The sequence below is a fragment of the Streptomyces sp. NPDC046303 genome (assembly GCF_055588085.1).
The window spans coordinates 83,345-131,574 of record NZ_JBVJFA010000022.1; the positions used below are offsets into that span (position 1 = coordinate 83,345).

The following is a 48,230-nucleotide window of genomic DNA, read 5'->3' on the forward strand; positions in this document are numbered from 1 at the left end:
GCCGGGATCTGAGGACACGCCAAAGCGCCGGGGGTCGCCACACGGGCGGGGTCGGGGACGTCATCGACGTCACCGGCACCCTCGGCCGTGCGGACCCCCGGCGCCCGGGAAGTCCTGCGGTGCCGGTCCGCGGAGGACCGGCCCGGATCAGCTCTCCTGCTGCTTGCGCGACTTGTCGCCGACCATCACGAGACCCGCGATGACCAGGAACAGGAGGATCGGCGCGGCCACGAACAGGCCGAGCGTCTGGGCGATGCTCAGGCCGGCACCCGGGTCGTCGCCGTCGTCGCGGGTCAGCGCCAGGGCGGGAGACGTCATCAGCAGCATCATCAGCGTCGTTCCGGCCGTGACGGCGCCGGCGCGCAGAGCGTTCTTCTTGTCCACGGTGCAAACGTAGCGAACGTCTGAACGGCCCGCGCGCCCGGGGGTGCCGTACGGGGTCACCCGCCCTCGGCCAGCCCGGCCCGCACCGCGCTCAGCAGGGAGTTCGCCCGCGGCGAGGCGGTCAGCTCCTCCAGGGTCATCGGCCGCCCCGCGGCATCGGCGACCGGGAGCCGCCAGTTGGGGTACTGGTCCCAGGTGCCCGGCAGGTTCTGCGGCCGCCGGTCCCCCACCGCGTCCGGCAGCCAGACGCCGACCAGACGGGCGGGGGTGCGCAGCAGGAAGGCGTACAGGGCCCGTACGGCGGCCTCCTCGCCCTTGGCGTCCAGGCCGAGGCGGTCCAGCAGGGCCAGCCACTCGGCGGTGTCGGCGGCGTCCTGCTCCCGTTCCCGCTCCACCGGGCGGGTCAGCAGGCCGAGCCGGTCGCGCAGTTCCACGTGCGCGCCGGCCAGCTTGGCGGCGGTGGGCGGCAGATCGTGGGTGGTGGCGGTGGCCATGCAGTCGGCCCGCCAGTCGTGCGGGGCAAGCGGGCTGCCGTCACCCGCCCAGTCCCGCTCGAACCACAGCACCGAGGTCCCGAGCACCCCGCGCCGGGCGAGGGCCGCACGGACCCCCGGCTCCACCGTGCCCAGGTCCTCGCCGATGACCAGGGAACCGGCCCGGTGGGCCTCCAGCACCAGGATCGCCAGCATGGCCTCGCCGTCGTAGCCGACGTACGTGCCCTCGGCGGGCGGGCTGCCCTCCGGGATCCACCAGAGCCGGAACAGGCCCATCACGTGGTCGATCCGCAGGGCCCCGGCGTACCGGAACACCCCGCGCAGCAGGGCCCGGAAGGGGGCGTAGCCGTCGGCGGCCAGCCGGTCCGGGCGCCACGGGGGCAGGCCCCAGTCCTGGCCGCGGGCGTTGAAGGCGTCCGGCGGGGCGCCGACGGAGATGCCGCGGGCGTGGAAGGGGCCGGTACGGGCGTCCGAGCCGTCGGGGTGCACCCCTACGGCCAGGTCGTGCACGATGCCCACCGCCATCCCGGCGCCGCGGGCGGCCCGCTGGGCGGCGGCGAGCTGGGTGTCGGTCAGCCAGACCAGCCAGCGGTGGAAGTCGAGCCGCTCGCCCGGATCCTCGCCGGCCGCGGCCGCGCACCAGGCGGCGTGCCGGTCGAGCGGCGGGCCCTGTTCGGCGCGGAACCGCCCGTAGGCGGCCTCCCTTTCGGGCGTGCGCGGGACGGCGTACAGCAGTTCCAGGGCCCGGCGCTTGAGGTCCCAGACGGCGTCCCGGTCGATCAGCGCGCCCTTCTCCAGGACCTCCCGGCGCAACTGTGCGCCCTGCTCGGCCAGTTCGGCGAGGGCCTCGCGCTCGGGGCAGCCGGCGTACTCGGGAACGTCCTCGATCCGCACGTGCACCGGATCCGGGAAACGGCGCGAGGAAGGCCGGTAGGGCGACGGGTCGGTCGGCGTGCCGGGCACGGCCGCGTGCAGCGGGTTGACCTGGATGAAGCCGGCGCCGTGGGTCCGGCCCGCCCAACGGGCGAGTTCCGCGAGGTCACCGAGGTCGCCCATGCCCCAGGAGCGCTCGGAGAGCAGGGAGTAGAGCTGGACGAGCAGCCCGTGGGCCCGCTCGGGCGCGGCGGGCGCCCGGTCCGGGGCCACCACCAGGGTGGCCCCGGCGGTCCGCCCGTCGGGCGCCTCCGCGGCCACCCGGTGCACCCCGAGGGGCAGTGCCGTACTCCAGGGCAGGGGCGCCCCGCCGTCCTCCGGCTCCACCCGGAGCCGGGTGCCGGGCGGCAGCGCGGCGAGGGCGGGCGGGGCGGGATCCCCCCGCCAGTGCACCACGGTCGGCGGCAGCAGCCGTACGGTCCGCTCCCGCTCGGCCTCGTCGGCCGCGGCCCGGAGGTCACCGGGGCCGTCGGTGACCACCCCGAGCAGGCCGAGGACGGCCTTCACGGTGGCCTCCGGGACCTGCACGGTGACGTCCGCGGCGGGCTGGTAGGCGGTGGCGATGCCGTGCAGGGCCGCGAGCCGGGCCAGGTCGTCCATCGACGGGACTCCTTCGTGCAGGGGGCATGAGGGATGAGGGGGAATCAGAAGCGTGGTGCAGAAAGGGGGGACACCGCCCGGGAACACCGCAGAACATCGCAGCTCTACCCACTCGGGGGCATCGCATTCCTGGCGTATCCCGGTCAGATCGCCCGTCCACGTTGACACTCCGGCCGCACGGGTGGTGGGCTCGGGATCGTTCGTGCGAGCGGGGGACGTCTCGGGACGAGGAGGCTCTGTGCAGCTCAGGGGCAGGAAGCGGGCGACGGCCGCCGCCGTCGCGGTGATCGGATCGCTGCTCGGCGGGGCCGTCGCGGCCGCGCCGCGCGGGGGCTCCGCGGCGTCCTCCGTGCCCGCCGTACCGGGCACCCCGGCCGTGGATCCGGCGGCCGGAGCCGCCGGGCCCGTGCTCGACCCCCGGGCCGACGCCGTGCGCGGCCCCGCCGAGGGCCCGGCTGTCTGGCCCCGGCCGCAGTCGATGGCCGCCGACCCGGCGCGCGCGGTGTCCCTGGGCGCGGAGGCCGTGCTGGTGGCACCGTCCGACGCCGATCCGCACGCGGTCCGGGTGGTCCGGGACGCCGTGCGCGCGGCAGGCGTACGGACCCTGCACGAGCGGGCCCCCGGGCAGCGGCTGCCCGAACGGGGCACCGTCGTACGGCTCCAGGGGCCGGACGCGCAGGAGGCGCTGAGGGCGCTGGGCGCGGCCGAAGCCGGTGACCTGCCGGACGGGGGCTACCGGCTGGCCGTGGGGCGGCCCGCCGGCCGGGACACCGTCGCCCTGGCCGGCGTGGGAGAGGAGGGGCTGTTCCACGCGGCGCAGACGCTGCGCGCGGTCCTCGCCGGGGGCGGGGGCAAGGTGCCCGGCGTGCTGGTGCGGGACTGGCCGGCCGCGCCCGTACGGGGCATCGCGGAGGCGTTCTACGGGCAGCCCTGGACCCAGGAACAGCGGCTGGCCCAGCTGGACTTCATGGCCCGCACCAAGCAGAACCGGCTGCTGCTGGCACCCGGCGACGACCCGTACCGCACGACGGCCTGGCGCCAGGAGTACCCGCGCGAGCAGCGGGAGGAGTTCCGGGCGCTGGCCGAACGGGCCCGCGCCAACCGGGTCGTGCTGGGCTGGGCGGTGACGCCCGGCCAGTCGATGTGCCTGTCCTCGGCGGCCGACCGGGCCGCGCTCGCGCGCAAGCTGGACGCGATGGCGGAGCTGGGCTTCCGCGCCTTCCAGGTGCAGTTCCAGGACGTCAGTTACAGCGAGTGGGGCTGCGAGGAGGACCGGGAGCGGTTCGGCAAGGGCCCGAAGGCGGCCGCGCGGGCGCACGCCGAGGTCGCGGGCGAGCTCGCGGCCCACCTGGCCGCGCGGTATCCGGATGCGGCGCCGCTGTCGCTGCTGCCGACGGAGTTCTACCAGGAGGGCGCCACCGCCTACCGGACGGCCCTGGCGGCCGCGCTGGACCCGCGGGTGGAGGTGGCCTGGACGGGCGTGGGGGTGGTGCCGCGCACGATCTCCGGCAAGGAGCTGGCCGGGGCGCGCGCGGCGATGGGCCACCCGCTGGTCCTCATGGACAACTACCCGGTCAACGACTGGGATCCGGGCCGGATCTTCCTCGGGCCGTACACGGGACGCGAACCTGCGGTCGCGGGCGGCTCGGCGGCCCTGCTGGCCAACGCCATGCCGCAGGGCACCCTGTCGCGCATCCCGCTGTTCACGGCGGCGGACTTCGCCTGGAACCCGCGCGGCTACCGGCCCGGAGAATCCTGGGCGGCGGCGGTGCGGGAGCTGGCGGGCCCGGACGCACGCGCCCGCGAGGCGGTCGCGGCGCTGGCCGGGAACAGCGCCGCGTCGGGTTTGAAGCAGGAGGAGTCCGCGTACCTGGCGCCGCTGGTCGAGCAGTTCTGGAAGGCCCGCGCGGCGGGCGACCCGGCGGCCGGGACCGAGCTGCGCAAGGCGTTCACCGTGCTGCGCGAGGCGCCCGGCCGGCTTCCGGCCCTGGCGGGCGAGGCGGGGCCGTGGCTGGAGCGGCTGTCGCGCTACGGGGCGGCGGGCGAGCTGGCGGTCGACGTGCTGCGGGCGCAGGCCCGCGGGGACGGGGCGGCCGCCTGGCAGGCCGCGCAGGCGCTGACGCGCGCCCGGCGGGCGCTGGCCGAGGAGGGCACGGCCCGGGTGGACCAGGCGGTCATGCAGCCCTTCCTGGCGAAGGCGGTGGAGGAGGCGGACGCCTGGACCGGCGCCGCCCGTCCGACGGGCGAGGTGACGAAGGACGCGCAGGCCTGGACGGTACGGCTGGACGCGGAGCGCCCGGTGGCCGCCGTGACGGTGATGACGGAACCGCTGCCGCCGGGGGTCCGGGGCGCGGCGGTGGAGGCCCATGTTCCGGGCGAGGGCTGGCGGAAGGTCGGCGAGGCCGCGCCGTCGGGCTGGACCCAGGTGGACACGGCGGGGCTGCGCGCCGACGCGGTGCGGCTGTCCTGGGCGGGGGCCGGGGCGGCGCCCGCCGTGCACGGGGTGGTCCCGTGGCCGGCGGACGGCCCCCGGGCCCGTTTCGAACTGGCGGACGGGGGCCTGGCCGACGCCGAGATCGGCGGCGCGCCGCGGCGGGTCTCGGCGGAGCTGACCGCCGTGGGCTCCGGCGAGGTCCGCGGTCCGCTGTCGGCGCAGCCGCCGCAGGGCATCGAGGTCCGCCTGCCGGCGGCGGCGGTGGTCCCGCGCGGCGGCCGGGCGTCGATCCCGTTCGAGGTCGTGGTCGGTGCGGCCGTCGCGCCGGGCACCTACCAGGTGCCGCTGGTCTTCGAGGGGGAGTCCCGGACGCTGACGGTGCGGGCGGTGCCGCGCACCGGAGGGCCGGACCTGCTGCGGGCGGCGCGGCCGAGCTCCTCCGCCGACGAGACCCCGGGCTTCCCCGCCGCGGCCGCGGTGGACGGCTCCCCTTCGACCCGCTGGTCCTCACCGGCGGTGGACGGCGCGTGGTGGCAGGCGGAACTCCCGTCGCCGGCCCGCGTGGGCCGGCTGGAGCTGCACTGGCAGGACGCGTACCCGTCGGCGTACCGGGTGGAAACCTCGGCGGACGGGGCGACCTGGCACCGGGCCGCCACCGTGCCGGCCTCCCGGGGCGGCGCGGAAACCGTCCGGCTGGACGCCGGCCCGGACACCCGCTTCGTCCGCGTCACGTGCGAACGCCGGGCGACCCGCTACGGCTGCTCCCTCTGGTCGGCGGAGGCCTACGCGGTCACGCCGTAGCCCCGCCCCCAGCCTCGCTGCTGGGGCTCCGCCCCAGACCCCGCGCCTCAAGCTCCCCCAGCTACCGCTGGGAGGGGCCCCAGGCGGGGCTGGATGGTGCGGCCGCACAGGGCAGGCGGCATCAGCCGAAATCCAGCCTCGCCGGCGTTTGAGGCGCGGGGTCTGGGGCGGAGCCCCAGCAACGGCGCCGCACCGGCCGGCCCCGGCGCCCGGGCCGCGGGGACGGGCGCGGCCCGGCGGAGGCTGAGGCCGAGCCGGCCCTGGCCCGGCCCGGCCCGGCCCGGCCCGGCCGGAGGCTACGACGCCGCGACCCCGATGCGCTCCAGCGCATCCTCGGCCCCGTACGGCTGGAGGTACGGCATCCACCGCGGATCCCGGTGCCCCGTCCCGATAATGCGCCAGGCCAGCCCGGAGGGCGGAGCCGGCTGGTGGCGCAGGCGCCAGCCGAGGTCGACCAGGTGCCGGTCGGCCTTGACGTGGTTGCACCGGCGGCACGCGGCGACGACGTTGTCCCACACGTGCTGGCCGCCCCGGCTGCGCGGGATGACGTGGTCGACGCTGGTGGCGACGGCACCGCAGTACATGCAGCGGCCGCCGTCCCGCGCGAACAGGGCGCGCCGGGTGAGCGGAACGGGCCCCCGGTAGGGGACCCGTACGAAGCGCTTGAGCCGGACCACGCTGGGAGCGGGGACGACTCTGGTCGCGCTGTGCAGATAGGCGCCGGATTCCTCCAGGGAGACCGCTTTGTTCTCCAGGACGAGGACGAGCGCGCGGCGGAGCGGTACGACGCCGAGGGGCTCGTACGACGCGTTGAGGACCAGGACGTGCGGCACGGACTGCCTCCTTGTACGCCGGCGGCGCGTGGCTCGCGCCGGGACGATCTGCTCTCCAGTCTCTCCTTATGGCTGGTCGAAGCGCCACCACGCGCCCGTAACGGGTCCGAGGTGTTTTCAACCACACCCACGTCATCCCCAGGTGAGCCTGGTCTCTCCCTCGAACACTGCGTCGGGGTGAAGGTAATGCCCCGTTAGTGTGGTTGGTCTGTCCGCATATCCCCTCCGCGGGCAGACCGCTACATCTGGAGGTTTTCCGCCGTGCCCTGGCCTGCCGCCCTGCTGCCCCTGGCATCCAACACACCGGACGCGTCCACGACCCTCAAGGAGACGCACGAGAGCGTCACCGAGGCCGCGAGCTTCATCGAGCAGAACTGGGCCACCTGGCTGAGCATCGGTCTGCGCATTCTGCTGATCGTCGTCATCGCCGCGGCCCTGCGCTCGGTGGTCCGCAAGGCGCTGACCAAGCTGATAAACCGGATGAACACCAGTGCGGAGGCGGTCGAAGGAACCGCGCTGGGCGGGCTGCTGGTCAACGCCGAGCGGCGCCGCCAGCGTTCGGAGGCGATCGGCTCGGTGCTCCGCTCGGTGGCCTCGTTCCTGATCCTCGGCACGGCCGCGCTGATGGTGCTGGCGGCGCTGAAGATCGACCTGGCGCCGCTGCTGGCGAGTGCCGGTGTGGCCGGTGTGGCGATCGGTTTCGGCGCCCGGAACCTGGTGACGGACTTCCTGTCCGGCGTGTTCATGATCATGGAGGACCAGTACGGCGTCGGGGACAAGATCGACGCCGGGGTGGCCTCGGGCGAGGTCATAGAGGTGGGCCTGCGGGTGACCAAGCTGCGCGGGGACAACGGCGAGATCTGGTACGTGCGCAACGGCGAGATCAAGCGGATCGGCAACCTCAGCCAGGGCTGGGCCACCGCGACCGTGGACGTCCAGGTCAAGCCGTCGGAGAGCCTGCCCCGGATCCGCGAGGTGGTCCAGGAGGTCGCCGACACCCTGGCGAAGGAGTCCCCGTGGAACGAACACCTGTGGGGCCCGGTGGAGGTGCTGGGTCTCGATGAGGTGCTGCTGGCCTCGATGACGGTGAAGGTGTCGGCGAAGACGATGCCCGGCAAGCAGTTCGCGGTGGAGCGCGAGCTGCGCTGGCGGATCAAGGAGGCCTTCGACGCCGCCGGCATCCGCATCATCGGCGGCCTGCCGGCGGACGGGGAAGAGGAGGCGGCGCCGGACCCGGCCGCCGCGGTCGCCGCGCCGTCCGCGCTGTCCAACCCGGCCTCCCCGCAGTCCCTGGCCGCCGCGCCCATCCCGCCGCCGGCCGTCGGCGGAGGCCCCCGCATCACCAAGTAGCCCCCGTCCCGCCCGTGCCGCTGCCCCGCAGGTCTTCGTCCCATGACGCAGCCTGCGGGGCAGCGGCATTGACACAGCCCGAACGGTGATAGGAAACTTCCCTAACAGTTCACTCCGGTGAGGGAGAGAGAGTCAGCATCATGCCCGCCGCCACGCCCGGAACACCCAGCCTGCTGCGCGCCATGAACGACCGGGCCGCGCTCGAGCTGCTCCTGACCCACGGACCGCTGTCCCGGACCCGGATCGGGCATCTGACGGGGCTGTCCAAGCCCACCGCCTCCCAGCTCCTGGCCCGTCTGGAGGCCGCCGGGCTCGTCCTGGCCACCGGCACCGACGGCGGCCGGCCCGGCCCCAACGCCCAGCTGTACGAGGTCAACCCGCGGGCCGCGTACGTCGGCGGCCTCGACGTCACCCCGGGCCGGGTGCTGGCGGCCGTCGCCGACCTCGCCGGCACCGTGACCGGCACCCACGAGGTCCCGTACTCCGCGGACAAGGACGCCATCGAGCAGGTCACCGAAGCCCTCGGCGGAGCCGTCAAGGCCGCCGGACTGCACCGCTCCGACCTGCACCGGGTGGTCATCGCCACGCCGGGCGCCTTCGACCCGCAGACCGGCCGGCTGCGCTACGCCAGCCACCTCCCGGGATGGCACTCCCCCACGCTCCTCGAGGAACTCGCGGCGGCCCTGCCCATGCCGGTCGAGTACGAGAACGACGTCAACCTCGCCGCCGTCGCCGAACAGCGCCTCGGCGCGGCCCGCGGCCACGACGACTTCGTCCTGCTGTGGAACGAGGAGGGCCTCGGCGCCGCCCTGGTCCTCGGCGGCCGGCTGCACCGCGGCTGGACCGGCGGCGCGGGCGAGGTGGGCTTCCTGCCCGTGCCGGGACACCCCCTGGTCCGGCAGGTCACCCGCGCCAACACCGGCGGCTACCAGGAGCTGGCCGGCGCCCAGGTGGTCCCCGGGCTCGCCGCGGAGCTGGGCGTCGAGGCGCCCCCGCCGGCCCACGAGCACGCGCACAGTGCGGAGGTGGCCGCCGCCGTCGCCCTGATCGGGCAGGCCGCGGCCGCGCCCGAGGGGGCGAACCTGCGCTTCCTCCAGTCGTACGCCACCCTGCTGGCCACCGGTCTCGCCTCGCTGGTCGCCGTACTCGACCCGGAGATCGTGGTGCTCTCCGGAGCCGTGATCGCCGCGGGCGGCGACCCGCTGCGCGGCCTGCTGGAGGCCGAGCTCGCCGAACTGGCCCCCTCCCGGCCCCGGCTGGTCTCCGGCGGGGTACCGGAGCGTCCGGTGCTGCGCGGCGCGCTGGAGAGCGCGCTGGCCGCCACCCGTGACGAGGTCTTCGACACCTCCCGCTGAACCGCCCCACCCCGAAGCCGTTCCACCGATCGCCCCTGCTGCACACCTCCCAGGAAGTCCCCCGCGCAGAGAGTGACATCGCCATGCCCGGAACCGCCCGCCTGACCACCGCAGCCGCCACCGCCGCCGCCCTCACGGCCATATCCCTGCTCGCCACCGCGTGTACCGGATCCACCGGGCAGGCGGCGGCCGACGATCCCGCCCAGGACGTCACCATCACCTTCTGGCACGGCTGGTCCGCGCCCAGCGAGGTCAAGGCCATCGAGGAGAACATCGGGCGGTTCGAGGCGGCGCACCCGAACATCAAGGTCAAGGTCACCGGCAACATGACCGACGACAAGATCAACCAGGCGCTGCGGGCGGGCGGCGACAAGGCGCCGGACGTGGTGTCCTCCTTCACCACCGACAGCGTGGGCAAGTTCTGCAACTCGGGCGCGTTCGCCGACCTCAACCCCTTCCTCGAGAAATCGAAGATCGACAAGGCGAAGGTCTTCCCGCAGTCCCTGCTGAACTACACCGCGTACAACGGCAACCAGTGCACGCTGCCACTGCTGAACGACGCCTACGGCCTGGTCTACAACAAGGACGCCTTCGCGGCGGCCGGCATCACCGCCCCGCCCAGGACCTGGAGCGAGTTCGTCGAGGTCGCCCGGAAACTCACCAAGACCAAGGGCGACTCGTACGAGCAGGTCGGCATCATGCCCACCTTCCACGGCTACGAGACCACCCCCATGCGCCTGGCCGCCCAGTGGGGGGCGACGTACTTCACCCCCGACGGCAAGTCCAACCTGGCCAAGGACCCCGCCTTCACGAAGATGCTGACCGCCCAGAAGGACCTGGTCGAGAAGCTCGGCGGGTACGAGAGGCTGGAGCGGTTCCGGGCCTCCTTCGGTGACGAGTGGGGCGCCGAGCACCCCTTCCACAAGGGCCAGGTCGCCATGCAGCTGGACGGCGAGTGGCGGCCGAACATGGCCAAGGAGGCGGGCGTGACCTTCGGGATCGGGACCGCGCCGCTCCCCGTCCCCGACGACCAGCTCGCCGACTACGGCAAGGGCTACGTCTCCGGCACGATCATGGGCATCGCCGCGGGCAGCAGGAAGCAGAACGCGTCCTGGGAACTGGTGAAGTACATGACCACCGACACCGAGGCGGTGGTGGCCTTCGCCAACGGCATCCACAACGTGCCCTCCACCCTCGAGGCGCTGGCCTCGCCGAACCTCCGGGTGGACGAGAACTTCAAGACCTTCATCGACATCGCCCGGCACCCGAAGTCGAACACCACCCCGCCGCAGGCGGACGGCGGCACCTACCAGCTGACCTTCACCGACCTGGCCTACCAGCACGAGAAGGGCGCGGTCGGCGACCTGCCCGGCGCCCTCGCCGCGACGGACGCGCAGATCGACACGGACATCGCGAAGGCGAAGTAGCCCCCGATGACCACGCACACCCTGCGTGCGAAGCGCAGGAAAACGGCACTGCGCACGGCGGCCTTCATGTCGCCCTGGCTGATCGGCTTCGCGGTCTTCTTCGCCTACCCGCTGCTGTCCACCGTCTACTTCTCCTTCACGAAGTACGACGGCTTCCGGCCGCCCGTCTTCAACGGCCTGGACAACTGGACGTACGTGTTCACCCAGTACCCGCTGTTCTGGCCGGCGATGCGGAACACGCTGTGGCTGGTGGTGGTGATGGTGGCCTGCCGGGTCGTCTTCGGGCTCGGCATCGGCATGCTCATCACCAAGGTCAAGACGGGGACCGGGGTCTTCCGCACCCTTTTCTACCTGCCCTACCTGGCCCCGCCGGTGGCCGCCACCCTGTCGTTCGTCTTCCTGCTGAACCCCGGCACCGGCCCGGTCGACACCCTGCTGGACGGGATGGGCCTGCCGCAGCCCGGCTGGTTCACCGACGCCGACTGGTCCAAGCCCGCGCTGACGGTGCTCGCGGTGTGGGGAGTCGGCGACCTGATGGTGATCTTCATGGCCGCGCTGCTCGACGTACCGAAGGAGCAGTACGAGGCGGCCGAGCTGGACGGCGCCGGGGCCTGGCAGCGGCTGCGCCACATCACCCTGCCGAACATCTCGCCGATCATCCTGTTCGCCGTGGTGACCGGCGTGATCCAGGCGATGCAGTACTACACCCAGCCCCTGGTCGCGGGGAAGGTGGCGGCCGGCGTGATCGGCGGCTCCGGCCAGCAGTTCGAGCCGGGCTACCCCGACAAGTCCACGCTCACCTTGCCGCAGATCGTCTACAACGTCGGCTTCCAGCGCTTCGACTACGGCGCCGCCTGTGTGCTCGCCCTCGTCCTGTTCACCCTCTGCATGGCCTTCACGGCCCTGTTGATGCGCCGCCGCGGCGGCCTGATCGGAGGGGGGGACCGATGACGCCCGCGCACCGGCGCGCCGCCGTGCTCCAGTGGGTCGCCGTGCACTCGCTCGCGATCGCCGCCGCCCTGTTCTTCGTCCTGCCCTTCGTCTTCGTGTTCCTGACCTCGCTGATGACCGATCAGCAGGCGCTCACCCGCGACCTGGTGCCCGACACCTGGGTCTGGGAGAACTACACGAAGGTGTGGGACACCCCCGGCTTCCTGACCTGGTGGCGCAACACCCTGCTGTACGCCGGTGTGGGCACGCTGCTGACCGTGGCGTCCTCGATCCCGGTGGCCTACGCGCTCGCCACGTTCCGCTTCCGCGGCCGGCGGATCTCACTGCTGCTGGTCATCGCCATGATGATGCTGCCGCCCCAGGTCGTGATCATCCCGATGTACCTCTTCTGGGCCCAGCAGCTCGACCTCTCGGGCACCCTGTGGCCGCTGATCATCCCGCTGGCCTTCGGCGACGCCTTCTCCGTCTTCCTCCTCCGGCAGTTCCTGCTGACCATCCCCGACGAGTACCTGGACGCGGCCCGCGTCGACGGCTGCGGCGAGCTGCGCGCCCTGCTGCGGGTCGTGCTGCCGATGGCGAAGCCGGGCATCGCCGCGGTCGCCCTGTTCTCGTTCTTCTCCCTGTGGAACGACTACTTCGGCCCGCAGATCTACGCCTCCGACAATCCGGCCGCGTGGACCCTCAGTTACGGGCTGGAGTCCTTCAAGGGAGCGCACCACACGAACTGGAACCTGACCATGGCCGCGACCGTGATGGTCATGGCCCCGGTGATCGTCCTCTTCTTCTTCGCCCAGAAGGCGTTCGTCGAGGGAGTCACCCTGACCGGAGTGAAAGGCTAGGCATGAAACTCGCAGTGGTGGGCGGCGGTTCCACCTACACCCCCGAGCTGATCGACGGCTTCGCGCGGCTGCGCGACACCCTGCCCGTCACCGAGCTGGTGCTGGTCGACCCCGCCACCGAACGGCTGGAGCTGATCGGCGGCCTGGCCCGGCGCATCTTCGCCCGGCAGGGGCACCCGGGGCTGATCACCACCACCTCCGACCTCGACGCCGGGGTGGCGGGCGCCGACGCCGTCCTCCTCCAGCTGCGCATCGGCGGCCAGGCCGCCCGGCTCCAGGACGAGACCTGGCCGCTGGAGTGCGGCTGCGTCGGGCAGGAGACCACGGGCGCCGGCGGGCTCGCCAAGGCACTGCGCACCGTCCCGGTGGTCCTCGACATCGCCGAGCGGGTCCGGCGGGCCAGCCCGGACGCCTGGATCATCGACTTCACCAACCCGGTCGGCATCGTCACCAGGGCCCTGCTCCAGGCCGGCCACAAGGCCGTCGGGCTGTGCAACGTCGCGATCGGCTTCCAGCGGAAGTTCGCGGCCCTGCTGGACCTGGCACCGGCCGACATCCACCTGGACCACGTGGGGCTCAACCACCTCACCTGGGAACTGGGGGTGCGCCGCGGCGGCCCGGAGGGCGAGGACCTGCTGCCGCGGCTGCTCGCCGAGCACGGGGAGGCCGTCGCCGGGGACCTCCACCTGCCGCGTGCCGTCCTGGACCGGCTGGGCGTCGTACCGTCCTACTACCTGCGGTACTTCTACGCGCACGACGAGGTCGTGCGCGAGCTGGCGGCCAAGCCCTCGCGGGCGGCCGAGGTCGCCGCGATGGAGCGGGAACTGCTCGCCCTGTACGGGGACCCCGCGCTGGACGAGAAGCCCGCGCTGCTCGCCCGGCGCGGCGGGGCCTTCTACTCGGAGGCGGCCGTCGACCTGGCGGCCTCGCTGCTGGGCGACGGCAGCGGCGGCGGACCGGCCGTCCAGGTGGTCAACACCCTCAACCGCGGCACGCTGCCCTTCCTGCCGGACGACGCGGTCGTCGAGGTGCAGGCACGGGTCGACGGCGCGGGGCCGCGGCCGCTCGCCGTACCGGCCCTCGACCCGCTCTACGCCGGGCTGATCTCGCACGTGACGGCGTACGAGGACCTCGCGCTGGACGCGGCGCTGCGCGGTGGCCGCGAGCGCGTCTTCCGGGCGCTGCTGGCCCACCCCCTGGTGGGTCAGTTCGACCGTGCCGCGGGGCTGACGGACCGGCTCCTCGCGCACAACAAGGAGCACCTGGCATGGGCGTGAGCCGGCCACGGCCCCGGCCCGCGGCGGTGCTGGCCGTCGACGCGGGCAACAGCAAGACGGACGTGGCGCTCCTGGGACCGGACGGCTCGGTGCTGCGCTCCGGTCAGGCCGGGGGCTTCCAGCCGTTCCGTACGGGAGTCGCCGCGGCCGTCGACGTGCTGGCGGAGGCGATGGCCGACGCGGGACTGGACCCCCGCGCGACGGACGGACCCTGCGCCGAGCACGTGTCGGCCTGCCTGGCCAACGCCGATTTCCCGGTGGAGGAGCGGGCCCTGGCGTCCGAGATCCGGGGCAGGAACTGGGGCCGCTCCACGGCGGTGCACAACGACACCTTCGCGCTGCTGCGCGCCGGACTGCCGGCGGACGCCGAGCCGTGCGGCGTCGCGGTGGTGTGCGGGGCGGGCATCAACTGCGTCGGGATGGCCCCGGACGGGCGGACGGCGCGCTTCCCGGCGGTCGGCCGGATCTCCGGCGACTGGGGCGGCGGGGGCGGACTGGCCGAGGAGGCCCTGTGGTGGGCGGCCCGGGCCGAGGACGGCCGGGGCGGGCCGACCGAGCTGGCCCGGGTGCTGCCGGCGCACTTCGGACAGGACTCCATGTACGCGCTGATCGAGTCGCTGCACCTGGGCCGGATCCCGGGCGGGCGGCGGCACGAGCTGGTCCCGCTGCTGTTCGAGGTCGCGGCCGCCGGGGACCCGGTGGCCGTGTCGCTGGTGCACCGGCAGGCGGACGAGGTCGTGGCCATGGCGGCGGTGGCGCTGGCCCGCCTGGACCTGCTCGGCCAGGAGGTTCCGGTGGTGCTCGGCGGCAGCGTGCTGGCCGCCCGGCATCCGCAGCTGGGCGACCGGATCGCGGCGGGACTGGCCGGACGGGCACCGCACGCCCGGGTGTCGGTGGTGACGGCGCCTCCGGTGCTGGGGGCCGGACTGCTGGGGCTGGACGCCCTCGGGTCCCCGGACGGCGCCCGCGCGAAGCTGCGTGCCCATTTCAGGTGAACCGGCCCCGCGGGCCGGCCGGTCTGGAACCGTGGCGGTCGTACGGACGTATTCACGGGGAAGGGCGGCGGGGGCGGCCGCGGGTCAAACCTCCCAAGATCCGGCACCGGGTGGTGTGGCCGGCCGTCGATGCGGCCATACTGCTGCGGAGCAAGGACCAAGGGGGAGGTCACGGTGGCCATCACTTCACGCGCGCCCGCGCCCGGGGGCGGCAGCGCCGTGCCCCCCGCCGGGGCGCCGGCGGCGCCCGGTGCACCGCCCGGGCGGAGAACCGCCTGGGCCGAAGGCGTGGAGGAGCTGCGCCGCGCGGCCACCACCGAGCCCGGCCGGCTGCGGATCATCGGCGCCGTACTGGCCGCCCTGATCGTGCTGTTCGGCTCGGTCGGCCTGTGGGAGGTTTCCGGCCGGAGCAGCGCCGCGGAGCACGTCGTGGGCCGCAGCCAGCCGCTGAGCGCGGACGCGGCGAGCATCTACCGCTCCCTCGCGGACGCCGACACGGCCTCCTCCAGCGGCTTTCTGCTGGGTGCCACGGAGGAGCGCGAGGTCCGCCTGCGGTACGAAAGGGACATCGCCCACGCCTCCCGGCTGCTGGTCAGCGCGGCCGCCAACACCGGCGGCAGCCAGGACTCCCGCGCCCAGATCACCCTGCTCAGCGAGCAGCTGCCGCGCTACACCGGCCTGATCGAGCAGGCCCGTGCCGCCAACCGGCAGGGCCTCCCGCTGGGCGGCGCCTATCTCCGGTACGCGAACGAGCAGATGACCACCCAGCTGCTGCCGGCCGCGCAGCGGCTGTACGAGGCGGAGACGGCCCGGCTCTACGCGGACCACGACGACGCCCGGGCCTGGCCGCTGGCCTCGCTCGCCGCGGGCCTGGTCGCGCTGGCCGCCCTGGTGTGGACGCAGCGGCGCACCTACCGGCGGACGAACCGGGTCTTCAACCACGGGCTGCTGGCGGCGACGGCCGCGTCCGTGGTGGTGCTGCTGTGGCTGGCCGTGGGGCACACGGTGGCGCGGGCGTCGCTGAGCGAGGCCCGCGCGCAGGGGCAGGAGTCGCTGAAGGTGCTCAACGACGCGCGGATCGCCTCCCTCCAGGCGCGGGCCGGGGAGAACCTGACACTGATCGCGCGCGGCGCCGTCCTGGCCGCGGACACGAAGTCCGACAAGTACGACGTGGACTTCACGACGAACATGAAGGAGCTGGACGCCGGGCTGGCGCGGGCGCTGCGGCTGGCGGACGACGAGGCCGGCCGGGGGCCCGTGAGCCGCGCCGCCGACGGTGTGGAACTGTGGAAGCAGCGGCACACGGCGGCCCGGGAGGCGGACTTGAAGGGGGACTACGAGGCCGCGCTGGCCCAGGTCGTCGGGGACAAGGACCACAAGGACAGCAGCGGAGCCGCGTTCGACACGGTGGACGCCTCCCTGGAGCAGGCCGTCGCCCACGAGCAGCGGGAGTTCACCCGTGCCGCCCGGGACGGGCTCGGCGCGCTGGGCGGCCTGCTGACCGGGACGGCGGTCCTCGCCGTGATCGGCGCGGCGGCGGCGCTGCTCGGCATCGGGCGCAGGCTTTCGGAGTACAGGTGAGAGCGATGCGGACACGAGCGATGCGGGCCTCCGGGGATTCCGGGGCCGCCGGGGCTTCCGGGGTCTCCGGAGCCGCCGGGGCGTGCGAGGGCGGCGCGAACCGCCCGGGTGCGGCGTCACGGCTGCGGTGGCCGGCGCGCCGGCTGCGCGGCTGGGGCGGGGTGAGCGCGATGGCGGTGGCCTGCGCGGTGACCGCCGCGACCGTGCTGCTGCCGCTGGCCCGGGCGACGCCGGGCGGCGGCGGTACGGCGGCGGTCCGCGGGCCCGCGTCGATGGCGGCGGCCCCGGCCGCGCCCGCAACGCCCGCCGACACCTGCCAGGACCCTGAGGCCAGCCTGCGCCCGTCCGGTCTGGACGGCGCGGCGATCGCGCGGATCAAGGCGGCGGGCAAGCTCGTCGCGGGCGTGGACCAGAACAGCTTCCGCTGGGGCTACCGCAACCAGGCCGAGGAGGGCGGCGGGCTCGACGGCTTCGACATCGACCTGGTGAAGGCCATCGCCAAGGACATCCTGGGCGACCCGAACGCGGTCATCTACCGGGCCATTCCGACCAGTCAGCGCATCCCCGCGCTCCAGGAGGGCCGCGTCGACATCGTCGTGCGGACCATGACCATCAACTGCAAGCGGCTGGAGGAGGTCGCCTTCTCGACGGCCTACTTCGAGGCCGGGCAGCAGGTGCTGGCCCCCAAGGGCTCGGCGATCACCGGCTACGACACCTCGCTGAAGGACAAGCGGATCTGCTTCGCCGCGGGTTCCACGGCCGAGGCCACCCTGAAGGTCCAGTCGTACGGCTCCGTGCCGGTCACCGTGCCCAACCAGCTGGACTGCCTGGTCCGGCTCCAGCTGGGCGAGGTGGACGGCATCGTCACGGACAACGCGCTCGCCGCCGGCCAGGCGGCGCAGGACCCGTCGGTGCGGCTGGTCGGCTCGCCGTTCACCCGCGAGTTCTACGGCGTGGCGATGAACAAGGACGCCTCCGACCTGGTGCGCCGGGTCAACAAGGTGCTGGAGGAGTACCGTTCGGGCGGCAATGAGAGCCCCTGGATGAAGTCGTACCTGAAGCACCTGCAACCCGTGCTGCCCGGCGTGACCGCGCCGCCCGCACCCAAGTACCGGGACGGGTGAGGCCGGTGGCGGGCACGGAGTCGGACACGGAAGCGGAGGCACAGTCGTTGGAGTCGTGGTCGTCGGCAGTGATGGACCGGGACGGGGTCGACCGTGCGCTGGCCCGGCTGGGCGCGGAGCACGAGGCCGTCGAGACCTCGCTGCTGGCCCTCCAGGACCACGCCGGGCGCCGGCTGCTGGAGGGCGCCTCGCTGACCGGGGTCACCAAGGAGCGGTGGGCGGCCGCCGACGCCGACATCACCCGGCTGTGGACGTACTTCGACGCCTACAGCGGGGCCCTGGCCGCCGCCCGCGAGATCCGCGAGCGGCGGCGCTGGCCGAACCGCGACGACCTGGTCGAGCTGACCGAGCGGCTGCGCGGGCCCGGGGTGCTGATCGCGGGGGCCGCCGTGGAGGGCGCCGGGCTGGCGGAGCGGTTCTCGCTCGCCGAGCTCGTGGCCCGGATGAACGAGCTGTACGCGAGCTCCCTGGACGTGGTGGTCGCCGCCGACGCGGTGTGGTCGGCGCTGCCCGCCCGGATCGACCTGCTCGCCGCCGAGCTGCACCGCACCCGCGCGCTGGCCCACTCCGTGGGGGTGCGCCCGGGAGAGCACCCCTCGGGCGACGACCTGGAGGCCATCACCGCCGAGCTTGCGGCGCTGCGGGCCGAGGTGATCGCGGATCCGCTGGCGTTCTGGGTCCCGGCGGCGGGGAGTTCCGCGCCCGGCGGCGGCCGCCCGGACACCGGGCGCTACGACCGGGCCGCGCTCGCGCTGGAGGACGTACGCCGGGAGGTCGAGGCCGTCCTGGACGTACGGCAGGACGCCGAGCAGCGGCTGATCAGCCTGCGGGACGTGCTCTCGCGGGCCGACCGGACCCTGGCGGAGGCGCGGACGGCGCGCGGCGAGGTACTGGCGAAGATCGCCGCGTCGGAGGTGCCCGCGGTGAGCGGCCCGCCGACGGTGCTGCAGGAGCAGCTCGCGGCGGCGGCCGAGCACCGCCGCCACGCGCGCTGGCACCGGCTCTCCCCGCTGCTGGAGTCCCTGGAGGAACGGGCCGAGGAGGAACTGCGCCGGGCCCGTGAATCGTTGACCGCGGTGACGGCGCCGCTCGCGGTGCGGGCCGAGCTGCGCGGGCGGCTCGACGCCTACAAGGCGAAGGTGGCCCGGCACGGGCTGGCGGAGGACCCGCTGCTGATCGAGCGGTACGACACGGCCCGGCGGATGCTGTGGAGCGCGCCCTGCGACCTGCGGGCCGCCGAGCAGGCCGTCCTGCGCTACCAGCAGGCCGCGGCCGAGGCGTTGCGGGGCACGGGGGCTCCCGGGAAGGAGGGCGCATGAGCCTGATCGGAACGGCGTGCGTGCGGCCCGGCTGCCCGGGGACGTACGAGGACATGGGCGCGGGCGAGCTGTACTGCGACACCTGCGGGCTGGCGCCGGCCGGTGCGGTCGCGGCCGGCGCCGAGGAACTGGTGTCTGCGCCGACGGGCATGACGAGCGCGGCACGCGGCGCGGCGCTGGGCTCGGGCGGATCGGGCGGGTCGGGCGGTTCCCGGGGATCGGCGGGCTCGCAGGGCTCGCACGGTTCGCACGGTTCGGCGCGGGCCTCGGCATCGGCGCGCTCATCCCGTTCCTCGTCGTCCCGCCGCTCCGTGTCCGGGCGGCTCTCGCGCTCCCTTTCGGGCCCCGCGTCCACCCAGTCGGTGTCGGTGCGCAGTTCGGGATCGGCGCCCTCGTCCTCGGGGCGGGGACGGCTCGGCGCCGGGCTGGTCAACGTACCGGAAGTGCCGCGTCCGGATCCTTCGGCGGCGGTCCTGGAGAACCCGGAGGTTCCGGAGCGCAAGCGGTTCTGCTCGCGCGCGGACTGCGGGGCCCCGGTGGGCCGCGCCCGCGGTGACCGGCCCGGGCGGACGGAAGGGTTCTGCACCAAGTGCGGGCACCCGTACTCCTTCGTGCCCAAGCTGCGCGCGGGCGAGGTCGTGCACGGCCAGTACGAGGTGGCCGGCTGTCTCGCGCACGGCGGGCTCGGCTGGGTGTACCTGGCGGTGGACCGGGCGGTGTCGGACCGGTGGGTGGTGCTCAAGGGCCTGCTGGACACCGGGGACGTGGACGCGATGGCCGCCGCGATATCGGAGCGGCGCTTCCTCGCGGAGATCGAGCACTCCAACATCGTGCGGATCTACAACTTCGTGGAGCACCTGGACCAGCGGACCGGTTCGCTGGACGGCTACATCGTCATGGAGTACGTGGGCGGCAAATCCCTGAAGGAGATCGCCAACGAGCGGCGCCGGCCGGACGGGCGGCGCGATCCGCTGCCGGTGGAGCAGGCCTGCGCGTACGGGATCGAGGCGCTGGAGGCGCTCGGCCACCTCCACAGCAGGAACCTCCTGTACTGCGACTTCAAGGTCGACAACGCCATCCAGCAGCAGGACCAGCTGAAGCTGATCGACATGGGCGCGGTACGGCGGATGGACGACGAGGAGTCGGCCATCTACGGCACGGTGGGCTACCAGGCCCCGGAAGTCGCCGAGCTGGGCCCCTCGGTCGCCTCCGACCTGTACACGGTGGCGCGCACCCTGGCCGTCCTGACCTTCGACTTCCAGGGCTACACCAATGTGTTCGCGGACTCGCTGCCCGACCCGGAGCACATCGAGGTGTTCCGGCGGTACGAGTCCTTCTACCGGCTGCTCGTCCGGGCCACCGATCCGGATCCCGGGCGGCGGTTCGCCTCCGCGCAGGAGATGGCGGACCAGCTGACGGGCGTGCTGCGGGAGGTCGTCGCCCTCCAGACGGGCCGGCCGCGGCCGCAGCTGTCCACGCTGTTCGGCCCGGAGACCCGGGTCCCGGACACCCGGCTCTTCGCGGACACGGCAGACCCGGCCGTGTCCCGCCTGGGCCTGCGACCGCTCGCCTCCCGCCGGGGCGGCGGACTGCTCGGCCTTCGCGGCCGCGCCGCCACACCGCCGGGGACCGCCACCCCGCCGGGCGGCATCACCCCGCCGGGCGGCATCCCGCTGCCCGCGGCAACCGGCGGGCCGGCAGGGGCGGGTCCACTCGCGGCCCCGCTCGCGGCCGGGGCCCAGCCGCCCGGTACCGGTCCGCATTCCTCCGGCAGCATCCCGCTGCACGGGCACGCAGGAGCCCACACGCCGGCGGCGACGGCAGCCGGGGCCCCCGGCCCCTCGGGGCACACGGGGGCCGTGGCGGGGATCGGGACCAGTGCCACGCACGTGTCGGGCGCGGCGGTGCCGGGGCCCCGGCACGCGACCGCTGCCCCGGCGGCCCCGCCGATGCCCTCGATGCCGTCGATGCCGTCGATGCCGTCGGCTCCCGCGACGAGCGCGGGGATCGCAGCCGTGTCCCCCGCCGGGGCGGCCCGGCGCGACACCGCGCTGGCGCTGCCCGTACCGCTGGTGGATCCGGCCGACCCCAACGCCGGTTTCCTGGCCGGCCTGCTGGCCTCCGCACCCGGCGACCTCCTGGGGGCCCTCGGCGCGGCGCCCGCCGATTCGGCCGAGCTGCGGCTGCGGGAGCTGCGGGCCCGGCTCGAGCTCGGCGAACTGGCCGCGGCCGGCCGCACCCTGACGGAGCTGGAGGCGCGGCACCCCGACGACTGGCGGGTGGTGTGGGCCCGCGGCGTCGCCTCGCTGGCCTGCGGGCAGGACGAGATCGCGGCCCTGTCCTTCGACGCGATCTACGACGCCTTCCCGGGCGAGCCCGCGCCGAAGCTGGCGCTGGGGCTGTGCGCGGAGGTCCTGGGCCAGCTGGACAACGCCGCCGAGTACTACCGCCTCGTCTGGATCACCGACCCCGGCTTCGTGAGCGCCGCCTTCGGGCTGGCCCGCGTCCAGCTCGCCGCGGGCGACCGGGCCGGGGCCGTGCGCACGCTGGAGTCCGTACCCGAGGCCTCCATCCACTACACCGCCGCCCGGGTGGCCGCCGTACGCGCACGTCTGCGCGACCGGTCCCCGCAGGAGCCCCTGCTGGCCGATCTGGCGGCGGCCGCCGGGCAGGTGGAGGCGCTGCGGCGGTTCGGCCTGGATCCGGAGCGCCACGAGCGGCTCACGACGGAAGTTCTGGGCTCGGCCCTCGACTGGGTACTGTCGGGTAGCCGGGGTTCCGACCCCGGCACCGCCTCGCTGCTCGGCAGTCAACTGGACGAACGGGGACTGCGCTTCGGACTGGAGCGCTCGTACCGCGTGCTCGCACGGCTGGCACAGCGGGGCGAGGAGAGGATCGAACTGGTGGAGCGGGCAAACCGTTTCCGTCCCCGGACGTGGGTGTGAGTGATGTCGATGCATCGGCTGTCGGGCTGCCCCAGCTGCGCGGAACCCCTCGAGGAGGGTGACCGTTTCTGCGGCGTCTGCGGCTACGCCGTCTCCGCTGCCGCTCCGGTTCTCCCCACTGCCCCGGCCGGCGGTCATCCGGCCCCGCCCCCGCCTCCGCTCGGAAGCGAAACCTCCGTGCCGTGGGGGTCCTCCCGGACGGAGTCCGGGGCAGGACGCCCCGCACCGGAGACGGACCATCCGACCGTCTCCCTCCCGACGGCACCGCCGAGCGGCTCCTCCCCGGGCTACGGCGCAGCCGCGCCCGCACCCGGCTGGGGCAGCAGCGCGACGGCCGCGCCGACCCTGGTCGACGACCCCGCCGGCCGGGCGCTCGCCCCGGCGGAATCCGGGCCGGAGGCGGAGCCGGAGCCCGAGCCGGATCCCGAGCCTGATCCCGAGCCCGGCCCTGAGCCGCAGCCGCGCTCGGCCGGAGCCCCGTACGCGGCCGCCGGCCACGAGGACCCGCACGGCTCCGCCACTCCTGCCGAGGGAACCCCGTGGGGCGCCGCGGCGGAACACCCGTACGGCGCCGGGGCCGACGGCCCGCAGACCCGGTACGACCAGCCCGCCGGTGCCGGCACCCCGCCGGAGGGAACCCCCTGGGGCACGGGCGAAGCCCCGTACGAGACCCCCGGCCCCGAGCACGCCGCCCCGGCCGGGGCCCCGCAGGGGACCGGCGGGAAGACCTGCGTCGCCTGCCGGACCGGGTACGTCGACACCGACGGCTACTGCGAGCACTGCGGGCACGCCCAGCCGCGGGAGCGCGACCACCTGGAGGAGGAGCTCGGCAGCGTGGCCGCCGTCAGCGACCGGGGGCTGCGCCACCACCGCAACGAGGACGCGTTCGCGGTCGCGGCCACCGCCCTGCCCGACGGCTCCGCCGCCACCGTGGCCATCGTCTGCGACGGCGTCTCCTCCGCGAGCCGCCCCGACGAGGCATCGGCCGCGGCGGCCGCCGCGGCCAACGAGTCACTGCTCGACGCGCTCCCCCGCGGCGCCCGCCCCCAGGAGGCCATGCACGAGGCGATCCTGGCCGCCGCGGCGGCGGTCAACGCGCTGGCCCCGCAGGTGCCCGGCGCGCAGAACGCCCCCGCCTGCACCCTGGTCGGCGCCGTGGTCAGCGGCGGCCTGCTCACCATCGGCTGGGTGGGCGACAGCCGTGCCTACTGGGTCCCGGACGACCGGACCGCCCTGCCCCGCCGGCTCACCGAGGACGACTCCTGGGCCGCGCAGATGGTCGCGGCCGGGCTGATGGGCGAGGCCGAGGCCTACGCCGACGCCCGGGCCCACGCCATCACCGGCTGGCTCGGGGCCGACGCGTACGACCTCGAACCGCACACCGCCGTCTTCAAGCCGGACCACCCAGGCGTGGTCGTCGTCTGCACCGACGGCCTGTGGAACTACGCGGAGGCCGCCCGGGACATGGCCCAGGTGCTGCCGCCGGACGCCGCCGTCAGACCCCTGCACAGTGCGCAGGTCCTGGTGGGGCACGCCCTGGACGGCGGCGGCCACGACAACGTCACCGTCGCCGTCGTGCCGTTCGCCGCCCAGCCCGAACCGGACCCCGGACCGGGACCGGGACCGGGACCGGAGCAGGCCCCGGAAGCGGAACCGGAAGCGGAAGCGTCTCCCCGGGCCTGACCCGCCCGACCCTCCCGACTCGCCTGTCCGAGCCCTGAGGAGCCTCATCGATGGCGAACTTCGCCAAGCCCAGCGCCCCGCGCTTCAGCGTGGAGGTGTACCAGAACGAGTTCCTCCCGCAGGGCGGGCGGGACGTCCACGCCATCGTCACGGTCACCTCCACCGGCGGGGCCACCGCGACCCGCGTGCCGGCCGCCCGGGGCGCGGCAGCCGTCGTGATCATGGTCGACTGCTCGGGCTCCATGGAGTACCCGCCGGAGAAGATGCGCGGCGCCCGCGAGGCCACGGCGGCGGCCGTCGACACCCTGCGCGACGGCACCTCGTTCGCCGTGATCGCCGGCACGCACACGGCCAAGGAGGTGTATCCGGGCCAGGGCCGCCTCGCCGTCGCCGACCCGGTGACCCGCGCCCAGGCCAAGGAGGCCCTGCGCGGGCTCAGCTCCGGCGGCGGCACCGCCATCGGCACCTGGCTGTGGCTGGCCGACGGGCTGCTGCGGCAGTCCCCGGCCGCCATACGGCACGGCATCCTGCTCACCGACGGCCGCAACGAACACGAGGACCCGGCCCGGCTGCGCGCCGCCCTCGACGCCTGCGCGGGCCGCTTCACCTGCGACGCCCGCGGGGTGGGCACCGACTGGGAGGTCAAGGAGGTCACCGGCATCGCGAGCGCGCTGCTCGGCTCCGCCGACATCGTGGCCGACCCGGCCCACCTCGCCGAGGACTTCACGCGCATGATGGAGAACGTCATGGGCAAGGAGGTCGCGGACGTCGCCCTGCGCCTGTGGACCCCGGTCGGGGCGGAGATCCAGTACGTCAAGCAGGTCGCGCCCGCCGTCCAGGACCTGACCGCCCGCCGCAGCGAGGCCGGCCCGCGCGCCGGCGACTACCCGACGGGCTCCTGGGGCGACGAGTCCCGCGAGTACCACGTGTGCGTCCGCGTCCCGAGTGCCGGCGTGGGCCAGGAGATGCTGGCCGCCCGCGCCTCGCTCGTCCTGCCGGGAGCGGCGGGCGAGCCGGCCGCCGTCCTCGCCCAGGGGCTGGTGCGGGCCGTGTGGACGGACGATCTGGCCGCTTCCACCGCCATCAACCCGCAGGTCGCGCACTACACCGGTCAGGCAGAGCTCGCGCAGGCTATCCAGCAGGGCCTGGAAGCCCGCAAACTGGGCGATGTGGGCGGGGCCACGGCCAAGCTCGGGCGCGCCGTGCAGCTGGCGAGCGCCTCGGGAAACGCCGACACCGCGAAGCTCCTGGCGAAGGTGGTGGACGTCGTGGACGCCGCGGCGGGTACTGTGCGGCTGAAAGCGAAGGTCGCCGACGCCGACGAGATGACTCTTGAAACGCGTTCGACGCAGACCGTCCGAGTGAAGAAGACCTGAGAAGACCTGACGCGATGACGCAGGGAGAAGAAGGGGGAAGCGCCGCCATGCCGACCTGCCCGAACGGGCACCAGTCCGCCTCCGACGACTGGTGCGAGGTCTGCGGCCACCGCATGGCTGCCCCCGGAGGCCCCCCTGCGGCGCCTTCCTACGGCTACGGCTACCCCCCGACCACCGGTGAGCCGACGGCCCAGGCCGAGCTCTGCCCGCAGTGCCGTACCCCGCGCGAGGCCATGGCCCCGTTCTGTGAGGAGTGCCGGTACAACTTCCTGACGCGCACGGCGACTTCGTACACGCCGAGCGCCCCGGACGCCGGTGCAGCAGGGTCCGCGGGGGCCGCCCCCGCGCCCCCCGCCTCGCCTCCGCCGCCCGTGTACGCCCAGGACCACTTCGAGTACCAGGGCTCGCGGCCCTCCCGGGTCAACCGGCCGGCCGAGCCGCTCCAGCGCGAGGACGACTGGCTGCTGCCGCCTCCGGCGCACGAGCCGCAGCCGCAGCCGCAGTACCAGCAGCAGCCCCCGCCGCCCCAGCGCGAGTACCAGCAGGAGTACCAGCAGGAGTACCAGCACCAGCCCCCGCAGCAGTACCAGCCGCCTCAGCAGCAGCCCCAGCAGCAGCACCAGTCCTTCGCGCCGCAGGGCGGCTCCTGGACCGCGACGATCGGCCCCGACCGCTCGTACTTCACGGCGATGATGCAGCGCAGCGGCCCCGAGGCGGCCGGGCTCAACCTGCCCGCGTACTCCCCGGAGCAGCACCTGCCGCTCGTCGGCAGCCAGATCACCATCGGCCGCCGCCGCGCCTCCACGGGCGAGTCCCCCGACATCGACCTGTCGGTGCCCCCGGAGGACCCGGGTGTCTCCCACCAGCACGCGGTCCTGGTCCAGCAGCCCGACCTCAGCTGGGCGGTGGTGGACCAGAACTCCACCAACGGCACCACGATCAACGGCGGCGAGGAGCCGATCCAGCCCTTCGTCCCGGTCCCGCTCGCCGACGGCGACCGCGTGCACGTCGGCGCCTGGACCACGATCACCGTCCGCCGGGGCTAGCCGGTTCGCGGTTCAGTCGCGGGTGTCCCCCAGAGGCCAGACGTACGGGCCCTGGGGGTCGTCGAGCCACGCCCACTGGCCGTCGCCGCTGACGGTGACCCCGAAGCGCTCGCGGGCCGGCCGGTCCTCGCGTCGCCACAGGTCCAGGGCCTCCCGCGGGTGCAGGACCCCGTCCGTCAGCACGAGCATGAACTGGAAGCGCTCGTTCTCCACCAGTTCGTACGGGAGCCCGTGCGCCACCCCGGCGGCCGGATCCCGCGGCGGCGCCGCCGTGGCCCCGCGCAGCGGGACGAAGTACGCCGGGGTGTGCAGGAAGCGGCCCTCGGCGAAGTCGGCGTCGCGGACCGTGAGGGCGATCAGCCCTGTGGACAGCGGGGCCAGGATCCGTGCCCCGGGCCGGCACTGGGCCGTCCAGGCGTGCGGCACCATCGGCAGCGTGCACGTCACCAGGATCCGGTCGAACGGGGCCCGCGCGGGGCAGCCGCGCGCCCCGTCCCCGGTGACCACCACCGGGTGGTAGCCGAGCTCGGCCAGGTGCGTCCGCGCGGACTCGGTGATCTCCTCGTCCAGGTCCACGGTGGTGACGAGGTCGTCGCCGAGCCGGTGGCAGAGCAGGGCCGCGTTGTATCCGGTGCCGGCGCCGATCTCCAGCACGTTGTCGCCGTCGCGCACCTCCAGCGCGTGGAGCATCTTCGCCATCAGGGAGGGCTGGCTGCTGGAGGAGACCAGTTGGCCGTCGCGCAGCCGGGTCGCGAGCGGGGTGTCGGCATAGACCCCGCGCAGCCAGCGGGCCCGCTGCTCGGGATCGGGGTCCTGCGCCCAGAGGCGCTCGTGGCCGGCTCCGCGGCCGGTCCAGAAATAGGGGACGAAGACGTGCCGCGGCACGGCGGCGAAGGCCGCCCGCCAGGCAGGATCCTCCAGTACCCCGGCGGCGGTCAGCTCCCGCACCTGGGCGGCGTGCGCGGTCTCGCGCAGATCCCGCACCCCGGTGGTGCGTGCGGTGTGTGCACCCATGCCTCCACTGTCCTGCTGCCGGCCCCCGGGGGCGAATGCGGGTGAATGCGGTGAATGGGGGCGGTCCCGTGGAGGGTCCTAGGACCCCGGTCCTCCGTCCGGGCGTCTGAGACGATGGTCGGGTGAATGAGATTCCGCGGGGCACGCTTCAGGAGCAGACCTTTTACGAGCAGGTGGGCGGCGAGGAGACCTTCCGCCGTCTCGTCCGGCGCTTCTACCAGGGGGTCGCGGAGGACCCGCTGCTGCGCCCGATGTACCCGGAGGAAGACCTGGGTCCGGCCGAGGAGCGGTTCACGCTGTTCCTGATGCAGTACTGGGGCGGCCCGACCACCTACAGCGAGCACCGAGGACATCCGCGGCTGCGGATGCGGCACGCCCCGTTCCAGGTGGACGCGGCGGCGCACGACGCCTGGCTGCGCCATATGAGGGTCGCGGTGGACGAGCTGGGTCTGGCCCCGGAGCACGAGGCCCAGCTGTGGAAGTACCTGACCTACGCCGCCGCGTCGATGATCAACACGGCGGGCTAGGCAGGCAGGGCAGCCGCGGGCTCAGACCGGCCGGACCTGGAGGGCGCCCAGGCCGGCGGTGTTGCCGGGGCGGCGCAAGGCCACGGAGCCGTACGGGGTGCGCAGGCGCAGCCAGCTCCCGGCGGCGAGCAGGGCCACCGGGTCGGGGTCCTGGGGCGCGGGGGCGGCGGCGGGCACGGGGGACCGTACGGGCCGCAGGAAGCCCAGGGACTGCGCGGCGTGCACGGCGCGCAGCGGAAGCTCGGTGTCGCCCAGCGTGCGGGACCAGATCTCACGGCCGATGCGGTCGCGCTCGGAGCGCGTCCGGTGCTGCGCGGGCAGCGCCTCGTCACGGGCGCGGAACTCGGCGACGGCGCCCGCCACGGCCGCCCGCATCTCCTCGGACCCGGGCAGCCCGGGCAGCTGCCGCCAGCCACCGCGGGGCGGGAGCACCCCGGCCCAGGGCGGGCCGGTGACCGGCGCGGGCACGGTGGCCTCGGCGGCGGCCTCGTCCACCGATTCCAGGAACTCCCCGGCCGAGACGGTCAGGTCGAGCGGGGTGGCCAGCGGGGTGGCGAGCCGCACCGTGCGGATGGCCAGGACCTCGAAGGACGGCGGCCGCCCGAAGACGGCGACCGCGCCGCCGCCGGCCTGGAGCCGGACGGCCGCGGCGCGGTCGTAGTGCACGAGCCGGCCCAGGAAGGCGGCGAGGTCCGCCGCCTCCCCGGAGTCGGCGAAGTGCAGCCGTTCGTTCATGCCGCGAGGCGTCCTTCCGAGCCGGCCGCCGGCGTGCCCGGCTCGTCGAGGTACTTCTGCAGGAAGTGCTTCTCCTCGGCCGTGATGCGGCGGGGCCGCCCCTCGGCGAGGTTGTAGGGCACGACCACCGTCGAGGCGCGCACGTAGACCTTCTCGGGCGCGTCCTCGGTCGCCTCGTCCTTGACCTCGTAGCCGATGGTCAGGGACGCGGCGCCTATCCGGGTCACCCAGGACTCGATGAGCACCGGCTCGTGACGGTGCACGAGGGGCAGCTTGTAGTCGATCTCGTGACGGGCCACGACGGACCCGCCCGTGAAGGACTCGCTGCCCTCCCCCGGCGCCAGCCGGAACATGAAGTCGATCCTCGCCTCCTCCAGGTAGCGGAGGAAGACCACGTTGTTCACGTGGCCGAAGGAGTCCATGTCCGACCAGCGCAGGGGGCACCGGTAGTGGTGTCTTGCCATCGTGCGGGCCTCAGCCTCGGGTGAGCTTCTTGTAGGTGGCACGGTGCGGACGGGCCGCGTCCGGGCCGAGACGCTCGATCTTGTTCTTCTCGTACGACTCGAAGTTGCCCTCGAACCAGTACCACTTCGACTCGCCCTCGTACGCCAGGATGTGCGTGGCGACCCGGTCGAGGAACCAGCGGTCGTGGGAGATGACCACGGCCGCACCGGGGAACTCGAGGAGCGCGTTCTCGAGCGAGGACAGGGTCTCGACGTCGAGGTCGTTGGTGGGCTCGTCGAGGAGCAGCAGGTTGCCGCCCTCCTTGAGCGTCAGCGCCAGGTTGAGGCGGTTGCGCTCACCACCGGACAGGACGCCGGCCGGCTTCTGCTGGTCCGGGCCCTTGAAGCCGAAGGCGCTGACGTACGCGCGGGACGGCATCTCGACCTGGCCCACGTTGATGTAGTCCAGCTCGTCCGACACGACCGCCCAGAGGGTCTTCTTGGGGTCGATGTTGGCGCGCGTCTGGTCGACGTAGCTGATCTTGACGGTGTCGCCGACCTTGATGGCGCCGGAGTCCGGCGTCTCCAGGCCCTGGATCATCTTGAAGAGCGTGGTCTTGCCGGCGCCGTTCGGGCCGATGATGCCCACGATGCCGTTGCGCGGCAGCGTGAACGACAGGTCGTCGATGAGGACCTTGTCGCCGAACGCCTTGGAGAGGTTGTTGACCTCGACCACGATCGAGCCCAGACGCGGGCCCGGCGGGATCTGGATCTCCTCGAAGTCCAGCTTCCGCATCTTGTCGGCCTCGGCCGCCATCTCCTCGTAGCGGGCGAGACGGGCCTTGGACTTGGTCTGACGCCCCTTGGCGTTGGACCGCACCCACTCCAGCTCTTCCTTGAGGCGCTTCTGGCGCTTCTCGTCCTTGCGGCCCTCGACCTTGAGGCGCTGGGCCTTCTTCTCCAGGTAGGTGGAGTAGTTGCCCTCGTACGGGTGCGCACGGCCGCGGTCGAGCTCGAGGATCCACTCGGCGACGTTGTTCAGGAAGTACCGGTCGTGGGTCACGGCCACGACGGCGCCCTTGTACTGCGAAAGGTGCTGCTCCAGCCAGTTCACCGACTCGGCGTCGAGGTGGTTGGTGGGCTCGTCGAGGAGGAGCAGGTCCGGGGCCTCGATCAGCAGCTTGCACAGCGCCACGCGGCGCTTCTCGCCACCGGAGAGGTTGGTGACGGGCCAGTCGCCGGGCGGGCAGCCCAGGGCGTCCATGGCCTGCTCCAGCTGGGCGTCGAGGTCCCAGGCGTTGGCGTGGTCCAGGACCTCCTGGAGCTTGCCCATCTCGTCCATGAGCGCGTCGGTGTAGTCGGTCGCCATTTCCTCGGCGACCTCGTTGAAGCGCTTGAGCTTGCTCATGATCTCGGCGGCGCCGTCCTGGACGTTCTCCAGTACGGTCTTGGACTCGTCGAGCTTCGGCTCCTGCATGAGGATGCCGACCGTGTAGCCGGGCGACAGGAAGGCGTCACCGTTGGACGGCTGCTCCAGGCCCGCCATGATCTTCAGAACGGTGGACTTACCGGCGCCGTTCGGGCCGACCACACCGATCTTCGCGCCCGGCAGGAAGTTCAAGAAGACGTCATCGAGAATCACCTTGTCGCCGTGCGCCTTGCGCGTCTTGCGCATGGTGTAGATGAACTCAGCCAAGAGAAACCGTCCGGCAGATCGATGGTGGGCAGATACACCCCATCTTGCCAGCCGTCCATACCTGCGGGCGAATGGGTAGGTCAGCGCCCCTGGCCAGGGGCCTGTGGCGGGGGCCGGCGACAGGTGCTGAGCCCGTGGGGCGGATCCGGCGCGGCAGGCGGCGCCGCCGTGCCGGAAAGGCACTCGCCCCGCCGCCCCGCCACGGGCAGGATTCCGCTGACGTGACCTGCAAGTGACCTGCAGTGACCTGCAGTGACCTGCACGATCAACCGGGGGGTTCAGTTGGGAAGCACACTCATCGGGTTGGCCACCGCCGTCGTGGGCGTGACGGGCACCCTCATCGCATCCGTCCTGTCGCAGCGCATGATGGCCCGGCTCCAGGCGGACCAGTTCGAGCGGCAGCAGCGGGTGGCGGAAGCGCAATGGCACCGTGAGCAGGACGTGGCCGAACTGGCCCGCCGGCGCGAGGCCTACATGAACGTGAACGCAGCGCTCCGGCGCTACCGGACCCATCTGCTGAACTTCTTGTGGAACGTCCGCAAGGACGCCGTCACGCCAGAGGCCCGGGAGGTGCTCGAGGAAGCCCGGCGCGACCACCACTCCGCGTTCGCCGAGGCCCAGATGATCGCCTCCGCCGGCGTCCTGGTCGAGCTGGACGCGATGACGAAGACCCTGTCGGAGACCTACCGCCGGATCATGTGCCTGGAAGAAGGCACTCCTGATCCGGATGGTTCGTTCGACGACATACGGACGGACTTCGTCGGCCTGTGGGAGCAGTGGGAGCGGATGCGCGGCGTGATGCGCGCCGATCTCGGCGTGGGGCTCGATTCGGCCGGGCACCCCGCGATCGCCCCCTGACCGTCGCGGCCCCTGGCGGGGCGCCGTCACGTGTGCGGGCGGTAGACGGTCAGGGCGTCGGGGAGGGAGTCGAGGACCAGGGCGGGCGGGGCCTGCGCGTACTCGCCGTCGTACGCGAACGGGGTACCGGGCGGGATGTCCTCGATCCGCAGGCTGCGCAGGCGGGTAGCCACGTGGACCGGGGAGCGGGTCAGCGGTCCCGCCAGGGCGGCGGCGAGCAGGCGGGGGCCGGGGCGGCCGCCGCCGTGGACGAGCCGTACGTCGAGCAGGCCCTCGCCCAGGTTGTCGCGGCGGCGGGGGGTGGGGCCGGTCCCGTGGTAGGTGCCGTTGCCCGCGAAGAGCAGCCAGACGCTCCGGGGCCGCCCGGCCGGGCGCAGCCGCACCGGGCGCTCGGCGCGCAGTACCCGCCAGGCCGCCACCAGGGCGGCGGGGCCGCCGCCGATGCGCGGGGCCCAGCGCAGGCGGTGGCGCAGCAGCTCCGGGTAGGCGCCGATGCTGAAGTTGTTCAGGAAATAACCAGGCCGGCCGCCCTCCGGTCCGGGGGTGAAACGGCCCACGCCGATGTGGACGGCATGACCTTCGGCCACGGCGCGGCAGGTGTCCTCGGTTCCGCCGAGGCCGAGGTCCATCGCGAAGTGGTTGAGGCTGCCGCCGGGGAAGACGGCCAGCGGCAGCCCGGCGCGCAGGGCTGCGGTGGCGGCCGCGTTGACGGTGCCGTCGCCGCCGCAGACCCCGAGGACGGTGGCGCGGGAGGCCGCCGATTCCAGTGCGTCGGCGAGCTCCTGGCCCCCGCACTCGATCACCTCGGCCCGGGGGAGCCGGTCGCGCAGCAGGTCGAGGCGCGCGGCCGCGGCCGTGCCGGACGTGGTGTTGACCACCACGGTGAGCCCGGCCCCGTCGGGCAGCGCGGGCACGCCGGCGGCGGGCCGCTCGGCACCCGGGACGATCCTGGCCTCCTTCGCGTCGCGGGCCAGCCGGTCCACGACGAGGCCCGCGGCCACGCCGAGCGCCGCGCCGGCGAGCACGTCCGAGGGGTAGTGGACCCCGGTGTACACCCGGGAGAAGGCCACGGAGGCGGCCACCGGGGCCAGCGCGGCGGCCCAGCCCGGGGACTCCAGCGCCAGCCCTGCGGTGAAGGCGAAGGCCGACGCCGCGTGCCCGGACGGGAAGGAGGTCGTCTGCGGCTGCGTCGCGAGCTGCCGCACGGCGGGTACTCCGTCCAGCAGCGGCCGCGGACGGCGTACGGACCATTTGCCGACGGTGTTGATGGTGGCGGAGGCCAGCGCCAGCGAGGCGGCCCCGCGCAGGGCGGCCTTGCGGGCCCGGGCGGATCCGAACGCGACGAGCGCGCCGGCGGCCACGCCCCACAGCACCCCGTGGTTCGCGGCCCGCCCCAGTCTGGGCAGCACCCGGTCGGCCCCCGGCCAGTGTCGCCGGGCCACCACGTCGAACAACTCCCGGTCCCACCGCGCGACCGCGCCGCGCCAGGTCAACTCTTGATCGGCCATGGTCTGCCCCTACCCCGAGCCCCGCACCGGAACCGACCCGGCCGTCCTGCCTCCGGCCACGGACAGACCGACTAGTGCTCCTCCTCGTCCAGGGGGCGCTTGCGGAGCAGGAGGACCACCAGGCCGCCCAGGACCACCAGCCCCACCGCCAGGGAGGCGATGACCGGGGTGGCCGCCGAGCTGCCGCTGGAGGCCAGCCGCTCCTCGTCCGGGGAATCCGGCGTGGTCTGCGCGATCTGGCCTGCGGGCTGGATGCCCGTCTGCTGCCCCGCCTCCGCGGTGACGGCCTGGACTGCCGGGGGCTCCGGCCAGACCGCCGTGGCCGTGGCGGCGGCCGCCGACTCGCTGGAACCCGCCACGATCTGCGCCTGGGCCGGCACCCCGCTGGTGAAGACCCGCCCGACGGGAACCTTCGTCGCGCCGTGGACGGTGACCGAGGCCGTGCCGTCGGGCGTGCCCACGGGCACCTCGAAGTAGAGCCGGGTGCCGTTGGCAGCGGATCCCAGCGGCCGCCCCTCGGCGTCCACCACCCGCACTCCCATCGCGACGGCCGCCGCGTCCGGGACCACGGACACGCTCCGCGCGCCGGTCCGCACGGTCACCGGGCCGAGCCGGGTGCCGACCGGCCCGGACACGCCGCCCGGGTCCAGCCCGAGCGAGGCCGGCGGCTCGGGCAGCTGCCCGGCCTCCCGTTGCAGGTAGTCGGCGAGCTTCTCCGCCGCCGGGTCGGCGGCTTCGACCCGGGCTCCTTCCGCCAGCCGCCAGATCGCCACCTGGGTCCCCGCCGCCGCGCTCTCCGCGGTCAGCGAGCCGGCGCCGGCCGCCTCGGCCAGCCCCGCCAGATCGTTGAGCTGGGGGTAGGAGTGCTCCAGGACCCAGCGGATCCGGCCCGCCTCCCGCTTGCCGGCCAGCGGGCTGCCGCTCCAGCCGCTCTCCGTGTACCGGGACTGGGGCTGTGCGTGGCCCTCGACGCCGACCCCGTACGTCTGGAGCATCCCGCCGCCGTCGACCCGCATCTCGTAGAGCCCGGCCGGGATGTGCCGCACGGACCCGTCCCCCGAGTGGAGGACCGCCTGCCCGTACGTCTTCAGCCCGTCCAGCACGGCGCTCGCGCCCTCAGGCGCCCGGGGCACCGCCGTGCCGGAGTCGGCGGCCGCCCGGGCTCCGGGGGCGGCGGTGAGGGCCGCGGCCAGCAGGGCCACGGCCAGCGGACGCCGCGCGGAGCCCCGTACGGCCGCGGCGGGCGAGGCAGCGGCGTTCGGGGCGGGACGAGGAACGGAACGCGGCGCCGGATGCGGAACGGAACGAGGAACCGGATACGGAACCGGATGAGGAACGGAAGCAGGAGTGGAAGCGGGAGTGGAATCAGGAGCGGAGGATGCGGGAACGGCAATCGACACAGTCTTCCCCTTCGGGCCAAAGACCCAGGTGCCCGTGAGTACCGGGGAATCCTAACCGCCGTGAACACTCAGACCACCGCCGCCTTCTGAGTGTCCATCAGCGGGGTGTCGATCTTGACGATCCGGCGGAACGCGGCCGTCCCCCGGTTCAGATCGTGTCCGATGGCCGTCGCGTCGATCTCGGCCGAGACCCACCGGTGCCCCGCCCCGTCGGGTGGGTCCTCCCGCACCCGCAGCCGCCCGTGCACCACGAGCGGTTCGCCCACCGACACGGAACCGGCCAGGTTCACCGCCAGCGTGCGCCGCGCCCACACGGTGTAGAAGCTCGTGGCCCCGTCGGCCCAGGCCTCCTTGCGCCGGTCGAAGTACCGCGGCGTCACGGCGAACCGGAACCTCGCCGACCGCCCGTTCGGCGTCTCCTTGTAGTCGATCTGCGTGGCCACGTACCCCACCAGCGTCACCAGGGTGTCGTTCATCCCGGTCGCCCTCCCCCGCGATGCCCGCCCGTACGGACCATCCGCACGAGGTACGCACCATGCTGGGGCCGGCCGCCGACACGCGCTCCGGCCTGTGGACTACTGACGGGTTGTGGACAACTTCGTCCCCCCTGCGGCGACGGCCGCGTACTGCTCGCGCACCTCCCGGTAGCGCAGCAGTTCCGCCGCGACCGGCTCCAGCACCCTGGCCCGCCCGCACCCGGCGGCCGCCTGCCGCAGCCTGCGCTCCGCGTCCTGCCCGTACCTGCGCGCCGGGCCGCGCGCCGCGATCGAGCAGGCCCACTCCACCAGCGGCCCGCCGACGATGCCCGCCACCATCAGGAGCACCGGCGGCAGCAGCTGCGGATCCAGGATCCCGATGATCTGCCCCAGCAGCCACAGCCCGCCGTAGATCTGGAGCAGCGTCATCGCCGCCTGCGCCAGCACCGCCGCCGGCCACCACGTGGGGCGCGGCGGCTTGGCGCTCGGCACCGCGACCGCCGCCCCCAGGGTCACCGCGATCTCGTCCAGGGCCTCCGGCAGGTGTTCGGCGCCGCGGACCGCCGTCTCCCGTACCGCCTGCGCCCAGGGTTCGGGCAGCCCGGTGACCGCCTCGTCGGCGACCGCCCGTACCGCCTGCTCCACGCGCTGACGCGCGGTCACCTCCGCCTCGACCGGCGCCTCCACGACCGGCGCGCCCCGGCCGCCGATCGCCGCGAGGGCGGCCAGCCCCGACAGCGTGCGCGGGGCGCGGCGGCCCTCGTACCACCGCCACAGCCGCAGCCACGGCGTCCCGCAGGCCTTTCCGGCGTTGCGCCGCCAGGCACGCTCGGCCGCGAGCCCGGCCGCGTACGCCCCGACCGCCTCGGCCAGCCGGTCCTCGAACTCGGCGCGCGCCTGCTCCCCGATCTCCGGCCCGGAGTGCCCGTCGGCGACGTACAGCGGGCGCAGGCGCACGGCCGCCCGGTCGACGTCGGCGGAGATCCGCCGGGTCGCCGCGCCCTTCTCCTGGGTGAACTGGGCCAGCAGCTCGCGCAGTTCCCCGACGCCCTCGCCGGTCAGCGCGGACAGGCCCAGCACCGTGGCGCCGGGTTCGTCGTACTCGCCGAGGGCGATGCCGTCCTCGTCGAGGAGCCGGCGCAGGTCGTCCAGGACGAGGTCGGCGGCGTCCCCGGGCAGCCGGTCCACCTGGTTGAGGACGACGAAGGTCACCTCGGCGTGACCGGCCAGCGGCCGCAGGTACCGCTCGTGCAGCACCGCGTCCGCGTACTTCTCCGGATCCACCACCCACACCACCGCGTCGACGAGCGCCAGCACGCGGTCCACGTGGTCGCGGTGCGCGCCGACCGCCGAGTCCAGGTCGGGCAGGTCGACGAGGACCATCCCGCGCAGCGCCTCGGCCTCCGAGGTCTCGCGGGGCCGGCGCCGCAGCCGTCCGGGGATCTCCAGCCGGTCCAGCAGTCCCGCCGCGCCGTCCGACCAGCTGCAGGCGATGGGGGCGGCGGTGGTGGGGCGGCGCAGCCCCGTCTCGGAAATCTGCACTCCCGCGAGTGAATTGAAGAGCGTGGACTTGCCGCTTCCGGTGGCTCCGGCGATCGCGACGACGGTGTGCTGCGGGGACAGCCCGCGCCGCGCGGCCGCCTCGTCGAGGACCCGTCCGGCCTCGGCCAGGGTCTTGCCGTCGAGCCTGGTCCGGGACAGTCCGACCAGCTGGCGCAGCGCGTCGAGGCGCAGGCGCAGGGCCTGGCCCTCGGGGCTGAGCGGGGGTGCGGCCGACTTGCCGCCATCGCTGCCGGCCCCGGAAACGGCCCGTACGAGCGCCTCGTCGCCTTCGTCGCCCTCGCCGGCCCCGTCGCCGTCGTCCGCGGCGGGCTCGGCGGGCTCGGGCCGCGAGCGCGCGATGAGTCCGTCGTCCCAGCGGTCCTCGGTGCGGTCGGCCAGGGAAGTCACCGCGTCACCTCTCCTTCTGCAGTAGGGACAGCGCGGCAATCAGTTCGGCCTGTGGTTCCGGGGTCACTTCGAGGGCCTCCAGCGGGGCGAGCCGGCGATCGCGTTCGGCGCGCAGCACCTGGTCGAGGTGGTCGCCGACCAGCTCCGCGCCCCGGTCGCGCAGCCGCAGCGCGGCCTGGGCCCCGATCCGCTCGGCGAGCTTCTCCCCGGCGGGCCGGGCCCGCTTGCCGCCGAGGAGGGCGGCGACGAGCAGGGCCGCGACGGCGTCCGGGTCGGGTGCGGGCTGCCGGTCGAGGGCGGCGACCTCGTCCTCGGCGAGTTCCTCCAGTACGCGCCGCCAGCGCCGTACGGCCATGCCGATGCGTTCCCCCGCCTCCCTGTCGGGCGTGGGCAGGGGCACGGCGCCGGCGGCCGGCTCGCGCCGCCAGGCGTCGGCGATCCGCTCGTCGGCGGCGGCGACGGCGCACTGGAGCAGCGCGGCGAGGGATTCGGCGAGCGAGTCGAGGAGTTCGTCGGCGCTCGTGTCGAGGGGGTAGCCGCGCCACCGGGTCAGCGCGTCCCCGGCCAGTACGGCCCCCTGGTCGAGGCGGTTGCGGACCCGCCTGCCCTCCCGCTTGTACGCGTCCTCCACGGCCGAGGTCAGCCGTACGGCGGCGGCGTGCTGCGCGGCGACGGCGGAAGCGAGTTCGGGCATCCGCCGGTTGAGGGAGTCCAGCGCGCCGAGCGCGGTGCGGCCGACGGCGTACTGCCGGGCGGCGGGGTCCTGCGCGTGGTGGGCGAGCCAGGCGAACAGCGGAGCGACGGCGCTGGCCGGGAGCAGCCCGCCGCCGCCCGCCGACTCGGGGAGTTCGGGCACCGTGAAGCGCGGTACGTCGCCCAGTCCGGCCCGGGTGAGCAGGGCCCCGTACTGGCGGGAGACCTCGGCGAGCACCTGGTGCGGGACCCGGTCCAGGACGGTGACGAGGGTGGCCTTGTACTGCTTGGCGGTGCGCAGCAGGTGCCAGGGGACGGCGTCGGCGTACCGCGAGGCGGTGGTGACCATCACCCAGACGTCGGCGGCGCAGATGAGTTCGGCGGCCAGGGTCCGGTTCTCGACCACGAGGGAGTCGATGTCGGGGGCGTCGAGGATGGCGAGTCCGCGGGGCAGGGTGGAGACGGTCTCGATCCGCATCTCGCGGGTGGCGTGCCCGCGTCCGGGGCTCCGGTCGCGGCCGCGGGAGGCGGGGGCGGGCTCGTCCTCCCCGTGCGGCACCCAGACGCGCATGAGATCGGGCAGCACCCGCATTCCGGCGAACCAGTGATGATCATCCGGATGGCAGACAAGGACCGGGGTGCGCGTGGTGGGGCGCAGTACCCCGGCCTCGCTGACCTGTCGTCCGACGAGGGAGTTGACGAGGGTGGACTTACCGGCTCCGGTGGACCCGCCGACGACGGCGAGCATCGGCGCCTCGGGCGCCTTCAGCCGGGGTACCAGGTAGTCGTCGAGCTGCGCGAGCAGCTCGGCTCTGGTCTGGCGGGCGCGCGGAGCGCCGGGCAGGGGCAGCGGCAGACGCACGGACGCGACCCGGTCGCGCAGGGCGGACAGGGCATCGAGCAGCTGAGGCCGAACATCCAAGGTCACCACATGCGAAGAATGCCCAATTTAGGACCATTTTTGAAGCTTATACGTCCTCTGCGCGCCGACCGCGAATCCAGTGGGACATCCTGGACACGGAGGACGAGTGGGGCGCAGGCATAACGAGTGCACAACACCCACGGCGCCGCGGCGCAAAAGCGATGCGAGAATCGCACCTGCCTGCGATTATCGGGACCGCTTCACCGAACCTCCACATCGTGGCACGCGAGTGAAGCAACCGGGACAAGGCGACCGGAGCCCTATCCTTGACCCGGCACGGACCCGAAGCCCCACCCCCACCAGGGGCTCCAGGCCCACCAAGGCCACCTTCCGGCCCCCGTAGCTCAGTGGATAGAGCAGGTGCCTTCTAAGCACTTGGCCGCAGGTTCGAGTCCTGCCGGGGGCACTCTTTCCGCACCACCCCGAGCCCTCCCTCCGCGGAGGGCTTTTCTGCGGGTCAGCGCCTACGCGGCCCCCCGTCCGCACCGGCGTCCGGCGGGGCGACACGCCCGGCGTGCGGTTGACGCCTATGTCCCCGTACGGGTGCCCCGGGCGTCGCACGGAAGGGGGCGGTCCGGGTGGTCCTGGGCGAAGTCCTCTCCGATGTCGCCGACCGTGTCCGCCATGGCCCCGTTGGAGATGCGGATGTGCCCGGAGAACGGCCGGTCGATGTCGGCGATGAGGAGCAGGGAGCCGGTGAACAGGGCGGCCAGGACGGACAGCAGCACGAGGTGCGAGGGGCCGCGCTTGAGGGGCAGGCCGAAGGCGAAGGCCCCGATCGTCGCGGCGAGTGCGGTGACCATGAACCAGTAGACGATGGGCGGGATCGCCGGGGCCGCCTCGGACAGCCGGGTCTGGCGGGCTATGGAACGCTCGTCGTCGGCCTCGACCAGGAGCTCGAACGTGTGGTCGCCCTTGTGGGCCAGCTCCTTGAAGTGCCGGCGGAAGTCCGAGGACCAGACGGAGGCCTCGGGGGCCTTCTGGCCGTTCTTGTCCATCTGCGGCCACTCGTACGCCAGGATGGCGCGCGCGTAGCAGACGGCGTCGGCGTGCATCCGTTCCCGTTGGGGCTCCGGGGCGTAGTCGGCCACCTCGTAGAGCTGGTCGACCCGGTGGGCCTCGGCCCCCACGGCCTGACTGGCGGTGCCGAACGACTCGGCGGCCACGACGATGACGAAGGCCACCAGGAGGACGGCGAGCGTTTCCAGGGGGCTGATCAGGTCGCTGACGGACGCCTCTTCGCCGTCCTGCGGCGGCCGTCGGCGCCGGTGGTGGTTGGCGACCAGGCCGGCGGCGAGGGCGGCGGCCATGGCCGCGACGGTGATGATCGTAACCATGTGCGGGCCCCCGGGGTGGAGGTCGGTGGTCTTACCGGACCCCCCGCGCTCCAGCCCACCATGCCGCGCCGCCTCCGGCGAGGCGGGCCGGGTGCGGTGTGCTCCATGTGGCCCCGGGACCGGGGCCGGGTCCGTCGCGTGACGGGCCCGGCCCGTTCGGCCGCCCGGCCGACGGCCGGTGTGGTCAGATGCGGTCGGCCGCGATCAGGACGTACTGGAAGGAGCCGTCCTTGTACGAGTTGATGAACGCCTCTTCGATACCGGTGACCAGGGAGGACGTGGCCCGCAGCTCCCAGTAGGGCAGGGTGTCGGGAGTCAGGTCGATGACGGCCTGCGGTACGAGCCGGTTGTCGGCCATGGCGCGCAGGTACTCCCGGCGGGAGTGGATGTTGCACTCGAAGTGCGCGTTGATCTGGGAGACCCACTTCGAGGGCTGGCCGTAACGCGGGTTCCAGCAGCCGGTGATCGTCACGTAGCGGCCGCCGACCGCGAGGATGCGGGAGTGCTCGGCGAACAGGTCGTGCAGGTCGACGTACATGCTCGACTCGTTGTTCCACGAGGCCGCGGCCCGCCCGGTCTCGAAGGGCGTGCTCAGCATGTTGCAGACGCGGGCGTGGACGTGGTCCTCGATGCCGAGTTCGCGGGCACGCCCGTTGGCGAAGTCGGCCTGCTTCGCCGACAAGGTGACGCCCTCGACCTTGCATCCGAAGCGCTGGTGGGCCATGACCATCGAACCGCCGCGCCCGCAGCCCGCGTCCACGAGGGTGGCGTCGCGCTCGATGCGGCCGAGGTGGTCGAGGAGGACTTCGGCCTGCGCCGACTCCAGGCGGTGGAGTTCGGCGATCAGCCTCTTCTCGTAGGCGCTGTCGTCGGCGTCGCCGAGGGCGGCGTGGTCGACGTCGCCGATGCCGTAGTGGTGGTGGTAGAGACCGTCGACGTCGCCGAGGCGCAGGTTCACGGGCCGGGCCTCGTGGTCCCAGTAGCGGGCGATGTCCCCCTGGTAGGCCGTCGCCGGGGTGGGAATGAGCACGGAAGTACCGGCGGCAGCGGAGGAGGAGGAAGAGGAGGAAGAGGTGGTGGTGGTGGTGAGATCGGTGCTAGTCACGGATAAGTCCCATCCTTACCAGAAGTCGGGCAGGCTGTAGCGGTAGGTATTGGTCTGGTGCCAGTAGTGGTTGCCGTCGACCCACACGGCCACTCCCCGCAGGAAGCGCAGCACGCTCGGGACGGGGCAGGTGACGGCCAGGTCGGCGGCCGCGGCCTCGAACTCGTGCATGAGGTCGTTGTGGACCTCGACCGCCTTCAGGTAGGCCTCGCGGTCGGAGAGGCCCTCGCGTTCCGCGATCACCACGGGCAGGTTGAGGTGCCGGCCGGGGCTGGCGAGTTCCTTGGTGTACGAGTACAGGTCGTTGACGATGGTCGTGGCGTTCCCGGCGAGCGCGATGACCTTCTGCATGGCGGGCTGGGCATGCAGGTCCGCCGGCAGTTCGTAGCCGCCGACGGTGTCGGTGATGGTGGGGCAGGGGCGGAAGTTGTTGAACTGGCGCATCGCCAGGTACTCCCACACCTCGGGGACGTGGTCCGTCTGGGCCCAGGCGGCCTCGGCGAGGTACCCCATGTGCAGACGGGCCATGTCGTGCCGGTACCGGTCGGCTTGGGAGGCGGTGGACTGCCGGACGAAGTACTCCATCGCGGAGCGGTAGGCGCGCCGCGGCGCGTCCGCGTGCAGCGACTCCCCCCACTGCGGCTGGTACTCCTTCGTCGTGTGGAAGGGGTCGAGGGCGGTGTGGGCCAGCAGAAGACGTCCGCCGAGGCCGATCGGCGAGCCCCCGTGGTCCTCGCAGTAGCAGTCGTCGACCGCGTTCTCGGCGACCATCAGCCGCGTGGCGATCATCAGGTGCTCGATGGTCGGGGCGTCCGGATGGCAGGCCACCATGTAGCGCCCGACCAGGAAGCCGTCGAACTGGTCCTCCCATTCCTCGGGGTACAGCTCGACCTCGTCCAGTGCCCAGGCCTTGATCCTGCGGCCGACCTCCTCCACCCGTGCCGGATCGGGTTCCGGCACGGGGTGGTAGTAGAGACCCGGGATCGGATGTCCCGCCGTCGGCGCCACCGGCGCCCCCGCTGCCTCAGGCGCCCCGGCTGCCTCAGGCGCCCCGGGCGCCGGAGGCGTCGGCGGCTCCTCGCTGCGGGCCAGGTGCAGGCTCGCCGTGCCCAGACCGCTGGGGCCGCGCAGGATCCGCTCCAGGGCAGCGCTCGGCTGCGGGGCCGGCGCCTCGGCAGGGGCGACGGAGAGGGCGCGGGCTCCGAAGGGGACCGCGGGGGCGGGCAGGCTCGAGTGCAGAGGGGAAAGCCCAGGATCGGGCATCCGTAACTCCTTGGTGAGGTGAGTGGGCTGTCCCGGATCCCGGGCACGCTCGGCCGGCCCGGGAAGGTCCGGGCTGTCGTGACCCCCGGGCAGGTCCGCTAGTCGCAGCGCCTGCGGGCGATCTGCACGTTCTCCAGCACGCCGAGCGCGTCGGGCACCAGGATGGCGGCGGAGTAGTAGGTGCTGACCAGGTAGGAGATGATCGACCTTTCGTCGATGCCCATGAAGCGCACCGACAGGCCGGGCTCGTATTCCTCCGGCAGACCGGTCTGACGCAGGCCGATGACGCCCTGGTTGTCCTCGCCGGTGCGCATGACGAGGATCGAGCTGGTGTTCTCCTTGGTGATGGGGATCTTGTTGCACGGCAGGATCGGGACCCCGCGCCAGGCCGGGACCTGCTGCCCGCCGACGTCGACGTGATCCGGGTACAGCCCGCGGGCGTTGAACTCCCGCCCGATCGCCGCGATCGTCTTGGGGTGGGCGAAGAAGAACTTCGAGCCCCGGCGGCGGCAGAGCAGCTCGTCGAGGTCGTCCGGGGTGGGCGGGCCGGAGTGGGTCTGGATCCGCTGCTTGAAGTCGGCGTTGTGGAGGAGGCCGAACTCCCGGTTGTTGATCAGCTCGTGCTCCTGGCGCTCGCGCAGCGCCTCGATGGTGAGCCTGAGCTGCTCCTCGGTCTGGTTGTGCGGCCCGTTGTAGAGGTCGGCGACCCTCGTGTGGACCCGCAGGACGGTTTGGGCGACGGAGAGCTCGTACTCGCGCGGGTTGAGTTCGTAGTCGACGAAGGCGCCGGGCAGTTCGGGTTCGCCGGTGTGGCCGGCCGACATGGCGATCTCGGCCTCGCCGTGACGGTTCTGCCGCTGGAGGGGAAGCGAGCTGAACTGCTGGACGTGGGCCTGGAGGCGCGGCGCCGAGGACAGCACGGCGGCGAACTCGGTGCGGGAGAGGGTCAGCAGGGTGCCGGCGGTCTCGGCGGTGGCGGTGTAGTCCCACTGGGCGTCGGCGTCCAGGAGGGCGTTCTCACCGAACCGGTCGCCGTCCGCGAGCACGGCGACGGAGACCTCGTCGCCGTACTTGCCGACGGTGGTCTGGCTGATCCGGCCGTGGGCGATCAGGTGGATCTGATCGGCGGGGGTACCGCGCTCGACCAGTACCTCGCCCGCACGGAAGTCGCGTTGGACGCAGCGGCCGGCGAGCGCGGTCAGCACCTCTTCGTCGTCGAAGCCGCGCAGCAGGGCCAGTTCGCCGAGTTCGCGGGGGATCACCCGGACGTGGGCACCGTCCTGGATGAACTCGATGTGTCCGTCGCCCATGGTGTAGCTCAGTCGGCGGTTCACCCGGTAGGTGCCGCCCTTGGTTTCCACCCAGGGGAGCATCCGCAGCAGCCAGCGGGAGGTGATCTCCTGCATCTGCGGGGCGGACTTGGTCGTGGTGGCAAGGTTGCGGGCAGCCGCCGTGCTCAGGCTGGACTGCTGGGGGGGCTCCAGCTGCGCTTCCGGGCTGGTGTCAACGGTCATCGGGCGAGCTCTCCTTCGTGGGGATGGCGATCGGCGTACGTGCGCGTTACCGGTGAAAGAGGAAGAAAGACGGCGAACATCCGGGAATCCGTCCAGATCCGGGGGAACAGTACCCACCGGTTTCGCCCGTCGGCACGACAACGCCGGTGGCACCCGCACGTATTACCTCGATGCAGTGATCTTTCGCAGCACGAGGTTTGCCCGTCTTCTCTACGAGATCTCCACGATCCTGACGGCCTGGTAGTACAACCACGCGGTGCTGTCGCAAGAGCCCCGCCGGGCGCCGGAGTACCGTGCGCAGACCCTCCTCAGATCCGCGTGGAAGGCGTCGTCGAGGCGGGGTTTGGCGGCCTCGAACAGCCCGGCCGCCCGGTGGTTGCGGTAGCCGAAGTCGTGCCGCGCGCAGGCCAGTCGGAAGGGGAAGCCGAACGGGTTGTCCGGGGAGCCGGTGCAGTGGTCCGTCGACCAGTCGAAGCCGTACGGGGCCCAGGCGGACGGGTTCTCGCGCGCCTCGGCCCATGCCGCGTAGCTGGCGGCGTCGGCTTGTGTCCAACGGCTCAGCACCTGCGGCTTGTCGGCCGGGACCCCGGGCGCCGCAGAGGCGGCCGGCGCGAGGGCGAGCACCGCGGCTGCGGCCGCCGATGCGAGAGCAGGGACGATACGGCGGACGGCACGACGGCGCATGGCATTCCTCGGGGCGGGAACGGGGCGGAGCGGGGCGAGAACGGGGCGGGGCAGGCAGGTCGCCCTCGGCCAACGCCAACTCCCCCGGACGCCGGGTGGTTACTGCCGCGCCACGGCCCAGCGGATCCGGTCACCGTTCGCCGCGACGGCGGCGCTGCGCAGGAACCGTCCCCCTCCCCGTACTCCCCCCTCGTGATCGACGAGGACATCCGGCGCCCGGCAGCCGGATCCGCCTCGTCTACCCTCGGTCAGGTGATCGACCACCTGAACGAGCTCGGCGACGGCGCACCGCGGACCGGCCCGCCACCTGAGGGAGCGGCCGTGGCCGTGTGGTCCCTGAACACCCTGCGGGAGGCGGTCGGCGGCCGCCCGGTCGCCGGGGCCGAGGCGGTACTGGACGCGGCCGAACGGGAGCGCGCCGAACGGCTCCTGAGGCCGGCCGACCGGCACCGGTACCTCGCCTCGCACCTGGGCCTGCGCGTCCTGCTCGGCGACTACCTGGGCCTGGCCCCGCACGAGGTCACCCTGGTCCGCGAGACCTGCCCGTGCTGCGGAGGCCCGCACGGCCGGCCCGCCGTGGCGGGCGGCCCGATCCACTTCTCGCTCTCCCACAGCGGCGACGTGGCCTACCTGGCCTTCGCCGCGGTGCCGGTCGGCATCGACGTGGAGGAGACGCCGAGCGCGGAGGCCCTGGCCGACGTACTGCCGCTGCTGCACCCGGCGGAGATCGCCGAGCTGAACGCCCTGCCCGAGGCGGACCGGCGGCGCGCGCTGGCCCGCGTGTGGTGCCGCAAGGAGGCCTGCCTCAAGACCGACGGCACGGGCCTCGCCCTCGGGCTGACCGACCCGTACGTGGGCTCCGCGCCGGCCCCGGCCCCCGTCCAGGGCCTGATCCTGTGCGACCTCCCCGCCCCCGAGGGGTACGCGGCGGCCCTGGCCGTACGGGACGGCACCCCGTAGCGCTGCGGCCGGAAAAGTTCACCGGGTCGCGGCCCCCGGCACGGCACCCCGCCGCATTAGGGTGACCGCCATGGACATCCGCCGGGCCCGCACCACCGCCGAGCTCACCGCCGCCGAGTCCCTCTTCGACGGGCCCGCCCGCGGCGACTGGGCCGAGCGGTTCCTCGCCGCGCCGGGTCATCTGATGCTCATCGCCTACGTGGACGGCGTGCCCGCCGCCATGGTCTCCGGCGTCGAGATGACCCACCCGGACAAGGGCACCGAGATGTGCCTGTACGAGCTCTCCGTCGACGAGGGGTACCGCCGCCGCGGGATCGGCCGCGCCCTGACCCTCGCGCTCGCCGACGAGGCCAAGGCCCGCGGCTGCTACGGCATGTGGGTGGGCGTCGACACCGACAACGAGGCGGCCCTCGCCACCTACGCGTCCGCCGGAGCCCGCGACGAGGGCGTCTTCGCCATGCGCGGCTGGCCGCTCACTCCGTAGCCGACTCGGGTGCCGTCGCCCGCGCGGCGGCGTGTCGTGCGCCCACTCGGCGCACCCTCCGCGCGCCCCCGCCGGCGTTCGCCCAGCATCGGCCACATGACCGCATTCGCCACCCTCCTCCCGACCGCCGCCTTCCTCCCGGCCGCCGCCCTCCTCGCCACCGCCGCCACGGCCACCGCCCTGCCGCCGGCGCCCTCCGGCGCCACTACTGCCCGGACCGCCCCTTACGTCGTCGTCCTCAAGGACACCGCCTCCCGGGCACCGGCCCGCGCCCTGGCCGCCGAGGCGGCGGACGCCGGCGACGAGGTCACGGCCGTCTACGACACCGCCCTGAACGGCTTCGCCGTCCGCACCACCGAGGCCCGGGCCGCGGTCCTGGCCGCCGACCCCCGGGTGGCCTCGGTGGAACCGGACGCCGTGTTCCACACCACCGACACACAGCCGCAGGCCCCCTGGCCGCTGGACCGGATCGACCAGCGCGAGCTGCCGCTCGACGGCTCGTACACGTACCCGAACAGGGCCGACGGCGTCACCGTCTACGTCGTGGACACCGGGATCAACACCCGCCACCGGGAGTTCGGCGGCCGCGCCCGGGCCGGCTACAACGGGCTGTTCCTCCAGACCTCCGGCGACTGCAACGGCCACGGCACGCACGTCGCGGCGACCGTGGGCGGGGAGACGTACGGGGTCGCCAAGGGGGTCTCCCTCGTCTCGGTGAAGGTGGCCGACTGCCGCGGCGCAGGGCGGCTTTCGGCCATGGTCGGCGGCATCGAGTGGATGGTGCGGCACGCCGCCGGGCACCCCGCCACCCCGGCCGTCGCCAACATGAGCATGGGCGGCTCCCGCAGCCGCGCCCTCGAGGCGGCGGTCTCCCGGGCCGTCGCCGCCGGGATCACTTTCGTGGTGGCCGCGGGCAACGACGCCAAGGACGCCTGCACCGGGTCACCGGCCTCCGTCCCGCAGGCCGTCACGGTCGGCGCGACCGACTCCGAGGACCGGCGCGCGCGGTTCTCCAACCACGGCCGCTGTGTGGACCTCTCGGCGCCCGGCGTGTCCGTGGTCTCGGCCTGGAAGGGCTCCACGACCGCCACCGCACGGTCCTCCGGCACCTCGATGGCCGCCCCGCACGTCGCCGGAGTGGCGGCGCTGATCCGCGCCGACGGCACGCGCAAGACCCCGGAGCAGGTGGCCGCGGCGCTGACGCACGCCGCCGTGCCGGACCGGATCACCGGACTCCCCGCAGGCACCCCCAACCTCCTGCTCCACACCCCGACCGCGCGCTGAGCGCCCCACCGACCAGTCGGTATCGGATGTGCCATCAGACCGCCTCTGATGGCACATCAATGTCTGTGTGCTTCCGGCGAAAACAAGTCATTGACTTCTCATCACGGCGACGCGTCAATGTCGGCCACCGCACCGGCTCGGCCTCCCCCACACAGCGGGTGGGGGGAGGGGTTCGTCATGACGAAGGAGTCGCGACCCAGTGAGTACGAGAATGCTCAGACGAAGAGTGCTGGCCGGGGCCGGAGCGCTTTCCCTGGCCCTGACGGGCGGTGTGGTCGGGCTGGCCGGCTCCGCTCAGGCCGCGACCAAGACCACCGCGGTGTTCGAGAACTGCGACGCCCCGGCCCCGCAGCCGGACGGTTCGGGCAACCAGGACTTCACGGTCACGCTGCCCGACGGCGCCAAGGCCGGCGACGTCGTCCCCATCACGATCGACCCGGGTGCGAGTCCGCTGGTCCCCGGCTTCTCGGTCACGACCGTGAACACCTCCAAGATCACCCTCAAGGTCGGGACGACCACCCAGGTGGTCACCAGCCCGCCCGAGACCGTCACGGTCGTGGCCGGGCAGCCGCTCGACCCCAAGGCCTTCTCGGGAACCATCAAGATCCCCGACGGCACCGAGGGCACCACGGTCGACGTCGCACTCGACCTGGCGGTGACCGACGCGGACCTCTCCGGTTCGGTCTTCACCACCACCTGCACCCCGGCGCCGCGTCCCAGCGCCTCCCTCGGCTCGGTCGCCGTCGAGGCCCTGCCCAAGGACCCGGTCACCACCAGGCTGACGCCCAACAGCGGCCCGGCGGGCACCGCCGTCGTCGTCACCGGCGCCAACTTCCCGGCCGGCGCCGTCACCTGTTCCGCCCTGCTCGGGGGTGTGGCGACCGGTGACACCGGCACCGGCACGGCAGCCGCGTCGGGCGCCGCCACCTGCGACATCACGATCACCAAGAAGGCCGACACGATCAAGATCGACGGTTCGGTCACCCCGTACAAGGCCTTCGTGTTCCTCGAGGAGCAGGCGGGCGTGAAGAATCCGGTCGACATCGAGGTCCTGCCCGGACCGCTGGCCCTCGGCCCGAAGGACGGCCAGCCGGCCGTCAGCTTCGGTGCGGTGACCATCAACGGCAAGGCCCAGTCGGTGGTCGGCGTCTTCAACGCCGCGACCGTCCAGGACTTCCGCGGCGGCTCGCTCGGCTGGGACGTGACGGCGACCCGTACGCCGTTCCTGAACCAGACCACCGGCCACTCGATGGCGAAGGCGCAGATCGGCATCCAGCCCACCTGCACCGTGACCAACCCGGACAGCCCGAGCACCTGCACCGCGGGCGCGCCCGGCGCGATCTCCGAGACCCCGATGAAGGTGGCCTCCCAGGCCGCCGGCGGGGAGGAGCTGACCGGTGGTGAGTTCGCCGTCGGCGGCGCGGGGATGATCCAGCTCCCGCCGTTCATGTTCGCCGACACCTACCAGTCGGTGGTCACCTTCTCCATCGCCTGACCCGGAACGGTCCCCGGGTGGTGGGGGGGGGGGGGGGGGGGGGGGGAGACGGCAACCTCTGTCTTCCATCTAGGAAAGAAACAACCAAAGCACCACACCCACACCACCCCACACCTCGCCCCACTTCTCCCTTCC

The 48,230-nt window shown here is 73.7% G+C and carries 39 protein-coding genes and 1 tRNA gene (1 of these 40 cut by a window edge); 23 read left to right on the forward strand and 17 right to left on the reverse strand.

The window, feature by feature from the left end:
* A protein-coding gene (locus tag ACZ6I1_RS23145) for a MarR family winged helix-turn-helix transcriptional regulator (RefSeq protein ID WP_469290020.1) crosses the window boundary here: on the forward strand, window positions 1-12 show its 3' portion. Its footprint begins 510 nt before the window's first position; the window shows 12 of its 522 coding nt (coding positions 511-522); its start codon lies beyond the left edge, outside the window; the stop codon is at window positions 10-12.
* A 135-nt stretch (window positions 13-147) separates the two neighbouring features.
* Here ACZ6I1_RS23145 and ACZ6I1_RS23150 read toward each other — a convergent pair whose 3' ends face one another.
* Complete coding sequence (locus ACZ6I1_RS23150; RefSeq protein WP_469290022.1) at window positions 148-384, reverse strand: hypothetical protein; 237 nt, start codon at window positions 382-384, stop codon at window positions 148-150.
* Window positions 385-440: 56 nt separating this feature from the next.
* On the reverse strand, window positions 441-2,411 hold the full coding sequence (locus ACZ6I1_RS23155; RefSeq protein ID WP_469290024.1) for a 4-alpha-glucanotransferase: 1,971 nt from the start codon (window positions 2,409-2,411) through the stop codon (window positions 441-443).
* A gap of 238 nt (window positions 2,412-2,649) precedes the next feature.
* On the opposite strand from ACZ6I1_RS23155, the gene ACZ6I1_RS23160 reads away from it, so the two are divergent.
* The gene (locus tag ACZ6I1_RS23160; protein WP_469290026.1) at window positions 2,650-5,646 is read left to right on the forward strand and encodes a beta-N-acetylglucosaminidase domain-containing protein; all 2,997 of its coding nucleotides are present in this window, start codon (window positions 2,650-2,652) and stop codon (window positions 5,644-5,646) included.
* Between the two features lie 296 nt (window positions 5,647-5,942).
* Here ACZ6I1_RS23160 and ACZ6I1_RS23165 read toward each other — a convergent pair whose 3' ends face one another.
* On the reverse strand, window positions 5,943-6,479 hold the full coding sequence (locus ACZ6I1_RS23165) for an HNH endonuclease (RefSeq protein WP_069920306.1): 537 nt from the start codon (window positions 6,477-6,479) through the stop codon (window positions 5,943-5,945).
* Window positions 6,480-6,740: 261 nt separating this feature from the next.
* On the opposite strand from ACZ6I1_RS23165, the gene ACZ6I1_RS23170 reads away from it, so the two are divergent.
* The 14 genes from ACZ6I1_RS23170 to ACZ6I1_RS23235 all read left to right on the forward strand — a co-directional run bounded on the left by ACZ6I1_RS23170 (window position 6,741) and on the right by ACZ6I1_RS23235 (window position 25,747).
* Window positions 6,741-7,829: a mechanosensitive ion channel family protein gene (locus ACZ6I1_RS23170; RefSeq protein WP_469290027.1), complete on the forward strand. Its 1,089-nt coding sequence runs from the start codon at window positions 6,741-6,743 to the stop codon at window positions 7,827-7,829.
* 140 nt (window positions 7,830-7,969) lie between these two features.
* Window positions 7,970-9,184, forward strand: a complete 1,215-nt coding sequence (locus ACZ6I1_RS23175; protein ID WP_469290029.1) for an ROK family transcriptional regulator — start codon at window positions 7,970-7,972, stop codon at window positions 9,182-9,184.
* An 83-nt stretch (window positions 9,185-9,267) separates the two neighbouring features.
* Window positions 9,268-10,611 (forward strand): ABC transporter substrate-binding protein, encoded by a 1,344-nt coding sequence (locus ACZ6I1_RS23180; RefSeq protein WP_469290031.1) that lies wholly within the window; start codon window positions 9,268-9,270, stop codon window positions 10,609-10,611.
* A 6-nt stretch (window positions 10,612-10,617) separates the two neighbouring features.
* Window positions 10,618-11,562 carry a carbohydrate ABC transporter permease gene (locus ACZ6I1_RS23185; RefSeq protein ID WP_469290033.1) on the forward strand — a complete coding sequence of 315 codons (945 nt, stop codon included), beginning with the start codon at window positions 10,618-10,620 and terminating at the stop codon, window positions 11,560-11,562.
* On the forward strand, window positions 11,559-12,401 hold the full coding sequence (locus tag ACZ6I1_RS23190; protein WP_469290035.1) for a carbohydrate ABC transporter permease: 843 nt from the start codon (window positions 11,559-11,561) through the stop codon (window positions 12,399-12,401). Before ACZ6I1_RS23185 ends, ACZ6I1_RS23190 begins: the two co-directional genes overlap by 4 nt.
* 2 nt (window positions 12,402-12,403) lie before the next feature.
* Window positions 12,404-13,678 (forward strand): 6-phospho-beta-glucosidase, encoded by a 1,275-nt coding sequence (locus tag ACZ6I1_RS23195; protein WP_469290037.1) that lies wholly within the window; start codon window positions 12,404-12,406, stop codon window positions 13,676-13,678.
* Window positions 13,669-14,673, forward strand: coding sequence for an N-acetylglucosamine kinase (locus tag ACZ6I1_RS23200; RefSeq protein WP_469290039.1), 1,005 nt, complete (start codon window positions 13,669-13,671; stop codon window positions 14,671-14,673). The genes ACZ6I1_RS23195 and ACZ6I1_RS23200 overlap by 10 nt, the downstream gene beginning before the upstream one ends.
* 129 nt (window positions 14,674-14,802) lie before the next feature.
* Entirely contained in the window at window positions 14,803-16,254 is a 1,452-nt protein-coding gene (locus tag ACZ6I1_RS23205; protein WP_469290040.1) for a hypothetical protein, read from the forward strand.
* Between the two features lie 170 nt (window positions 16,255-16,424).
* Window positions 16,425-17,378 (forward strand): glutamate ABC transporter substrate-binding protein, encoded by a 954-nt coding sequence (locus ACZ6I1_RS23210; protein WP_469290087.1) that lies wholly within the window; start codon window positions 16,425-16,427, stop codon window positions 17,376-17,378.
* A 71-nt stretch (window positions 17,379-17,449) separates the two neighbouring features.
* Entirely contained in the window at window positions 17,450-18,697 is a 1,248-nt protein-coding gene (locus tag ACZ6I1_RS23215; protein WP_469290089.1) for a hypothetical protein, read from the forward strand.
* 5 nt (window positions 18,698-18,702) lie between these two features.
* Complete coding sequence (locus ACZ6I1_RS23220; RefSeq protein ID WP_469290091.1) at window positions 18,703-21,642, forward strand: serine/threonine-protein kinase; 2,940 nt, start codon at window positions 18,703-18,705, stop codon at window positions 21,640-21,642.
* Window positions 21,643-21,819: 177 nt separating this feature from the next.
* Entirely contained in the window at window positions 21,820-23,325 is a 1,506-nt protein-coding gene (locus ACZ6I1_RS23225) for a PP2C family protein-serine/threonine phosphatase (RefSeq protein ID WP_469290042.1), read from the forward strand.
* A 50-nt stretch (window positions 23,326-23,375) separates the two neighbouring features.
* Window positions 23,376-24,701 carry a vWA domain-containing protein gene (locus ACZ6I1_RS23230; protein ID WP_469290044.1) on the forward strand — a complete coding sequence of 442 codons (1,326 nt, stop codon included), beginning with the start codon at window positions 23,376-23,378 and terminating at the stop codon, window positions 24,699-24,701.
* Between the two features lie 14 nt (window positions 24,702-24,715).
* Window positions 24,716-25,747 (forward strand): FHA domain-containing protein, encoded by a 1,032-nt coding sequence (locus ACZ6I1_RS23235; RefSeq protein ID WP_469290045.1) that lies wholly within the window; start codon window positions 24,716-24,718, stop codon window positions 25,745-25,747.
* 12 nt (window positions 25,748-25,759) lie between these two features.
* Here the strand turns inward: ACZ6I1_RS23235 and ACZ6I1_RS23240 are convergent, their stop codons facing one another.
* The gene (locus ACZ6I1_RS23240) at window positions 25,760-26,761 is read right to left on the reverse strand and encodes a methyltransferase domain-containing protein (protein ID WP_469290047.1); all 1,002 of its coding nucleotides are present in this window, start codon (window positions 26,759-26,761) and stop codon (window positions 25,760-25,762) included.
* Window positions 26,762-26,883: 122 nt separating this feature from the next.
* Between ACZ6I1_RS23240 and ACZ6I1_RS23245 the strand changes: the two genes are divergently transcribed.
* Window positions 26,884-27,288: a globin gene (locus ACZ6I1_RS23245; protein ID WP_469290049.1), complete on the forward strand. Its 405-nt coding sequence runs from the start codon at window positions 26,884-26,886 to the stop codon at window positions 27,286-27,288.
* A gap of 21 nt (window positions 27,289-27,309) precedes the next feature.
* Here the strand turns inward: ACZ6I1_RS23245 and ACZ6I1_RS23250 are convergent, their stop codons facing one another.
* Genes ACZ6I1_RS23250 through ettA form a run of 3 tightly spaced genes read right to left on the reverse strand, consistent with a single transcriptional unit; the run spans window position 27,310 to window position 30,162 of the window.
* Entirely contained in the window at window positions 27,310-28,023 is a 714-nt protein-coding gene (locus ACZ6I1_RS23250) for a DUF8010 domain-containing protein (protein WP_469290051.1), read from the reverse strand.
* Window positions 28,020-28,487: an acyl-CoA thioesterase gene (locus ACZ6I1_RS23255; protein ID WP_446587007.1), complete on the reverse strand. Its 468-nt coding sequence runs from the start codon at window positions 28,485-28,487 to the stop codon at window positions 28,020-28,022. Before ACZ6I1_RS23255 ends, ACZ6I1_RS23250 begins: the two co-directional genes overlap by 4 nt.
* Window positions 28,488-28,497: 10 nt before the next feature.
* On the reverse strand, window positions 28,498-30,162 hold the full coding sequence (gene ettA / locus ACZ6I1_RS23260; protein WP_469290053.1) for an energy-dependent translational throttle protein EttA: 1,665 nt from the start codon (window positions 30,160-30,162) through the stop codon (window positions 28,498-28,500).
* A 303-nt stretch (window positions 30,163-30,465) separates the two neighbouring features.
* Here ettA and ACZ6I1_RS23265 point away from each other — a divergent pair, with 303 nt between their 5' ends.
* A complete protein-coding gene (locus ACZ6I1_RS23265; RefSeq protein ID WP_469290055.1) occupies window positions 30,466-31,020 on the forward strand; it encodes a hypothetical protein in 555 nt (184 codons plus the stop codon).
* 26 nt (window positions 31,021-31,046) lie between these two features.
* Here ACZ6I1_RS23265 and ACZ6I1_RS23270 read toward each other — a convergent pair whose 3' ends face one another.
* From ACZ6I1_RS23270 to ACZ6I1_RS23290, 5 genes are all read right to left on the reverse strand, one after another.
* Window positions 31,047-32,528 (reverse strand): phosphatase PAP2 family protein, encoded by a 1,482-nt coding sequence (locus tag ACZ6I1_RS23270; protein WP_469290056.1) that lies wholly within the window; start codon window positions 32,526-32,528, stop codon window positions 31,047-31,049.
* A 71-nt stretch (window positions 32,529-32,599) separates the two neighbouring features.
* Complete coding sequence (locus ACZ6I1_RS23275; protein WP_469290058.1) at window positions 32,600-33,730, reverse strand: thioester domain-containing protein; 1,131 nt, start codon at window positions 33,728-33,730, stop codon at window positions 32,600-32,602.
* A 266-nt stretch (window positions 33,731-33,996) separates the two neighbouring features.
* A complete protein-coding gene (locus ACZ6I1_RS23280) occupies window positions 33,997-34,404 on the reverse strand; it encodes a single-stranded DNA-binding protein (protein WP_469290061.1) in 408 nt (135 codons plus the stop codon).
* Between the two features lie 99 nt (window positions 34,405-34,503).
* Complete coding sequence (locus ACZ6I1_RS23285; RefSeq protein ID WP_469290063.1) at window positions 34,504-36,354, reverse strand: GTPase; 1,851 nt, start codon at window positions 36,352-36,354, stop codon at window positions 34,504-34,506.
* A gap of 4 nt (window positions 36,355-36,358) precedes the next feature.
* A complete protein-coding gene (locus tag ACZ6I1_RS23290) occupies window positions 36,359-37,969 on the reverse strand; it encodes a dynamin family protein (protein WP_469290065.1) in 1,611 nt (536 codons plus the stop codon).
* A gap of 333 nt (window positions 37,970-38,302) precedes the next feature.
* Here ACZ6I1_RS23290 and ACZ6I1_RS23295 point away from each other — a divergent pair.
* Window positions 38,303-38,375: transfer RNA gene (locus tag ACZ6I1_RS23295), tRNA-Arg, on the forward strand.
* A 121-nt stretch (window positions 38,376-38,496) separates the two neighbouring features.
* On the opposite strand, the gene ACZ6I1_RS23300 is transcribed toward ACZ6I1_RS23295, so the two are convergent.
* The 5 genes from ACZ6I1_RS23300 to ACZ6I1_RS23320 all read right to left on the reverse strand — a co-directional run bounded on the left by ACZ6I1_RS23300 (window position 38,497) and on the right by ACZ6I1_RS23320 (window position 43,872).
* Window positions 38,497-39,306: a bestrophin-like domain gene (locus ACZ6I1_RS23300; protein WP_469290067.1), complete on the reverse strand. Its 810-nt coding sequence runs from the start codon at window positions 39,304-39,306 to the stop codon at window positions 38,497-38,499.
* 184 nt (window positions 39,307-39,490) lie between these two features.
* Entirely contained in the window at window positions 39,491-40,411 is a 921-nt protein-coding gene (locus ACZ6I1_RS23305; RefSeq protein WP_469290069.1) for a geranyl diphosphate 2-C-methyltransferase, read from the reverse strand.
* Between the two features lie 15 nt (window positions 40,412-40,426).
* On the reverse strand, window positions 40,427-41,674 hold the full coding sequence (locus ACZ6I1_RS23310; protein WP_469290071.1) for a family 2 encapsulin nanocompartment cargo protein terpene cyclase: 1,248 nt from the start codon (window positions 41,672-41,674) through the stop codon (window positions 40,427-40,429).
* Window positions 41,675-41,772: 98 nt separating this feature from the next.
* The gene (locus ACZ6I1_RS23315; RefSeq protein ID WP_469290073.1) at window positions 41,773-43,188 is read right to left on the reverse strand and encodes a family 2B encapsulin nanocompartment shell protein; all 1,416 of its coding nucleotides are present in this window, start codon (window positions 43,186-43,188) and stop codon (window positions 41,773-41,775) included.
* Window positions 43,189-43,398: 210 nt separating this feature from the next.
* The gene (locus ACZ6I1_RS23320) at window positions 43,399-43,872 is read right to left on the reverse strand and encodes a phospholipase (protein WP_469290075.1); all 474 of its coding nucleotides are present in this window, start codon (window positions 43,870-43,872) and stop codon (window positions 43,399-43,401) included.
* Window positions 43,873-44,124: 252 nt separating this feature from the next.
* On the opposite strand from ACZ6I1_RS23320, the gene ACZ6I1_RS23325 reads away from it, so the two are divergent.
* The 4 genes from ACZ6I1_RS23325 (at window position 44,125) to ACZ6I1_RS23340 (ending at window position 48,095) form a co-directional block, all read left to right on the forward strand.
* A complete protein-coding gene (locus ACZ6I1_RS23325) occupies window positions 44,125-44,832 on the forward strand; it encodes a 4'-phosphopantetheinyl transferase family protein (RefSeq protein ID WP_469290077.1) in 708 nt (235 codons plus the stop codon).
* 70 nt (window positions 44,833-44,902) lie between these two features.
* A complete protein-coding gene (locus tag ACZ6I1_RS23330; RefSeq protein WP_469290079.1) occupies window positions 44,903-45,316 on the forward strand; it encodes a GNAT family N-acetyltransferase in 414 nt (137 codons plus the stop codon).
* Window positions 45,317-45,412: 96 nt separating this feature from the next.
* Window positions 45,413-46,600, forward strand: coding sequence for a S8 family peptidase (locus ACZ6I1_RS23335; protein WP_469290081.1), 1,188 nt, complete (start codon window positions 45,413-45,415; stop codon window positions 46,598-46,600).
* A 211-nt stretch (window positions 46,601-46,811) separates the two neighbouring features.
* Complete coding sequence (locus tag ACZ6I1_RS23340; protein ID WP_469290082.1) at window positions 46,812-48,095, forward strand: hypothetical protein; 1,284 nt, start codon at window positions 46,812-46,814, stop codon at window positions 48,093-48,095.
* Window positions 48,096-48,230: the final 135 nt, after the last annotated feature.

Bases quoted from the DNA above. Each gene is read 5' to 3' on its own strand.
- ACZ6I1_RS23270 (WP_469290056.1), bottom strand. From the start codon at position 32,528: ATGGCCGATCAAGAGTTGACCTGGCGCGGCGCGGTCGCGCGGTGGGAC.
- ACZ6I1_RS23320 (WP_469290075.1), bottom strand. From the start codon at position 43,872: ATGCGCCGTCGTGCCGTCCGCCGTATCGTCCCTGCTCTCGCATCGGCG.
- ACZ6I1_RS23195 (WP_469290037.1), top strand. From the start codon at position 12,404: ATGAAACTCGCAGTGGTGGGCGGCGGTTCCACCTACACCCCCGAGCTG.
- ACZ6I1_RS23190 (WP_469290035.1), top strand. From the start codon at position 11,559: ATGACGCCCGCGCACCGGCGCGCCGCCGTGCTCCAGTGGGTCGCCGTG.
- ACZ6I1_RS23215 (WP_469290089.1), top strand. From the start codon at position 17,450: ATGGACCGGGACGGGGTCGACCGTGCGCTGGCCCGGCTGGGCGCGGAG.
- ACZ6I1_RS23280 (WP_469290061.1), bottom strand. From the start codon at position 34,404: ATGAACGACACCCTGGTGACGCTGGTGGGGTACGTGGCCACGCAGATC.
- ACZ6I1_RS23310 (WP_469290071.1), bottom strand. From the start codon at position 41,674: ATGCCCGATCCTGGGCTTTCCCCTCTGCACTCGAGCCTGCCCGCCCCC.
- ACZ6I1_RS23155 (WP_469290024.1), bottom strand. From the start codon at position 2,411: ATGGACGACCTGGCCCGGCTCGCGGCCCTGCACGGCATCGCCACCGCC.
- ACZ6I1_RS23180 (WP_469290031.1), top strand. From the start codon at position 9,268: ATGCCCGGAACCGCCCGCCTGACCACCGCAGCCGCCACCGCCGCCGCC.
- ACZ6I1_RS23205 (WP_469290040.1), top strand. From the start codon at position 14,803: ATGCGGCCATACTGCTGCGGAGCAAGGACCAAGGGGGAGGTCACGGTG.
- ACZ6I1_RS23230 (WP_469290044.1), top strand. From the start codon at position 23,376: ATGGCGAACTTCGCCAAGCCCAGCGCCCCGCGCTTCAGCGTGGAGGTG.
- ACZ6I1_RS23335 (WP_469290081.1), top strand. From the start codon at position 45,413: ATGACCGCATTCGCCACCCTCCTCCCGACCGCCGCCTTCCTCCCGGCC.
- ACZ6I1_RS23175 (WP_469290029.1), top strand. From the start codon at position 7,970: ATGCCCGCCGCCACGCCCGGAACACCCAGCCTGCTGCGCGCCATGAAC.
- ACZ6I1_RS23250 (WP_469290051.1), bottom strand. From the start codon at position 28,023: ATGAACGAACGGCTGCACTTCGCCGACTCCGGGGAGGCGGCGGACCTC.
- ACZ6I1_RS23200 (WP_469290039.1), top strand. From the start codon at position 13,669: ATGGGCGTGAGCCGGCCACGGCCCCGGCCCGCGGCGGTGCTGGCCGTC.
- ACZ6I1_RS23300 (WP_469290067.1), bottom strand. From the start codon at position 39,306: ATGGTTACGATCATCACCGTCGCGGCCATGGCCGCCGCCCTCGCCGCC.
- ACZ6I1_RS23210 (WP_469290087.1), top strand. From the start codon at position 16,425: ATGGCGGTGGCCTGCGCGGTGACCGCCGCGACCGTGCTGCTGCCGCTG.
- ACZ6I1_RS23240 (WP_469290047.1), bottom strand. From the start codon at position 26,761: ATGGGTGCACACACCGCACGCACCACCGGGGTGCGGGATCTGCGCGAG.
- ACZ6I1_RS23185 (WP_469290033.1), top strand. From the start codon at position 10,618: ATGACCACGCACACCCTGCGTGCGAAGCGCAGGAAAACGGCACTGCGC.
- ACZ6I1_RS23330 (WP_469290079.1), top strand. From the start codon at position 44,903: ATGGACATCCGCCGGGCCCGCACCACCGCCGAGCTCACCGCCGCCGAG.
- ACZ6I1_RS23255 (WP_446587007.1), bottom strand. From the start codon at position 28,487: ATGGCAAGACACCACTACCGGTGCCCCCTGCGCTGGTCGGACATGGAC.
- ACZ6I1_RS23340 (WP_469290082.1), top strand. From the start codon at position 46,812: ATGCTCAGACGAAGAGTGCTGGCCGGGGCCGGAGCGCTTTCCCTGGCC.
- ACZ6I1_RS23235 (WP_469290045.1), top strand. From the start codon at position 24,716: ATGACGCAGGGAGAAGAAGGGGGAAGCGCCGCCATGCCGACCTGCCCG.
- ACZ6I1_RS23315 (WP_469290073.1), bottom strand. From the start codon at position 43,188: ATGACCGTTGACACCAGCCCGGAAGCGCAGCTGGAGCCCCCCCAGCAG.